Here is a 57,103-nt window from a genome sequence, read left to right as displayed (position 1 = left end):
GATGCGAAACGTACGGCGCTGCTCGGGGAGTTCGAAGTACAGATCGCCCGATTCGATGCCGACTATCTCGAGGAGATGCGTGGCATCGCCGAAGGCGCCTCGGTGAGCCTTGCCGACATCGTGATGATCAACGCCCGCACCGAGGTCGTTTCACGCGCGAGGATGATCGCCAGGCAGGAGCCGCTGCACGACGACTCGATCGAGGATGGCTGCACGGGCGCGGTGATTCTCCCCGAACGCAGCGCCAGCGGACGCTTGATCCATGGCCAGAACTGGGACTGGCGGGCGGAGTGCGTTGAAACTTCCGTGGTGCTGCGCGTGCAGCGTGAAGAGGGCCCGGAGCTGCTCACCTTCGTCGAAGCCGGAGGGCTCGCGCGCAGCGGGCTCAACGGCGCGGGCCTGGCGATAACGGCGAATTTCCTGCGCTGCGAGCGCGACTACCGCCAGATCGGCGTGCCCCTTTCCTTGATTCGACGCAAGGTTCTGGAGCAATCGCACATGGCATTGGCGATGAAAGTAGTCGCGACGACGCCCAAGTCCTGCTCGAACAACATGATGCTCAGCAGCGCAGAGGGCTTCGCCATCGACTTCGAGTGCGCACCGGATGAAAGCTTCGCGCTGTATCCGAGCGACGACATCATCGTGCATGCCAACCACTGGATGAGCGACGTCGCACTGGCCAAGCTCCAGGAGCGCGGCATCGAAACCTCTCCCGACAGCCTCTACCGCGCCTGGCGGGTGCGCAGAAGGCTCGAGGCGAGCGGCAAGCGCGTGGGTGTCGATGATTTGAAGGCCGCGTTCTTCGACGATTTCGCCTCTCCCTACTCCGTGTGCCGTCCTCCCCGCCCTGGCTTCCAGGGGGATCTTTCCGCCACCGTCGCCATGGTGATGATGGAGCCCGCGCTGGGCAGGCTCGAAGTGGCCCCGCTGCCGGCATTGAACCAGGAATTCGGCCAATACCATTTGCAGGAAAAGATCGCCGTTGGCGTGTGAACGGCGAATGCGCGTGACTGAAAGATCTAACAATTAGAAGGAATCCGTCATGAAGCTCCTTGCTTGCATACCGCTGCTATTGCTGTGCGGATTGACCTCGGCCGGCGCGGCGGCCAACGACACCATCACCGTGGCCATGAACGCGGACATTCGCAGCACCCAGCCCGGCGTCAACCGCGACGGCAATACCGATGGCGTGATGATGCATATCGTCGAGGGCCTGGTCGGTTACCGCGAGGATGGCAGCGTCGGCCCGATGCTGGCCCAAAGCTACGAAGTCTCAGACGATGGCCGCACCTACACCTTCCACCTTCGCCAGGGTGTACGGTTCCACAACGGCGAGACGATGACCGCGGAGCACGTGGTGTGGAGCTGGAACCGCTGGATGGATCCAGATACTCAGTGGCGCTGCGTCAGTGATTTCGACGGCAGTTCGGATTTGCAGGTCACCGAGGTGACAGCGGTGGATGACCACACCGTGACCATGACGCTGGCATCTCCCAGCGCTCTGTTCCTGGCCAACATGGCGCGCCCCGACTGCGGTGCGGTAGCGGTGATCCACCCCGATTCGCTGGATGAGAACGGCGCGTGGCGCGAGCCGGTCGGCACCGGTCCCTACAAGCTCGAGCAGTGGAACCACAACCGCTCGATCATCCTGACGCGCTTTGCGGATTACACCTCCCGCGAAGAACCGATGGACGGCTACGTAGGCGGCAAGGAGCCGCGGATCGGCACCGTGCGAATCCTGGTCATACCCGACCCGGCCACCGTGGTGGCGGGTCTCCAGGCGGGGAACATCGACGTAGCGCCGATCAGCGCCACCGATGCCCGGGCGCTGCGCAACGCATCCGGAATCAAGATCGACACCGCCGACAATGGGCTGCGAAACGGACTGCTGATCCAGACCAACGCCCCTCCGCTCGACGACCCAAGGGTCCGCAGGGCCGTAGCACTGGCGATCGATACCGAGCAGGTCGCACTCGGCAGCAGCGAGGGCATGGCCACGCCGAGCAACTCGAACGTACCGATCTCCTCGGCCTGGTACGGCGAAGTACAGCGAACCGGCTATGAATACGACCCGCAGGCCGCGCGCGAGCTGCTCGCCGAGGCCGGCTACAACAATGAACCGATCGAGATCATCGCCAACCAGCGCCCGAAGGTGCCGAGCTACGACGTCGCGATCATCGCGCAGTCGATGATGCAGGCGGCCGGCATCAATGCCCGGGTCAACACCATGGAGTGGGCGACACAGCTCGACCGCTACTCCAGCGGGCGTTACCAGATGATGTCGTTCACCTACTCGGCGCGCTTCGACCCCGCCTTGATGTTCGAGCAGATCACCGGAGACAAGACGCAAGAGCCGAGGAAAGTGTGGGACGACCCAAGAGCGCAAGAGCTGATCCAAGCGCTTTCGCTCACCGAGGATACCGGGCAGCGCCAAGCGCTGGTGGATGAACTGCACACCCTCATGATCGAACAAACGCCATTGATCTTCCTCTTTCCCGGCGTCTCTATCGCGGCCTATCGCGATCGTGTCGAAGGCTTCGCCCCTTGGTTCGGCGAGTCGCCCAGGCTTTGGAACGTCAGTATCACCCAGTGACCGGAGAGCACCATGTTCTTGCACTTGGTTAGGCGAATCGGCTCCTCGATACCCACCCTCATCCTGGTCTCGGTGCTGATCTTCCTACTGATCCGACTGGTTCCGGGAGACCCCGCTCAACTGCTGCTTGGCGATCTCGCCACCGAGCAGAGCCTGGCCCGGGTACGCCAGCAGATGGGGCTCGATCTCTCCTATCCCCAGCAATACCTGATCTGGATTTCACAAGTGCTGCAGGGGGACTTCGGCCACTCCATCCAGACCGGCCAAGCCATTGCGCCGATGATCATCCAGCGCTTCGGCGTGACGCTGAGCATCGTGCTGGTAGCCATCGTGATCGCCTCGTTGATCGCCATCCCGATCGGCATGATCGCAGCCTGGAAGCAGAACTCCCGGCTCGACGTCGGGCTGGTGACGCTCGCCACCCTACTGCTCTCGATCCCAAGCTTCTGGATGGGGCTCTTGCTGCTGCTGCTCTTCGGCCTGCAGCTGGGCTGGCTACCCGTGGTGGGGTACGTCTCGCTGCGCGAGGATTTCCACACCGGTCTGCTTTATCTGATCATGCCGATCATCACCCTGGTGCTGGTCGAAAGCGGCACCCTGGTGCGAATGATGCGCTCGAGCACGCTGGAGGTGCTGCGGCTGGACTACATCTCGCATGCACGTGCCAAAGGCGTAGGAGAGGCGATGGTGTTGGCCCGCCACGCCTTCCCCAACGCCTTCGGCCCCACGCTCACCCTGATGGGCATCATGCTCGGCAACCTGCTCAGCGGCATCGCCGTAGTCGAGACGGTCTTCACCCTCCCCGGCTTGGGCCGTCTACTCGTCGACGGCATCTACGCCCGCGATTACCCAGTCGTACAGGGCTGCATGCTGTTCATCGCGTCGCTCTACATCGTGGTCAATATCGGCATCGATGCGATTCACCCGTTGTTCGACCCAAGGGTGAAGGACGCATGACCACCAAGCCAAGATTCGCCCTCCCCGCCCTCAATGCCCTGCTCGGCTCAGCGATGATCGGCACGCTTGTATTGGCGGCACTGGCTGGTTTGCTCTGGACGCCATTCGATCCGCTCGCGATCGATATCCTCGGCAAGCTGCAAGCGCCCGGCGCCCAGCACTGGCTGGGAACCGACGAGTTCGGCCGCGACGTAATGAGCCGCTTGATGAATGCGGCCTTCACCACTCTTTCGATCGCCGTGCTCACCGTGCTCGCCGCGACCCTGACCGGCGTTTGCCTCGGCATCCTCAGCGGCTACCTCGGTGGCGTGGTGGACAGGGCGGTGATGATGATCACCAACACCCTGCTGGCCTTCCCGGGAATACTGCTCGCCCTGGGCTTGCTGAGCGTACTGGGCAATAGCCGCTATGGCATCGTCCTGGCACTGGGCCTGGCCTACTGCCCCTCGGTGGTGAGGATCGTGCGCAGCACCGTGCGCAGCCTGCGAGAGAGCGACTATGTAGAGGCATCGAGAGTGATGGGCCACTCTGAGGGATTCATCCTGCTGCGCCATATCCTGCCGAACTGCCTGGCGCCGCTGATCGTGCTGGCTACCTCCATGCTCGGCTGGGTGATCATCTCCGAGAGCGCGCTCTCCTTCCTCGGCCTCGGCGTGCCGCCGCCCGAGCCCACCTGGGGCAACATGCTCGCCGCCAGCCGCGACAATCTCTCCGATGCCGCTTGGCTGGCGATCTTCCCGGGGCTATGCATCTCGTTCGCCCTGCTTGGCGTCAACCTGCTCGGCGACGCGCTGCGCGATCTCCTCGACCCGAGGATGCAACGATGAGCAGCACCGAGGATCTCCCACTGCTGGCGGTCGAAGGGATGACGATAGCCGCCAACGGCAAGGTCGTCGTGGATGACATCGGCTTCGAACTCTTTCGCGGAGAAACCATCGCCATCGTCGGCGAATCGGGCAGCGGCAAGACGCTCGCCACGCGGGCGCTGATGGGCCTGCTGCCGACCGGGGTGGAATGCGATGAAGGCCGCATGCGTTTCGACGGCGAGGAGTACCGCATCGACGAGCTGAGAGCGCTCAAGACGCTGCGGGGCCACCGCCTGGGGATGATTTTCCAGGAGCCGATGACCTCCCTGAACCCGGCCCTGAAGATAGGACGGCAGCTGCATGAGGGGCTGAAGCTGCATACCCGGATCAGCCGAGCCGAACGCGAACAGCGCATCCTCGCGATGCTCGAGCGAGTGGGCCTTGCGCGGGACGCCAATCTGCTCGACTGCTATCCGCATGAGTTCTCCGGCGGCATGCGCCAGCGCATCATGATCGCCTCGGTGATGCTGATGTCGCCCTCGCTGGTCATCGCCGACGAGCCGACCACCGCACTGGACGCAGTGGTCCAGCGCGAAGTGATGGAGACGCTGCTGGCGCTGACGCGCGAGCAGGGCAACGCGGCGATCCTGATCAGCCATGATCTGGCCATGGTCGCCCACTATGCCTCGCGCATACTGGTGATGCGCGAGGGTCGTCTGGTCGAACAGGGCACCACCGAGAGGCTGCTGGCCGCGCCCCAGCACCCTTACACCCGCAAACTGCTCGACGCGCTGCCAAGGCGAGTCGCCCTGCCCGCCCCCGAGCACAGCGGCCCGCCGGTACTGGCCCTGAACCAAGCGGTGATCGAGTATCCGGGGCGCAAGCGTTGGTTCGGCGCAGCGATCGCCAAGCGCGCGGTCGACGATTTCAGCGTAGCGGTGGCCAAGGGCGAAACCGTCGCGCTGGTCGGCGCCAGCGGCTCCGGCAAGACCACGGTGGGCAAAGCGATCGTCGGCCTGGTGCCACTGCGAAGCGGCGAGCTGTGCTTCTCGGGCACCCCATGGTCCGCCATGGACCAGCGCCAGCGCCGAGCCTGGCGGCTCGACTGCCAGATGATCCAGCAGGACCCCTTCTCCTCGCTGGATCCACGCATGCGCGTCCGGCAGATCATCGACGAACCGCTGCGCTTGGTCGAGACCATGAATCGCGCACAGCGACAGGCGCGGGTATGGGAGGTAGTCGAAGAGGTAGGGCTCGATCCAGCCTTTCTCGAGCGTTTTCCACACCAGCTCTCCGGAGGCCAGCGCCAGCGCGTGGCGATCGCCAGAGCGATCGCGCGCAAGCCAAGGTTCATCGTCGCCGACGAGCCCACCTCGGCCCTGGACATGACGGTCCAGAAACAGATCCTCACCCTGCTGGGCGAGCTGCAGCGCCACTACGGCTTCGCCTGTCTGCTGATCACCCACGATCTGGGCGTGGTCGAGCAGATCGCCCACCGGGTAGTGGTGATGGAGCAGGGTCGGATCGTCGAGAGCGGTGAGCGCGACGAAGTGCTCGACGCGCCTCGCCATGCCTATACCCGACGCCTGCTCTCCTCCCTGCCACTGCTGTCGGCATGCGAAAGCGGAGGCTTCCAGCTGAAGCCTCGCGCATTCATCGACCCGATAGAGCAAGAGGGGTAAGGGAGGGATAGGGCGCAAGCACGCAACGTTTGCGCCTGCGCGGTGGCGGTGTCGAAAGCTGAGATATACGCAGTTGCCGCGAGTCCTGCCGGCCTTAAGCGCTTCCCGATTCCGAATGGGTCAGTTCACCGCCCAGGGCAGATCGCCACTACTGCGGCTGTCGACGACCCACTGGCTGGCACTGAGCTTGTGGAGTTTTCGGCGCAGACTTTGCTTGAGTGAAGCTCGATCGAGCGGCTCTGGCCTCAGGCGACTGCGATGCCGCGGCTGCTCGATGTGAAGTACGATGTTCAAGCGCCCTTTCTGGGTCGCCAAACGTGCCAGTCGCTGCTCCTCCGGCGCCTGGTGCTGCCAGCAGGCGCTACTGACAACGCCGAGGCTATCGCGTACCTTGCCAACAACCGCTTCGATCAACTCGCTCATCGAGGTTATACGACCCTGACGGTAATCTTTCACCTCGATCAGCCACACATCTCGACCGGGGCCGTAGGCGAGGAAATCCACGCATTTGATACCATTGTCCAAAGTGGCGAAACATCTCCGATAGCTGTGCCAATCATCCAGCTTACTCGCTTCCCAATCGTCGGGAAAATCGAAGTGCAACTGACCTTCGACCAGCACCGTCATACGTGGCTCTCTTCACCAAGCGCCAGGAAACGATCGCCCTGCTGCACTTCCTCATCGAGCAGTACCAGCGGACCGACATCGTCGAGACTGTTTCCTTGCTGTACATGGACGACAAAATTCTCGCTTTGCGCAAGCGCAAAATAGCGCGCCTCGAGCGCCGCCTCAGTCTGCAGAATCTCCAATTCTCTCAGTAGGAAAAGACTATGGGTGGCAATGAAGATCTGGATGCCCTGTTTCGACAACGCCACCAACACCTGGGCGATACGCTTAATCAAGCGAGGATTGAGATTAGCCTCGGGTTCATCCCAGAACAGATAGCCCTTATCGAGCAGGCTACCAGTAACAACCAAGCGCGCCAACATCGCCAGCTTGCGCAGCCCCTCAGCCACCAAGGGAATCTCGATTCGAGCACCGCTTTCCGGCTTGAAATAGAAGCGGCCGCTGCGGTCTTGCTCCACTCTGCCACCCATCGCATCTTCGAGCAGGGTCAACAGTTCCTTTAACTGTTTTTCCTTGACGCCTCTTATGCCCGGCCGCCCCAGCAGCAGACTAGTGTCGTACCAAGTTTCTTCGAAATCCACGTATTGGTTGCGATACATGGAAATGAAGCCGGGGTAGAGACTAAGCAATTCTCGAGTGGGCAAATAGACCGGCAGTTTATCCAACCAGGCCGTCGGTGCTGCTTCTATCGCCACTTGGTTTTCCGCATTAGAGGCGAAGCTCAAGGCAAGATTGCAGCGCTTGTCCTGGAATTGCGCGGCCAAATGGCAGCGTGAACGCCCTTGCCGGCGGCTCGCCAGGCGGCCCAGGCTGTCGGGACGAAAAACACCGACTAATTTGTCTGCCAGAGCCTTTTGCAAAAAACTCTTGGTCGGAGTTTCGTTGGCTTCCGCGGATTGAGCACTCACCGCCAACAGGCTGTAAGCAGCCTTGAGCAAATGCGTCTTGCCTGCACCATTCTCGCCAACGATGATGTTCAGCCCAGGAGAGAAGGTCAAAGTCACACTTGGAAACAGCGTCAAGGCGTGGATGTCGAGCGACTTGAGCATTGCTCACCCTCTAACGACTGCAGCGTCGTGTGTGAATGTCAGCGCGAACTAGTGTAGGGGGATTAGAAAAACGTGCCAACTTTTCCTCGGATGCCTCGGAGACGAAAAACGCCCTTTCGTGGATAACCATGAGAGGGCGTTTGGAATTTTGGCGCGCCTGGCGAGATTCGAACTCACGACCCCTGCCTTCGGAGGGCAGTACTCTATCCAGCTGAGCTACAGGCGCACATACGTTTCCAACTGGAAACAGCGCGTTATAGTACGTGGTGCGGGCGCGTCTGTCTACCTCGTTGATCTCGGCGGGAGGCGCTCGAAAAAGGTTATCCACAGCCCTTTTGCGCAGCCGAGCTTACGACCAGCTGTGGATAACCCATCCTTCCGCGCAGGCCGGGCTACGCTGAGAACAGGGTCGATTTGGCGTCGACTCCCAAGTGTGACTCTAATCGATAACGATACCGGGGGTTCACTCCTCGAGGAGGTTAGCATGGCACTGCGCTCCGCTTCCCGGCCGTTACGCACTTCTCCTCATCCCCGCCGCTTCAGGGTGAGGGCTTCACCATCGATGAGGCAACGCCAGGGCCTGTGGCGGCTCGCCTGGAGCCTGCCGTTCGCGCTGGCCGCGCTGCTGGGTTTGATCCTGGCGTTCCACCTCCAGGCGGCGCAGCCCGATGGCGAGGCGATCTTCGACGCCAACTGCGCCGGATGCCATGAAAGCGGCCGGGGGCCGCAGCGCGGTAACATCGAGCGCTTGGCGCGGCTGTACGACCAGGGGGTCGAGACGCTCTACGCCAATGCGCTCAACGGCACCGGTGGGATGCCGGCGCGCGGTGGCAATGCCGCGCTCAGCGATGACGAGGTGTTCGCCGCGGTCGACTATCTGTTCAGACCCATCACCGCGCAGAGCGATTGAGGGCCGGCATAGGCCTAGCCCTGCTCGTCCATGCTCAGCAGGCGCCTCGGCAGCAGTGTGAGGCGCTCGACGCCGGTCGCGGTGACCGCGATCGTCTCGCTGAACGCCATCCCCTGCGCCGAGACGTACATGTGGAACACCATGCCGGCCTCCAATCGCCAGTCCGCCGCGGGATGAAAGCAACGGGAAAAGTCGCTGAGCCTGGGGGTCAGCGCATAGAGCCCGAGACTGTAGCCACTCACGTTGTCATAACGAACACGCAACCCCTCGGCGAGCATGGCATCGCGCAATACCGCATCGACCTCGCGCGCCTCGATCCCCGGCGCCATGGCAGCGAACTGTCGATCCTGCAGCCGCACCAGGCGCTCGGCGAGCTGACGCTGGGCGGCGCTGGGCGAACCAAGCACGATCGGCCTCATCAGCCGCGCGCTGTAGCGTCCCACCTTGGGAATCAGTTCGACGTGGAGCGTGTCGCCACGGCCCAGCACTTGATCGAGGCCTCGCGCGTGAAGGAAGCCCTGGTCGCCCCGGGCCAGGGAGATCGGCCCGGTGTCTCCGCTATCGGCGCCGAGGGCGAGAAAGCGATACGCGGCCCGGGCCGCGACGTCGCGCACTCGCTCGCCCTCGCGCAGGGTCGCGGCGAGGTGCGCCATGGTATCGTCGGCGATCGCCGCGGCGCGGCGCAGCAGCGCGAGCTCCTCGGTCGATTTGCACTGGCGCAGTTCATCGCTCAGCCCCTCCAGCTCGACCCAGTGAGCCTCGGGCAGGGCCGCCGACAGCCGACGCTGGGTCGCGACGGTAAAGCCATAGGAGGCCGGGTCGACCGCGATGCGCGCTCGCTCCAAACCGCGCATCGCCAGGCTGTCCGCCACCGCTTGCCATGGATCCCGCTCGTCGGAATAGGCGTGTATCTCGCTGATCGGACTCTGTCGCTTGCAGGGTTCGGTGTCGAGCGCACGGATCACCCACCAGGGCGCGCCCTCGAGCGGCAGCAGCAGTGCGCGATAGCGCGTCTCGGAGCAGGTGAACCCACCCAGCCAGGCGAGCAGTTCGCCGTGGTCGACCAGCAGTAGCTCTGCGCCGGCCAGACGCATCCGCTCGCGCGCGAGTGCGACCCGGCGCGAGCTCTCCTCGGGACTCATTCGAGCGGCTCGCAGATATCGAGGATCGCCAGCAGGTAGATCCTCACCATATCGAGAAAATCGCTGATGCGTACCCGCTCGTCGGGCATGGTGTTGAACTCACCGCCAGGGCCGCAGACCACTCCTGGAATGCCGAGCAGGTGGGAGAGATGGGCAGCATCGGTGCCGAAGAAGCAGGCCGGCGCGAACACTCCGGTAGGCTGCTCGCTGCCACGCACTTGGCGATAGGCCTGATTCACCGCCTGCACGATCGCGGCATCGCGGTCGACCTCGAAGGGCCGCATCAGCGGCAATCGCTCGCTTTCATTGATCAGCTCGGTATGAAGCCCGGGATACTCGGCCTCGAGCTCGTCGAGCAGCCGGCGCAGATCGGCGAGCACCCCTTCGACCTCTTGCCCGGGCGCGAAGCGCGCCGAGCCGCGAATCCGTGCGAAATCGGCGACCTGCGGCGATCGCCACTCATGGAACTCACGCCCCAGTGCGGCGTGCAGGTTGCCGGCATGCCCACGGTTGAGCTTGAGATGCTCTTCGCTGCGCGCGCCGGAGAAGCGCATGGCATTGATCCTCGGCACCAGGGCGGCCGCAGCGCCCAGCGCGTCCACCGCGGCTTCGCGCTTGGAGAGATGGCGGGTATCGCCGGTCAGCTCGATACTGAACATCAACGATCCCGCATGCATGGTCAGAGCTTGGAGATCGGTCGGCTCGGAGTTGATGAAGCAGTCCGCCGTCACGCCTTGCTCGATCGCGGCGATGGTGCCGATACCGCCCTGCAGCTCGCCGACCACGTAGGTGAGGATGACGTCGCCCTTGAGCCGGACGCCTGCGTCGATCAGGGTCTTCACCGCGCAGAAGTAGGCGGCGTCGCCCGCCTTCATGTTCGACACGCCGATGCCGTAGATGAACTCACGATCGATCTCGCCGCCCCAAGGGTCGACGGTCCACCCTTCGGTGACCGGGTTGGTATCGAGATGACCGTTGAACAGCAGCCGCTGTCCACCGCCTTGGCCGCGCCAAACGCCCACCGCGTTGAAGCGCTCGCCGGGTACCGGCACCAACCGGCTGTCGAGGCCGAGCTCGCTCATCTGGAGGTGCATGTATTCGGCCAGGGCGCGCTCGCCGTCGGTGGCGCTGTAGCTCTTGTGGCGCACCATACGGGCGAGGAAGTCGAGGCAGAAATCAGGATCGATGCGAGCGAGGAGCGATGCGTGTTTCATGGCGTGCCTTGGAGCGAGGATGGAGCCGGATGGCCGCGCAGCGGACGAGGCACCGCCTCGAGCAGTGCGCGGGTGTAAGGATGCGAGGCGCCCCGCGCATCGAGGGTAGCGGCGTCGATCATCTCGACCAGGTCGCCGCGGTACATCACCGCGATCCGGTGTGCGATCTGGCGGACCAGGTTGAGATCGTGGGTGATGAACAGATAGGCGGTGCCGTGGCGCTTGCGCAGCTCGAGCAGCAGTTCGATCACCGTCGCCTGGACCGAGACGTCGAGTGCCGCAGTGATCTCGTCGCAGATCACCAGCGCGGGGCGCGCGGCGAAGGCACGGGCGATCGCCACGCGCTGTTTCTGGCCGCCGGATAGCTCGTGCGGATAGCGAGAAGCGAACTCGGCCGGCAAGCGCACTTCCTCTAGCCAGCGGGCGACCGCGTGCTTCTCGCTTTCACCCGGCGCCAGCCCATAGAGGCGCAATGGCCGGGCTAGCTGTTCGCCGATCCGCTGGCGCGGATTGAGCGAGGCGTCGGGATGCTGGAAAACCATCTGCACCTGGCGCCGGTAGGCGCGATTCATGCCGGCCGCGTTGGAAAGCACGCGGCCCTCGAAGCGAATCTCGCCGGCAAAGGGGGTCAGGCCGACCAACGCCTTTGCCAGCGACGATTTTCCCGATCCCGACTCCCCGACCACGCCCACCACCTCGGCGGGAGAGAGCGTCATCGTCAGCTCGCGCAGCGCCTGGGTGGTCTCGCTCGCACGGCCGAACAGGCGATCGACGAAGCCGGGGCGGCCGTAGCTCACCCCGAGCTTGTGGATCTCCAGCAACGCGGTCGCGCTCGCCGGCGGCTGGTCGATCAGTCGACGCGCTGGGTCAGGCACCGCCGAGACCAGCCGACGGGTGTATTCATGGGCGGGCGCGGAGAAGATCGTCGCCGCCGGCGCCGATTCGACCAACCGGCCGCGTTCGAGGATCGCGACCCGGTCGGCGACCCGCGAAACCAGCGCCAGGTCGTGAGAGATGTACAGCGCGGACACCCCGGTCTCCTCGCGCAGCCGGGTGAACAGCGCAAGTATCTGCGCTGCGCTGATCACATCCAGTGCAGTGGTCGGCTCATCGAAGATCAAGCAGCGCGGACGGCAGGCGAAGGCGGTACTGATCAGCACGCGCTGCTTCTCGCCGCCCGAGAGCTCGTGGGGATAGCGGCGCATCATCGCTTCCGGCGACTTGAGCTCGACGCCACCGAGCAACGCGACGCCTCGCGCCCAGGCCTCGCGTAACGACAAGCCCTGATGACGAACCAGTACCTCGGCGACCTGTTCGCCGATCGAAAGCGTCGGATTCAGCGCCGCGCTGGGATCCTGGAAGATCATCGCCAGCCGGCTGCCGCGCAGCGCCTGGAGTCGCGAAGAGGAGAGCCCACGCAGGTCCTCGCCATCGAGGCGCAGCTGCCCGCCGCGCTCGCGTGCATTACCGGCCAGATGGCGCATGATCGCCCAGGCCAGGCTGCTCTTGCCGGAGCCCGATTCGCCGACCAGCCCGACCACCTCGCCGGCGCTGATATCGAGGGAGATGTCGTCGAGCACCCGCAGCGTGCTCCGGCCGGTCTGGTAATCCAGCGTGTAGCGTTCGATCTCGAGCACCGGGCCGGTCATCGTTCGCCACTCCTCGGGTTGAGTGCATCACGCAGACCGTCTCCGAGCAGGTTGAAGCCGATCGCTACCAGCGCGATCGCAAGCCCCGGCATCAGCATCATCCAGGGTGCCTGGAAGAAGTAGCCCCGGGCCTCGGCGACCATCAGGCCCCATTCGGGCGCCGGCGGCTGGGCACCGAGGCCGAGGAAGCTGAGGGTAGCGAACAGCATGATCGCGAAGGCGACCCGGATGGTGGCCTCGACGATGATCGGTGCGGCGATGTTGGGCAGCAGTTCACGGCTCACGATCCACAGGCTCGATTCGCCTCGGGCGATGGCGGCGCCGACGTAATCCTGGCGCCGCTGCGCGAGCGCTACCGAGCGAGCGATGCGCACCATGCCGGGAATGAACGAGACGGTGATCGCCAGCACCGCATTCATACCACTCTTACCCAGAGTACTGACGATCAGCAGGGCGAAGAGCAGGCTCGGAATCGACATCAGCGCGTCCATCGTGCGCATCATCACCTCGTCGAAGCGACCGCCGAGGTAGGCGCAGGCGGTGCCGAGCATCGCGCCGATCAGCATCGCGAGTCCGGTGGCCAGCAGCGAGAGCAGGATCGTCGCCCGGGCACCGACCAGGATGCGGCTGGCGATATCGCGGCCGAGCTGGTCGGTGCCCAGCCAGTGCTCCGCCCCCGGCGGCCGGTAGCGCTCGGTGATCGACAGGGCTTGATGGTCATAGGGTGCGAGCCAAGGCCCGAGCAGTACCAACACCAGGCAGGCCAGCAGGATTACCGCGCCGATCATTCCCTGAGGGGAGCGCAGCAGGCGCTTGAGCGAATCAGGCATATTGGATCCGGCGATCTAGATAGGCATAGGCGAGGTCGGCGAGGAAATTGACCAGGCAGTAGGTGGCAGCGAGGATCATCACCCCGGCCTGGATCACCGGCAGGTCGCGGGCATTGACCGCGCTGATCAGCTCGCGCCCGATACCGGGGATGGCGAAGATCTCCTCGACCACCACGATGCCGCCAAGCAGATAGCCGATATCCAGGGCGACGATGGTGATGGTCGGCAGCAGGCCGTTGCGCAACGCATGGCGCAACAGCACCCGCCGCCTCGACAGGCCCTTGAGCCGGGCGGCACGGATGTAATCGGTGTGGAGCACGTCGACCAGCTCCGAGCGCACCATGCGCGAGACGTGGGCCACCATGATCAGCGATACGGTCAGCGTCGGCAGGATCAGATGGCGCACACCGCCGACGAAGTCCTCGCTGAGCGACACGTAGCCGGTCGCTGGCAGCAGGTTCCAGACGTCTGCGAACAGCAGCAACAGCAAAGTCGCGGTGACGAACTCCGGCAGCGACACGCCGACGTAGGAGAGCGCGCTGACCACCAGGTCGCTGGGCCGCCCCCGCCTCACCGCGGCAACGACGCCGAGCGGTATGGCGACCATCAGCATCAGCGCGAGCGAGCAAGCGGCCAGCACCAGCGAGCGGCCGAGCGCCTCGGCAAGGGTCCCTCCTACCGGCAGGCCATTGCGCATCGAGGTGCCGAAATCCCCCTGCACCACGCCACCCAGCCACTGCGCGTACTGCCACCAAGCCGGCTGATCGAGCCCTAGCCGCGTGCGCAGCGCCTCCAGCGCTTCCGGCGTCGCGCTCTGGCCAAGGATGGTCACGGCGGCATCGGCGGGCAGCAGTTGGGTTATGCCGAATACCAGCAGCGACACGACCAGCAGGGTGTAGGCCACCATCAGCAATCGTTTGAGCAGATAGGCAGGCGTCATCGCCGTTCTCCCCTGGACCGGTCGTCGAGCGACTCAGCCACGCTGCGGTGCGCCTGCACCGAACCAGACCCGATCGAGTTGAAACACCGCGCCGCGAGGATTGAGCGCGTAGCCGAGTACATAGCTGCGCTGCGCCGAAAGCAGGTCGAAGAACACCGGGATCACTGAAGGCACCTGATCATGCATCGCTTGCTGCGCCTGGGCGTAGAGCTTGGTGCGTTCGGCGTCGTCGGCGCTGCTGCGCGCCTGGGCGACGAGTCGATCGAACTCGGCATCGTTCCAGCGGGTCTCGTTCCACGCCGCGTCGCTGACGTAGAGCAAACTGAACAGCGCATCCACCGTCGGCTGCATGTTGTAGAAGCCGATGTAGAAGCTGCCCTTCTGCCACACCTGTTCGAGATAGGTGCTGTTCGCCATGGTCTCGACGGTGATGCGAAAGCCCGCCGGAGCCGCCATTTCGCGCACCGCGATGGCAAGCTGGGTACGGGTGGAGGGAGTATCGGAAGCGACCAGGGTCAGATCGAGCCCATCGCCATGCCCAGCCTCGGCGAGCAACTCCCTCGCCCGCTCGATATCGACCGCTTTCGGCGGCTGCTCGGCGTAGTAGCGGTAAGCGGGGCTGACCGGCGTATCCTGCCCGGGAGCGCCATAGCCCTCGGCGACGAAGTCGACCATCGCCGCACGATCGATACACAGCGCCAGCGCCTGGCGCACCCGCGGGTCGTCGAAGGGCGCGCGGTCGCAGGCCATGTTGATGTTGAGGAACTGTCCGGAAGGGACGCGCAGGGCCTTCACCCCAGCGGCGTGGGCCAGCCGCTCGTACTCGGTGGCTTGGGTGGAGAGCATCATGTCGATGTCGCCAGCGATCAATGCCGAGCCCTCCGCGGTGGGGTCCGGATAGACGCGCACCTCGACACCCTCGAGATAAGGCCGTTCGGCGTCGTAGTAGCGCGGGTTGCGGCTGACCACCACCTGGCGCTCCGGCTCGAAGCGCTCGAGTACGAAGGGGCCGCAACCGATCGCTTCGCGAGCGAGCCGCTCCAGCCCCTGTTCGGCTATCGTCCGCGGCACCACCTTGGCGGTGGGATGGGTCAGGGTTACCGGCAGATCGGCGAACGGTTGGTCGGTACGCAGTACCAGGGTATGAGGATCCGGCACCTCGATCGCGATGATCGGGCCGATGTTGCGCCTGCCGGGTGCCGCATTGGCCGGATCGAGGATCGCACGCAGGCTCGCCGCAGCGTCCTCGGCGGTGCAGGCGCTGCCATCGTGGAACACCACCCCTTCGCGAAGCCGGAAGGTCCACTCGGTGAGCGCAGCGTTGGCCTGCCAGGATTCAGCCAGGTCCGGCTCCGCGTCCATCCCGGCGGAGAGCCGGGTCAACCCGCTGTAGAGCAGTTCAGCCACCAGATACTCGGGATTCACTCGTGCTATCAGCGGGTTGAGCACATTCACCGCCTGATCGACGCTGATCCTGAGCCGGCCACCGCGGGTCGCTTCGGCCGCCGCCCACAGCGAGCCGGACCAGGGCAGCATCGCCGCGGCGGACAGCGCCGTGGCACCGGCGAGGAAGTGGCGACGATCACGTATCGTAGGCTTGCTCATATGCATCTCCGGGTGACGAGGAAGAATCGTTGTACTTGTGGCCTCATCGCGCAGCCTCAGATGAGGAGAACTCTGCGGACAGATAGAGAAGGACCGACTGTGCCAACGCGACGATGTCCGCCAGCGTGGTGTACTCATCGAAGGCATGGATGCGATTGTCGACCCGGGCCAAGCCACCGAGCAGCATCTCCTGGATGCCGGCCCGCTGGACCCAGCCAAGATCCGAGCTGGTCGACGAGCCCCATCGCTGAAAATCATCTGGCGCGAAGCCGAACCCCTGGCAGAGCGCGGCCTGCCAGCGAGACCAGTGCGGCCCGGTGGGGTCGCTGACCGGTGCGAGGTGGCCGATCAGCTCCCGCTCCACCGCCAGGGCGCGGCTGCCGGCCATCGCCTCGTCGATGACGCCATGCAGCTCGTCGAGCACCTCTTCGAAGCGCTCTTCCGGGGTGTAGCGCCGATTGATCAGAAGCTCGAACTGGGCCGGCAGGGTCGAGCCCTTGCCACCACCGTGGGCCGCAGCCAGAGTCAATCTGGCGTGCAGCGGCCGCCCCTGGTAATGGGGAGGTGCGGGCATGTGCGAAGTACGCAGCTCCACCCTGCGCTTGAGCGCGGACAGCGCCTCGAGCAGCGGTAGGCTCTCTTCGATCGCATTGATGCCACCGACCGGATCCCCCGAATGGGCCGCCCGGCCAGTGACGCGGACCTTCATGTCGAGGCTGCCGAAGCAGCCGGCCCAGATACGCGGCGCGGCACCACCGTTGAAGCTCAGCAGATGCCCCTCGATCAGCCCCTGGTCGGCCAAATACCGAATGCCGGGATAGCGGCCTCCTTCTTCATCGGTACACAGCAGTAGCACCGGATCGAAGCGCAGCGCCAGCCCGCAGGCCTTGGCCGCGCGCAAGGCAGCGAGCACTGCAACGATGGTACCCTTCATGTCGGCCGCTCCACGCCCATAGAGACGCTCATCGGCACGGGTCAGTGCGAGCGGCGGATGGCTCCAGCCATCTCCCGGAGGCACGGTATCGACATGGAAATAAAGGCTGCAGACCGGCTTGCCAACGTATTCGCCAGCCCGGGCGATCAGGTTGACCCGCTCACCGTAGGCATCGTCCAGCGCCTGGCCTCGCCACAGCGGTTCGGGCACGCTCACTCGGCGGCCCTGCATCCCTAGCGGCTCGATCATGTCCTCGATCAGCGTGGCGAAATCGGCATAGCCCGCGCCGGGAGGGAAACAGGTATCGACCGCCAGCATGCGTGCGAGCTGATCGATGATCGCTGCTTCGTCTCGCGCGATGAATTGGGTTGCCTGGGCCAGGCCGTGTGAAACACTCATGAGGACGATGGTCTCGTGCTTGTTTTTTTATTTCTATATAGGATATAGAAAATACCAAGCGTCCCTCGACGTCAAGAAGGCAGAAGGAAATAAGGCATGACAAAGCGCCAGAGCGCGCACGACGCCGAAGCCTCGACCCGGCAGGAAACCACGGCTTCCCCGCCGAGTTTCGAACGCTTGCAGGAGAACGAGGGCGCGCCTCTCTACGAGGTGGTCAAGCGGCGCATCCTGGAGGCGATCCTGAGCGGCGCATGGGCACCAGGCACCACGCTGCCGAGCGAGAACGCGTTGGCCGGAGAATTCGGTGTCTCGGTGGGTACGATGCGCAAGGCGCTCGCCGAGCTGACCTCGGAAGGCATGCTGATGCGCAGACGCAAGACCGGTACCGTGGTCACCGGCTGGGCGCCTTTGCACAACCTGCGCTATTTCTTTCAGTATTTTCGCTTGCACGACAAACAGGGCGCGCTGCTGCGCTCGCGTACCCAGCTGCTCGAACAGCGCCGGGCACCGGCGAGCGAGAACGAAGCGCAGCGCCTGAAGCTCGCACCGGGGGAGGAGGTGATCCACCTGCATCGCCTGCGCCATGTCGGCGACATCCCGGCGATGCAAGAGCGCCTGATCCTGCCGGCGCGCCACCTGCCCGACTTCCCGGGGCCGGAGGGAATACCACAGCTGTTCTACCTGTTCCTGCTCGAGCGCTACGGCATCCGCGTCGCCGCCGTGCGCGAACAGCTGACCGCCGAACTCGCGAACGCGGAGGACATCTCACTACTCGCGCTGAAGCCACCCCAGGCGGTGCTGGTGATCGACGAAGTCTCCTTCGACCAGAACGCGATGCCGGTGATCCTCGCCCACCATAGGGTCAGCACCCAGCACTTCATCTACGTCAACGAAGTGCGCTGAGCACTCAACCCAAAAGCGATCTGAGTCCGGCGATGGCGCTGGCGCCGCGCTCGTGTTTCTTCTCGGGGTCTTCCTTGTCGGCGCGGCCTTCCCATTCGAGGATTTCGTCGGGGAGTTCGTCGAGGAAGCGGCTGGGGGTGCACTGCATCATCTCGCCGAACGCCTTGCGCTGCTTGGCCAGCGTCATGGTCAGGGTGCGCCGGGCGCGGGTGATGCCTACGTAGGCGAGCCGGCGCTCTTCTTCGACGGTGCCGGATTCGATCGCGTTGCGGTGCGGCAGCAGGTCTTCCTCGAGCCCCATGATGTAGACATGGGGATATTCGAGGCCCTTGGAGGCATGCAGGGTCAAAAGCTGGACGCGGTCGGTGTCGTCCTCCTCGGCCTGCTGGTCCATGATGTCGCGCAGTACCAGGCGCGAGATCGCCGCTTCGACGTCGTCGGTCTCCCCTTCCTCGGCATCGGTGGGGGCGACGTTGTCGCCGGGGCGCATCGAGCGTTCGAGCTGGTCGATCAGCGTCCAGACGTTCTGCATCCGCTTCTCGGCGACGAGCGGGGCGCTGGCGTTCTGGTGCAGCCAGGCTTCGTAGTCCATCTCCTCGAACATCTGGCGGATCGCGCTGATCGCGCTGCCCTGGTCCATCCGCCGGCGTACCCCTTCGAGGAACTGGTTGAACCAGCCGAGCCGCTGGATCGCTTTTTCATTCAGCACCTCACCCAGCCCCAGCTCCGCGCAGGCGGCGAACAGGCTGGTCTCGCGGGAGGCGGCGTAGTTGGCGAGCTTCTCGATCGTGGTCGGGCCGATCTCACGGCGCGGGACGTTGACGATGCGCAGGAAGGCGTTATCGTCGGCCGGATTGATCAAGAGCCTGAGATAGGCCATCGCGTCCTTGATCTCGTTGCGCGAGAAGAACGAAGTACCACCCGAGAGCTTGTAGGGAATCTGGTAGTGCTGGAGCTTGAGCTCGAGCAACCGGGCCTGGAAGTTGCCGCGATAGAGCACCGCGAAGTCGCGCCACTTGGCGCCGAGCTTGATCCGCCGGGTGAGGATCTCGCTCGCCACCCGCTCGGTCTCGGCCTCTTCGTTCCTGCACATCACGATGCGGATCGCGTCGCCCTGGCCCATCTGTGACCAGAGGGTCTTCTCGTACACATGGGGATTGTTCGCGATCAGGGTGTTGGCCGCCTGGAGGATCAACGCGGTGGAGCGATAGTTCTGCTCCAGCTTGATCACCTTGAGCCGCGGGAAGTCTTCGCCGAGCTGGACCAGGTTCTCCGGCCGCGCCCCTCGCCAGGCGTAGATCGACTGATCGTCGTCGCCGACCACGGTGAAGGTCTCGCGCTCGGCCATCAAAAGCCGCACCAGCTTGTACTGGCTCGAGTTGGTGTCCTGGTATTCGTCGACCAGCATGTAGTGGATCCGCCGGCGCCAGCGTGCGAGCGCGTCTTCGTCACGCTCGAACAGTTTGGCCGGCAGGTAGATCAGGTCGTCGAAGTCGACCGCGTTGTAGGCCTTGAGGTGGCGCACGTAGGCCTCGAATACCCGAGCGGCGAAGGCTTCGTCTTCGCTGGCCGCGTGGGAGAGCGCATCCCCTGGCGTGACCAGGTCGTTCTTCCATGCCGAGATGGTGTGCTGGATGCGGTTGATCTGGTCGGCATCGACCTGGGCATCCTTTTGCATCAGGTCGCGCAGCAGCGCCTTGGCATCCTCGGGATCGAACAGCGAGAAGCCCGAGCGATAGCCTAGGCTCTTGAGCTCGGCGCGGATGATGTTGAGCCCGAGGGTGTGGAAGGTCGACACCGTCAGCCCGTAACCGGTGCGCCCGGGGAGCATCTTGCTCACCCGCTCCTTCATCTCGCGCGCGGCCTTGTTGGTGAAGGTCACCGCGGCGATCTTGCGCGCGCTCATTCCGCATTCGCGGATCAAGTAGGCGATCTTGGTGGTGATCACGCTGGTCTTGCCGGAGCCGGCGCCAGCAAGCACCAGGCAGGGGCCGTCGATGTAGCGCACTGCCTCCTGCTGGCGCGGATTGAGCCTTCTGACCTGCGACTTGATGTCATCGCTCATCGATCCGCTCCTGCTGGGCTGGTCGGCACGGCGCCGGTGAAACCGAGCTGGCGCCAGGATTCGTACACCATCACCGCGCAAGCGTTGGAAAGATTCAGGCTGCGGCTGTTCTCGCGCATCGGGATACGCAGCCGCTGGGCTTCGGGCAGCGACTCGATCAGCGCCCTCGGCAAGCCACGGCTCTCAGGGCCGAACAGCAGCGCATCTCCCAGCGCGTAGCGCGGCGCGTCGTGGGCCAGCCGGCCCTTGGTGGTGATCGCGAATATCCGCTTGGGCGCGATCTCGGCGAGAAAGGCCGGATAGTCGGCATGCACCCTGGCCTGCGCCCACTCGTGGTAGTCGAGCCCGGCCCGGCGCAAGCGCTTGTCATCGAGCTCGAAACCGAGCGGTTCGATCAGATGCAACCTGAAGCCAGTGTTGGCGCAGAGACGAATGATGTTGCCGGTATTGGGCGCGATCTCCGGCTCGAAGAGGACGATGTCGAGCATGGGTGGCGTCGGCCTGGAAGCTGTTCAACCTGGAAATGGGAGCGAAGCATGCATGCGACCCGCAGCGCGGGCGAGAAAGGATGATACCGCATGGCTCGATGGGGCGCTCGTCGATGCCCGCGGCGGCGATCGGGGAGGCAACGAACCATTCGCCCATCCCCATTCGAGCCCTTGGCGCGCTTCGCTTATTCGGATGCTCGGATCGCCGGCGAGGGACGAGCCGAGTCGAACCACGCCTTACCGCCCGCCGCCCGATCCCTCGACTGGCGCCCTTCATTGCCGAGCGGATGCTCGAACTTGGCGCGTATGGGCACCGCTCGGGACGAACGGGCTTATCGACCGATCGTGTCCTTCGGCTCGCTTCGCTCGCTCAGGATGCTCGGATCGCCGGCGAGGGACGAGCCGAGTCGAACCACGGCCTTACCGCCGCCGCATGATCCCTCGACTGGCGCCCCTGATTGCCGAGCGGATGCTCGAACTTGGCGCGTATGGCCACCGCTCGGGACGAACGGTCTGGGAGTTGGCGCATATGGGTGCCGCTCGGGACGAGCGGTGGGGAGGTATGGCGCCGGCATGGGGTCGAAAAAAAGATCGGCGCCTCGAGCGCCGATCGATGTCGCAAGGTAATCTCGGTCAGAAACCGACGCTGACGCCGAGGACCGGTCCGCTGTCGAGGGTCTGGTTGCCGCGGCCGTCGAAGTCCGTGCGGAAGTAGCGGTAACCGCCGTAGACGTAGGTCTGCGAGAGCAAGTTGACCCGCGCCTGGGCGCCGTATTCGTAGCTCTTGTCGACGTCGCCGTGGCTGAGCCCCGAGGGCGTATAGAAGCCATAGCCACCGACCGAGGTGAGCGGGATCGGTGTATCGACGAAGGCCGAGCCGCCGATACCGAGGCCGCCGCCGTTGCCGTAGTGGGTGTCCTGGTACTGATAGCGCCCGCCGACTGCGAGGTCGACGCCGGGCAGGTAGGGCGAGAACATCAGTGAACCGGAGTACGCCTTGGCATTGTTGCCGCTGTCATCGGTGCTGAAATAGCCGACCCCGGCACGCAGGCCGGGTGCGATGGACTGGCTGGCCTCGAGGCCGAAGGAATCCTTGCCGCCGTTGGCGGAGACACTGAAGGCGAGCGCTTGGTGGCTGGCGAGCAGAAGCCCGCCGGAGGCGAAGACGATGCCGAGTTGCTTGATCATGAACGTACTCCACATGGCAATTGCGCGACGAGCGGATGTCTGTCGTCACGAATGGTGGCATAATGAGCGCGTTTATCAAACAGTGTTTCTTAAAAAAACATTAAAGCCGCGGCCTGCATGCGGGCACGCAGCGACGGGACTTTCAGTCTACCTGGACGCCATAGCGCTCGCGGTAGGCGCGGATGGCCCCAGCGTATCGATCGAGACCGTTTTCCGAGGTTTTGGTCTCGAGATATTCGAGGATGCCGTCGAGCGTGACGATCGGAATCACCGGAATGCCGAATTCGGCTTCGACCTCCTGGATCGCACTGCGTCCATGTTCGTCGTCGCTGCCGCGTTCCTGGCGGTCCAGGGCAACGACCACCCCAGCGGGCGTCGCGCCCTGGGTCTCGATCAGCGACATGGATTCGCGAATCGCGGTTCCAGCGGTGATCACGTCGTCTATGATCAACACACGCCCTTCGAGTTCGGCACCAACGATGTTGCCGCCCTCACCGTGGTCCTTCGCTTCCTTGCGGTTGAACGCGTAGGCCACGTCACGGTCGAAGCGATCGGCAAGCGCCACACAGGTGGTGGCGGCTAGGGGTATGCCTTTGTAGGCGGGTCCGAAAAGGACGTCGAAGCGCAGCCCCGAACGCTCGATTGCCTCAGCGTAGCAGCGACCCAGCGTCGCCAGGGCTCGCCCACCGCGAAAGCGGCCGGCATTGAAGAAGTACGGGCTCACTCGTCCCGATTTCAGCGTGAACTCGCCAAAGGACAGGACGTTTTCGGCGATGGCGAACTCGATGAATTCGCGCTGGTAATCGTGCATCTACGTGCCCCGCTAGGCGACCGAATCATTCTCTCGGCGCTTTTTGACCAAAAAGTACAAACCTCGGGTATCATACACGCGCGGAAATTAAGGGACCACGTATGAAGATTGCCAGCATCAACGTCAACGGTATTAAGAGCGCCGTGGATCGAGGCTTTCTCGACTGGCTGAGCGAGCAGGACGCCGATGTCGTCTGCGTGCAGAACCTCCAGGTCAAGAGCTTCGAACTCAGCGAAGAGATTCTCTATCCCGAAGGGTACGAGGGCTATTTCCTCGATGCCGAGCAGGACGGTTTCTCAGGCGTCGGGCTCTATTGCCGGCAAATTCCCAAGGCGATCATGTATGGTCTCGGCTTCGAGCAGTGCGACCACGAAGGCCGCTTCCTGCAGGCGGACTACGACAAGTTCAGCGTCGCCTCGTTCCTGATGCCCGAGGAACCGGAAGCCAAGCTCAAGTTCATCGCTCAGTATAGCGACTACCTCAACAAACTGCGCCGCAAGCGCCGCGAGTACATCATCTGCGGCACCTGGCACATCGCGCACAAGACCATCGACGTGCGCCACTGGGCCGAGCACCAGACCACGCCGGGCTTTCGCGCCGAGGAGCGTGCGTTCATGGACCAGGTGTTCGGTCCGATGGGCTTCATCGATACCTTCCGCGAGATCGACCGCGATTCGGATCAGTACACCTACTGGCCGAAGCTCGACCAGGAAGTGCCGCGCAATCGCCAGGACGGTTGGCGGCTCGACTACCAGATCGTCGGCCCGAACCTGCAGCGCTCGGTGAAGGACGCCTGGATCGACACCGAGGCCACGTTCTCCGAATACGCGCCGCTGTTCGTCGAATACGACCTCGAACCCTAGTACGTAGCGACGCCCACCCGCGGGGTGCGTTGCCGACTTTTCCGCTAGGCGATACCCGGTCCCCGATGCCCCGCCTCCCACTGGAGGCGGGGCATTCGCGTTTCAGCGCTCGAGCCGCTCATGAATGCAGCTGGAGAAGCGCGCGGCGAAGGCCTCGACCTGGGCCCAGTCGGTGTACTCGACCTCCTTGCTGGCGTCGGTCTCCCCACCGGTCATCCGCATGATCAGCTGGATCATCAGCCGGTCGACCAGCCGATAGCGCGGATAGCGCAGGGCACCCGCCACCACCTCGCAGAGCTCGGGCCGCCAAGGACTCGCGGCGAGGAACTTGCGGGTATAGGCGTTGGTCTCGGGCGTGCGTTTCTGTGCCTTTCGCGCAGTCAGGTTGACCGCGACGAAGGCGCTGGGGCGCGCGTTAAGCGCCTCGCGGTGGCGTTCGGCGTAGCGCGCCAGGCGCGGGTCGAATCTACCGTAGCGGATCGAAGCGCCGATCAGCACCGCACGATAATCATCGGGCGCCGGTACCTCCTCGGCGTGCAGGTCGCGCAGCTCGCATTCGAGCCCCGCCTCGACCAGCCGGTCGCGGATGGTCGAGACGATCAGCCGGGTCTGGCCATCGCGCGAGCTGTAAAGCGCCAGCGTGCGGGTCGCATCGGTTGGGTTCATACGGACGATTCCATCTTGAAACGGCGCCGCGAACTTCAAAGCGCCGATCATGGGTTGGGCAGCGCTCAGATCAGCCCCAGCGCCTCGCGCTGGTGAGCGAACAGCTGCTGTCCGGCACGCTCGGCGAGATCGAGCATCGCATCGAGCTCGGCGCGCGAGAAGGCGGCCTTCTCGGCGGTGCCCTGTACCTCGATCAGGCCGCCCTCGCCGGTCATCACTACGTTGAGATCGGTGTCGGCACCGGAGTCTTCGATGTAGTCGAGATCGACCACCGGCGTACCCCGGTAGACGCCCACCGAGATCGAGGCGACCAGCTGGCGGAAGGGATCGGTCTTGATCTTCTTCTTGCGCTGGAGGTAATGAATGGCGTCGATCAGCGCCACACAGCCGCCGGTGATCGCCGCGGTGCGGGTGCCGCCGTCGGCCTGGATCACGTCGCAGTCGACGGTGATGGTGTATTCACCGAGCTTCTTCAGATCGACCGCGGCACGCAGCGAGCGGCCGATCAGCCGCTGGATCTCGAGCGTACGCCCGCCCTGCTTGCCTCGTGCGGCTTCGCGCGCGCCGCGGGTATGGGTGGCACGCGGCAGCATGCCGTACTCGGCAGTGATCCAGCCCTGGCCCTTGCCGCGTAGCCAGCGCGGCACGCCCTCCTCGATGCTCGCATTGCAGAGCACCTTGGTGTCACCGAACTCGATCAGCACCGAGCCTTCGGCATGCTTGGTGTATTCACGGGTCAGGCGGATCTCGCGGGGGGCGTCGGCTTGTCTTCCACTCGGGCGCATATCGACTCTTCATTGGGTGACGGAGCGGTCGCATCAGCGACCGTTGGCCGACCATTCTAACCCGCCACCGCCTCGCACGCCGATCGTATAGACTCGGCAGTCCCCGCCAAGACCCAAAGATCCAAGGAGATCGAACGGATGCGCAGCATGACCGGCTTTTCGCGCGAGCAGACCAACGCCGACTGGGGCAGCCTTGCGATCGAGCTGCGCTCGGTGAACCAGCGCTATCTCGATCTGCACTTCCATCTCGCCGAGCCCCTGCGCCAGCTCGAACCTGCGTTTCGCGAACGGCTGCGCGACAGGCTGCAGCGCGGCAAGGTGGAAATCACCCTGCGCTATCGCCCCGACACAGGAGAGCAGCCGCTCGTCCTCGACGCCGAGCGGCTGGAGCGCATCGCCACGGCGCTCGCCGAGATCCGTGCACGACTGCCCGAGGCCGCCGCGCCCACCGCGCTCGATCTGCTCGGCTGGCCCGGCGTCGCCCGCGATGCCGGGCCCAACCTAGCCTTGGTCGAGACTGCAGCGCTCGAACTGTTCGAACGCGCCCTCATCTCCCTCGAGCAGGCCCGCTCGCGGGAAGGCGCGCGGCTCGGCGCATCGATCGAGGCGCGTCTGGTCGGCATCGAGGCCCAGGTGCGGGAGGTACGCACGCTGATGCCCGTGATCCTCGCCCGCCAGCGCGAACTGCTCGAGCGCCGCGCCCAGGAGCTCGAGATCGAGCTCGACGAGCAGCGCCTCGGCGCCGAACTGGCGGCCCTGGTGCAAAAAGCGGATGTCGAGGAAGAGCTCGACCGGCTCGATAGCCACGTCGCTGAAGTGCGCCACCAGCTCACCGCCGATGGCCCAATCGGCCGCCGCCTCGACTTCCTGATGCAGGAGCTCAACCGCGAAGCCAACACGCTATCGTCGAAGTCGGTGGTCAAGGAGACCACGCTCTGCGCGGTAGAACTCAAGGTGCTGATCGAGCAGATGCGCGAGCAGGTGCAGAACCTGGAGTGAGCGACGCTCTAAATGCGCCGCCAATAAAATTACCGATGCCGCCGGCGCGAAATCCCGAGCGCCTAGCCATCGCCGTCGCAGGTCGATCGCTGGGCCAGCGGCTTCGCTGTGGTCCCGGCCGGCGCTTCCCGCATCGTTGGCCGGGTACGACCGCTCAGGGTCACCAGCACGACGCCGGTGACGATCACCAGCATCGCCACCAGTTCCAGACCACCGATCCGCTCGCCGGCGAAGCCGATGCCCAGGGCCACCGCGACCAGCGGATTGACGTAGGCATAGCTAGTCGCCGCCGCCGGTCGAACGTTGGCGAGCAAATAGACGTAGGCGCTGAATGCGACCAGCGAGCCGAACACCACCAGGTAGCCGAGCGCCAGCCATCCAGCCAGGCCGGGCATCTCGGTGACCCGCTCGCCGCTCGCAAGCCCCACCGCCAGCAGCGCCGCACCACCACAAAGCATCTCGGCCGCGCTCGCCATCATGCCCTGCGGCAGCGAGAGCCGTTTGCTCAGCACCGAACCGAAAGCCCAGGCCGCCGCGGCTACCAGCAGCAGTGCCGAGCCCTGGGGATTGTCAGTGAGATTGGCCCCCAGGTTGAGCAGCACCATGCCGATGATGCCAAGACCGATCCCCAGCCATTCCCCGAGCCGTGCGCGCAGGCCGAAGCCGGCGGCGAACAGCAGCGCGAAGAGCGGTACCGTCGCGACCGACAGTGCGGCAACCCCGGATGCCACACCGCCATACTCGGCGACGCATACCCCACCGTTACCGATCCCGAGCAGCAGCAGGCCGATCACCGCGGCGCCACGCCATTCACGGGCACTCGGTGCCGGATGCCCGCGCAGCCTCAACCAGCCGTAGAGCAGGGCGCCGGCGATCAGAAAGCGCACCCCGGCGAACAGCAGCGGCGGCCAGTGGGCGACGGCGATGCCGATGAACAGATAGGTCGAACCCCAGATCAAGTAGAGGGCCAGGAAAGCGCCCGCCAGCAGCAGCGGAGCGCCGCTGGCTTCACCGGCGCTCGCGGAGGAATGGTTCATTGGGAGTCTCGACAGTGATCGACAAGAGCCTCAGCATAATGCTTGGTCAGCGGCTCGCTTAATCGCCGTTCGAAGGAAATACCGCCCCGCGGCCTTCGATTCATCGGTATACGCTGCGCTCCAGCGCCGATTCGAAGCGTTGGACCCGCTCATTTTCATTTCTTGCCTGCCTGCGAAGACCGAATGGACCGCTACGACCGTCGACTGCTCAAGACCCTGCAAGCCAACGCGCGCACCTCCTACGCCGAGCTTGGCCGTATCGTCGGGCTCTCCGCGCCCGCGGTGGCGGAGCGTGTCGCCCGCCTCGAGGAGCGCGGCGTGATCAAGGGCTACCGGGCCGAGATCGACCCCGCCCGCATCGGTGCGCCGATCGAGTGCGTGATCCTGCTCACCCTGCCCCATCGCGACAACGAGCGGATCATCGCCCAGCTCGCGAAATGGCCGGAAATCACCCGCTGCCGGCGCATCACCGGCGAGGCCTGTACGCTGGTCGAAGCCCGGCTGGCCAACGCTGGCGAACTCGAAGCGCTGATCGACCGGCTAGGTCGATATGGTGAAACCCGGACCTCCGTGGTGCTCTCGACGCCGATCGACCGGGAACTGGACCTGGATCACCTCGCCCCCGACGAACGACCGAGATGAAGATGAGCGACTATTTGCTCATTTAATGTCTGTTTCGCTAAAAATGAGCATTGTTTTGCTCATTCACTGTCCTAGCCTAGGTTTTTGAGCAAATATTTGTTCAACCGGGGATCAACGCGTGGCGCTCACCATCCAAGCCCATCACCACGGTAGGTGGCATGACGCCGCGCAGCTCATGGTCGATGATCCATCACGCGGTCGAGCCGGGCCGGCAAGGCTCGAGTATGACCCGCTCTACGCTTGTGACTGGCTGGGCCATGACGACCTGCCCGCATGCAGCCTGCGTCTGCCCGTGGAGCTGATTTTGGTGCATCGTTCGCCGCACTGGTTCGGCTTCCTCGATGACATCATGCCAAGCGGCGCCGGACGCAGGTTCTGGATCGCCTACCTCGGCCTGACCAACCTGGAGCCTCACCAGCAGGACTATGAGCTGCTCAGCCGCGGGACCATCGCCCCGGTAGGCAATCTGCGCATCGCACAAGCCGTTCCCGAACAGACCTCGACCCAGCGCTTCGGACTCAACGAGGTGGTCGAGCGCGATACCGACTTTCTCGAATACGCCCAGATGCACGGTGCTGCCAGCGGGGGTGCCACCGGCGCGGGAGGCGAAGCGCCAAAGCTTTTACTGCGGCGCGACGACCACGAGCGCATATGGATCGATGCACGCCAGGATGACGACACCTGTCTCGATCGCCACTACTTGGTCAAGTTCCCCCGCGGCGCTCACGGCACCATCGCCGCCGAGCTCGTCGACCTGGTCGAACCGGAGCACCTGCTGGACGAACTGGGGCGCCTTGCGCGACAGCTGGTCGGCCTGCGCGATCGCATGGAGACGCGAGGGGTGCCATCTTCGATCCTCGACATGCCGAACGTTGGCCTTGGCAATCTCGACCAGCGGATCAACACCTGGAGGTTGCCGTGAGCGAGATCGAACCGAGTCCGCGCGAGGCACTGCTGCTCGAACTGGTCAGGCAGCTGCTGGCGGGCGACATCAGCCAAGGGGCGCTGCTTCAAAGGCTACGCAAGGAAGCCCTGGGGCTGAGCCAGGAGCAGTACGCCAAGCTGGTAGACGTCAGCCGCCGTACGCTTTCAGCGATCGAGAACGGCAGCGCCCAGCCCACCCAGACCGTGCTCGATGCGGTGTTCCGCCCGCTCGGACTGCGCAGCGCGCTGCTGCCGCGCAGTCCCGAACTGCTCTCGCTGCTGCTCGCCTCGAGCACGCCCGAGGTCTAGCTCTATCCCTTGTGCCGCCACATCGTGCCCCCATATCGATCGATTCCTTGGCATGAAGCCTTCGCGCGATGCCCCAGGGCTGCGCTCCACCATGAAAGACGAGGAACCCGATGCGACTCTACGTCTATGACCACTGCCCGTTCTGCATCAAGGCGCGGATGGTGTTCGGGCTCAAGGATGTCCCCTTCGAGCTGATCACCCTGCTCAACGACGACGTCGAGACACCGACGCGAATGATCGGCAAGAAGATGCTGCCGATTCTCGAGAAGGACGATGGCAGCTATCTGGGCGAAAGCATGGATATCGTCCGCTACATCGACGACAACTTCGGCGGTGCGCCGGTGCTGGCCGGCCCGACCAACCCTGAGATCCAGCGCTGGTGCAGCGCGGCCGGTCCGGCCTTGATGCGGCTCACCATGCCGCGCTGGGTGCGCGCGCCGCTGGGTGATTTCGCCACCCCCGAGGCAGTGGCCTTCTTCACCCGCAACAAGGAGGCGATGATCGGTCCGTTCGATGAGCAGCTCGCCAACTCGAGCGCACTGATCCAGGAGATGCAGCGCTGGCTCAACGAGCTCGAGCCGCTGATCCTCTCGTCGCAAGCGGTCAACGGGGTACTCTCTGCTGATGATTTCGAGCTCTTCCCCACGCTGCGGATGCTCTCGATCGTGCGCGGCATCGAGTACCCGGCGAAGGTAGAGGCGTATCGCCAGGCGATGGCCCAGCTCACCGAAGTACCGCTGCACGACGATATCGCCGTCTCGGCATAAGGCGCGCACGGCTGTCGGCGCCGGGGCATTTCAGCGCAGACGCGCTGGCGATCGGGGATGGGATATGTGCGATAATATCCGCTGGTCAAACTCGGGTTTTCGCTTCATGTCCATTGATACCGCTTCGTCCAGTGCGCCGACCGAGCGTGGCACGCTGTTCATCGTTTCCGCGCCCTCCGGCGCGGGCAAGACCAGCCTGGTGGCTGCGCTGCTAGAGCGTCTCGAAGGAATCGGCGTATCGGTCTCGCACACCACCCGAGCGATGCGTCCCGGCGAGCGTGATGGGATCAACTACCACTTCGTCGATCAACCGCGCTTCGAGGCGATGATCGAGGCCGGCGACTTCTTCGAGTACGCGCGGGTCTTCGATCGCCTCTACGGGACCTCGAAACTGGAGGTCGAGAGCCGGCTCGCACGCGGCGAGGACGTGATCCTGGAGATCGACTGGCAGGGCGCGCGCCAGGTACGGCAGCAGCTGCCCGATGCGCTGTCGATCTTCATCCTGCCGCCCACGCTCGCCAGTCTCGAGCAGCGTCTCGGCAGTCGCGGCCAGGATTCCGCCGAGACCATCGCGCGACGGATGAAAGAAGCGGTCAGCGAGATGTCCCACTATGACGAGTATGATTTCCTGGTGTTCAACGACGTGTTCGAACATGCGCTGACCGAGCTCGAGAGCGTGATCCGCGCCGAACGCGCACGAACGAGCAGGGTTCATCGGCGCAGCGGCGCGCTTCTCGATGCGCTCTTGTCACCGGTCGATGCACTCGAGTAGACTCGCCCTCTTTTGAATCGCCCGTGGGATCGCCTAAAGTGGAAGGCAAGTGCGGCCTAACCGCCGCGCGCTGCCCGTGGCTTCGATCCCACGTTTTTCCGTAAAACGCTCACAGCAGGTGATATGCCATGGCGCGAGTGACCGTCGAAGATTGTCTCGAGAACGTCGAAAACCGCTTCCAACTGGTGATGATCGCCAGCCGGCGCGCCCGCCAGCTCGCTCGCGGATCGCGCACCCCGGAGCTACCGTGGGAAAACGACAAGCCCACCGTAATGGCGCTGCGCGAGATCGCCGCCGGCCAGGTCACGGTTGCCGTACTCGACGAGCCGATCGAGGCTCCGCCGCCCCGCATCCGACCAGAGCCGCAGCCCGAGTTCGACCTCTAAAGGCCCCATGCGCGCTCCGGGGCCTCTCGCCCCGGGCGTGCATCGTGCCACGCTCCCCCGCGCGCCATGTTCACCATCGATGATCTCGCCGATAGACTGGAAGGCTATCTCTCAGAAGAAGAGATCCGCCAGGTAAAGCGTGCCTTCTACTATGCCGAGCAGGCCCACGACGGCCAGCGCCGGCGCTCGGGCGAGCCTTACGTCACCCATCCCCTCGCCGTCGCCAACATCCTCGCCAACATGCACATGGACCATCAGAGCCTGATGGCCGCGATGCTGCACGACGTGATCGAGGACACCGGGGTGACCCGCGAGGCGCTGGAGGAGCAGTTCGGCGAGGAGGTCGGCAATCTGGTCGACGGGGTCTCGAAGCTCGCCAAGATCGCCTACGAGGACAAGGCGGTCGCCCAGGCCGACAACCTGCAGAAGATGGTGCTGGCGATGTCCCGCGATATCCGGGTGATCATCGTCAAGCTCGCCGACCGGTTGCACAACATGCGCACCCTCGGCTCGCTGCGCCCGGACAAGAAACGCCGGATCGCCCGCGAAACGCTCGATATCTACGCCCGCATCGCCGACCGCCTGGGGATCAACACCATCCGCGTCGAGCTCGAGGACCTCTCCTTCCAGGCGATCCACCCGATGCGCGCCGAACGCATCCGCCGCGCGGTGGTGCGCGCCCGGGGCAACCGCCGCTCGCTGGTGCGCCAGGTGCAAAGCACGCTCCAGCAATGCCTCGACGACGAACAGCTGCCGGGCACGGTGGTCGGCCGCCAGAAGCACCTGCTGTCGATCTACCGCAAGATGCGCGATCAGCACAAATCCTTCACCGACCTGATGGATGTGTTCGGCTTCCGCATCATCACCAACAGCGTCGATGCCTGCTATCGCATCCTCGGCGCGGTGCACAACCTCTACAAGCCGGTGCCGGGGCGGTTCAAGGACTACATCGCCATCCCCAAGGCCAACGGCTACCAGAGCCTGCATACCACGCTGTTCGGGATCAACGGCTATCCGATCGAAGTGCAGATACGCACCCGCGACATGGAGGCGATGGCCAACAACGGGATTGCCGCGCACTGGCTCTACAAAGCGGGCCAGACCGACCAGCCCATCGCCTCGGGCAGCCACGCCCGGGCCCGCGAATGGGTGCGGGGCCTGCTCGAGATGCAGCGCCACGCAGGCAACTCGCTGGAGTTCATCGAACACGTCAAGAACGACCTGTTCCCCGATGACATCTACGTGTTCACCCCCAAGGGCGAGATCATGGAGCTGCCGCGCGGCGCCACCGCGGTGGACTTCGCCTACATGGTCCACACCGACGTCGGCAACGCCTGCATCGCCTGCCGGGTGAACCGCCACCTCGCCTCACTGTCGATGCCGCTCGCCAGCGGCCAGACGGTCGAGATCATCACCGCGCCCGGGGCCAAGCCGAACCAGAACTGGCTCGGTTTCGTGGTCACCGCCAAGGCGCGCTCGGCGATCCGCCACTTCCTCAAGCACCAGCAGCGCAGCGACTCGATCCTGCTCGGCCGGCGCCTGCTCAACAAATCGCTGGCCGCCTTCGATTTGAGCCTCGACCAGCTGCCGCCGGGGATCATGGAGGCACTGCTCCACGAGGAGAACCTCGAGGACGCCGACGAGCTCTACCACACCATCGGCCTCGGCGGCCGGGTCACCTACAGCATCGCCCGTCGCCTGGCCCAGGCCGAAATCGGCGGCGACCTGGCGCCGCTGCCGGAGATGCAGCCGCTGGCGATCGAGGTCGGTGACCAGAACAGCGCGATCACCTTCGCACGCTGCTGCTACCCGCTGCCGGGGGACGACGTGGTCGGCCATCTGTCGAGCGGCAAGGGGGTAGTGATCCATCGGCGCGAGTGCGCCAACCTGGTCGGACTGCTCGCCGATCCGGAGAAGAGCGTCGAGGTCGACTGGCCGGGCGGGCTCGACCAGGAACTGCCCTCGGCACTGCGCCTCGAGATCGAAACCCGCCGGGGCTTGGTCGCCGAGCTGGCGGCGCTGGTCGACGACGCCGATGCCAACATCGAGCGGATCGATACCGAGGAGCACGACGCTCGCCTGACGGTGATCCATATCGTGCTGATGGTGCGCGACCGCGTGCATCTGGCGCGGATCATCAAGCGCATGCGCAACCTCACCCACATCGAGCGTGTCACCCGGGTGATCCAGCGCTGAGCGCTTAAGCAGCGCTCTCAAGGGCTACTGCGCGCCGCCGCATTGTGATGAAATCGACCTTTCGACGCCTCGTTTTCCAGGGCGTTTTCTCGTTTCCGTACTGCAATTCCAGGAGAGACCATGAGTAACCGCGCTGCGATCCAATCCGATAACGCTCCCGCCGCCATCGGCCCCTATTCCCAGGCGGTCAAGGCCGGCAATACCGTCTATCTCTCGGGCCAGATCCCGCTCGACCCCAAGACCATGGAGCTGGTCGGTGGCGAGATCGAGGTCCAGGCGCGCCAGGTATTCACCAACCTCGCCGAAGTGTGCAAGGCCGCCGGCGGCTCGCTGGGCGAGATCGTCAAGCTGAACCTCTACCTCACCGACCTCGACAACTTCGGCAAGGTCAACCAGATCATGGAAGAGTTCTTCACCCAGCCCTTCCCCGCCCGCGCAGCGGTCGGCGTCAAGGCACTGCCCAAGGGCAGCCAGTTCGAGGCGGAAGCGGTAATGGTGATCGGCGACTGACCGCGCCGCTACCACGCAGGCGCGACCCAGCCTTCAGCGGAGTCCGGGCATCGCTGAAGGCCAGCGCGGAGAACAGCGAGAACTTGCCCGCCGCGCGCTGATCGATCAGCGCGCGGTGGCGCCCAACCCGGCTTCCTTGATCACCTGTTCATAGCCGTCACGAAAGCTCGGATAGGTGAAGCGATAGCCGAGTTCGACCAGCCGCGCGTTGGAACAGCGCTTGCTCGCCCGCCGCCGCAGCGGCGACTGGATCACGCTGCTCGGCTCGACCTTGAGCCGCTTGGCCAGCCAGCCCATCACTTCGCTGATCGGCGTGGGCTCGCAGTCGCTACCGAGATAGACATCATCGAGCGGCTGTCCGCTCAGCGCCCGCGCGATCAGCCAATCGAGCACACCGACGCAGTCGTCCCGGTGGATGCGGTTGGAGTACATCACCGGCGCCGAGGGCGCCACCCGGCCCTCGAGCACCTGCTGGATCAGCCGCTCGCGGCCCGGCCCGTAGATGCCGGAGAAACGCACCACGCTGCCCGGCAGGGGGCTCTCGATCAGCCGGCGCTCGGCCTCGACCATCAATTGACCGGAGAAGCCGTTGGGTTCGGTAGGGCTTCGCTCGTCGACGGTCTCACCGTCCTGCTGCGCGTAGACCGAGGTGGAGGAGACGAACAGCACCCGCTTCGGCTTGTGCTCGCGGTTCTCGAAAACCTTCAGTACCGCGTCGAGACCGTCTCGATAAGCGCTACGATAGGCACTCTCTTCGAATCTATCGGCACTGATAGCGTATACTAGGATGTCCGCATCGGGCAGCGACTCGAGCGACTCGTTTGCACCGACATCCAGCGCCAGAGGTTCGATGCCGGCAGGCAGCATGGCCACGTTGCGACGTGCACCGATCACCCGATGCCCCGCGTCGAGCAGGCGCTTTCCCAGCGCACCGCCGACGTCACCACAGCCAAGAATCAGAATCGTACTGTTCACCTTTATACCGCTCCTTGGTAAAAACGAGGTGGATGCGATGCTAGGACGCTTCATCGCGACGACCGCCGTACGCCATGATGAACGTCTCACCAGGCCGACCTGGAGTGCCAACCACGCTTGTGAGTCGCACCCTAGTCGGGTAGCCATCGCTCACTGGCGTCGACGGCAGCGCCCGACTGGAAGGGATTCATGACTCTAACAGAACTTCGCTACATCGTGACGCTTTCCCAGGAGCGCCACTTCGGCCGCGCCGCGGAGCGCTGCTTCGTCTCCCAACCGACGCTTTCGGTCGCGGTGAAGAAGCTCGAGGAAGAGCTCGGCATCGCACTCTTCGAGCGCAGCAAGTCGACCGTCCAGGTGACACCGATGGGCGAACGGATCGTTGCCCAGGCCACTCGCGTGCTCGAGCAGGCCAACGTGATCAAGGAGCTCGCCAGCGAAGGCAAGGACCAGCTCGGCAGCCCCCTGCGCATCGGCGCGATCTATACCATCGGCCCTTATCTCTTCCCCCACCTGGTGCCGATGCTCTCCGAGCTCGCGCCTCAGATGCCGCTCTACATCGAGGAGAACCTCACCGGCGAGCTGAGACGCAAGCTGCGCGCGGGCGATCTCGACGTAATCGTGGTGGCGCTGCCGTTCACCGAGCCGGACGTGCTGACCAAGCCTCTCTACGAGGAGCCCTTCGAGGTGCTGCTGCCGAAGGGCCACCCCTGGCTCGCCTTCGATGAGATCGACAAGGAGATGCTGCTCGAGGAGCGCCTGCTGCTGCTCGGAGAAGGGCACTGCTTCCGTGACCAGATCATCGAGGCCTGTCCTGCGCTCAACGCGCGGATCAACAGCCCGAGCAACACCCTGATCGCCGAGGGCGGCTCGCTGGAGACGATTCGCCACATGGTCGCCTCCGGCCTCGGCATCACCGTGCTGCCACGCTCGGCCACTGGGCTGCGCTTCTACGAGGATGGGCTGCTCGAAACCCGCCCGTTCAAGGCCCCCGCGCCTTCGCGCTCGGTGGCGATCGCCTGGCGCACCAGTTTTCCGCGACCCAAGGCGATCGATGCGCTGACCACCGCGATCGAACGCTGCAGGCCGCGCCTCGACGCGGTCAGCGAGCCGACCCGGGCAACCACCACGCGCAAGGCCCTTGCATGAGCACGGCGCGTGAGCGCGCTCGTATGGACCCCGAGGCGAGTACGCAGCAAAGCGAACTCGACCAGCCGGTCACCGAACTGGCCGGTGTGGGTGAGGCGATGGCGGCAAAGCTGGCCCGGCTGGGTCTCGACTCGATCGCCGACCTGCTCTTCCACCTGCCGCTGCGCTACCAGGACCGCACCCGACTGACTCCGATCGGCCAGCTGCGCGCGGGCCAGGAGGCCGTGGTCGAGGGTGAAGTCACCGCCTGCGATGTGATCCAGGGCCGGCGCCGCAGCCTGCTGGTGCGACTCAAGGATGCCACCGGCATTCTTTCGCTGCGCTTTTACCATTTCGCCCCCGCCCAGGCCCAGCAGTTCGCCCGCGGCAGCCGGGTACGGCTGTTCGGCGAGGCGCGCGCCGGCAGCACCGGGCTCGAGATCTACCACCCCGAATACCAACTGCTCTCCGCCGCCGTCGAGCGCAGCACCGACGGCGAGATCGAGGAGAGCCTGACCCCGATCTACCCGACCACCGAAGGGTTGACCCAGATGCGCCTGCGGGGCCTGATCGCGCAAGCGTTCAAGCGCTACGACGCGCACCCCGGCGCGCTCCCGGAGCTGCTGCCCGAACCGCTGCGCGAGCGTTTCAGCCTGCTCGCGCTGAACGACGCCATCCGCTACCTGCACCATCCGCCCCCCGACGCTTCGCTCGACCAGCTCGCGGCCGGCACCCACCCCGCCCAGCGACGGCTCGCTTTCGAGGAACTGCTCGCCCACCAGCTCAGCCTGCGTCAGGTGCGCAGCCGTATCCAGCGCGATACCGCCCCTTTGATCAAGGGGGGCGACGGGCTCAAGGCGCGCTTTCTCGCCGCGCTGCCGTTTTCGCTCACCGGCGCCCAGCGCCGGGTGCTGGCCGAGATCGACCGCGATCTCGAACGCGAGATCCCGATGCTGCGGCTGGTCCAGGGCGATGTCGGCTCGGGCAAGACCGTGGTCGCGGCGGTGGCCGCGCTGAGCGCCGCCGCCCACGGCTACCAAGCCGCGGTGATGGCGCCCACCGAGCTTCTCGCCGAGCAGCACTACAAGAGCTTTCGCGCCTGGTTCGAACCGCTCGGTCTCGACGTCGCCTGGCTCGCGGGGCGGCTCAAAGGCAAGCAGCGCCTCGATGCCAAAGCAGCGATCGAGGATGGCCGCGCCCAAGTGGTGGTCGGCACCCACGCGCTGTTCCAGGCCGACGTGCGCTTCCATCGGCTGGGGCTTGCGATCATCGACGAGCAGCACCGCTTCGGCGTCCACCAGCGCCTGGCGCTGCGCGAGAAGGGCGAAGCCGCGGGTATCACTCCCCACCAGTTGGTGATGACCGCGACCCCGATTCCACGCACGCTGGCGATGAGCGCCTATGCCGATCTCGATCTCTCGGTGATCGACGAGCTCCCCCCGGGACGCAGCCCAGTGAAGACCGTTGCGGTTGCCGACAACCGCCGCCAGGAAGTGATCGAGCGGATCAGGAGCGCCTGCAGCGAAGGCCGTCAGGCCTACTGGGTCTGCACCCTGATCGAGGAGTCCGAAGCGCTCGAGAGCCAGGCCGCCGAAGCGACCCTCGCCGCGCTGGAAGAGGCGCTGCCCGAGTTCGCCATCGGCCTCGTCCATGGAAGAATGAAGGCCAGCGAAAAGAGCGAGGTAATGGCCGCGTTCAAGGCCGGCGAGCTCGACCTGCTGGTCGCCACCACGGTGATCGAGGTCGGCGTCGACGTGCCCAATGCCAGCCTGATGATCATCGAGAATCCCGAGCGCCTGGGGCTCGCCCAGCTGCACCAGCTGCGCGGCCGGGTCGGACGCGGCAGCACCGAGAGCTTCTGCGTCCTGCTCTACCATCCCCCGCTTTCGGATCACTCCCGCGAACGCCTCGCGGTGATGCGCGAAACCAACGACGGCTTTAAGATCGCCGAGAAGGATTTGGAGCTGCGCGGTCCAGGCGAGGTGCTCGGTACCCGCCAGACCGGACTGATGGGGATGAAGATCGCCGACCTCGTCCGTGATCGCCCGCTGCTCGAACCCGTCCACCGCCTCGCCGCCGAGCTGGTCGATTCCCACCCTCGATCCGTCACCCCCTTGATTCGCCGCTGGCTCGGCGAAGAGGCCAACCGCTATGGAGCGGTGTGACGGTGGCACCGACCACGACCGCCAGCACCAAGCATGCGGGGACTTCGCTTCACGGCGGCAAAATCACTGACACGACAGGAAATCCCGCATGCTCCGCTGTTTGATCAACGCCGTCGCCGTCTCGAGCCTGTCTCTCTACGCCAGTTCAGCGCTCTCCCAGCCTATCCCGGCCGCGCCCCAGCAGCCGCCGATGACGTTGCTCAAGCTCGATCGCGACTATCGGCTCAATGCGGATGGCAGCTATGTGCTGACCGAGACTGCGGTGCGCCGCCACAACAGCGAGCAGTCCGCGCAGCGATCAGGGCAGACGCGGATCAGCTATTCCCCCGAGCGCGAGTCGGTGGAGGTGCTCGAGGCTTACACCTTGACCGCCGACGGCCACAGGATCGAAGTCAGCCGGCAGCATGAACAGCAGGCGCCTGCCAGCGCGACGGCACCGCTGTATGGCGACCAGCGCGTGGTCAGTCTGGTGTTTCCAGCGCTGGGACCAGGCGCAGAGATGCATCAGGTGGTACGTAGGACGGTGCATCGGCCAGTGCTACCGGGAGGTTTCTCGGTGATCACCGATTACCCACGGTTGATCGACGTGGGCAGCTCATCGATCAGCCTGAGCGCGCCTATCGACATGGACATCAGCGCGCAGGCGAGCGATATGGAGGGGGGTGAAGTCACCGCCAGCGACGGCAGGCGTCACTGGCGTTGGTCGGTGGCCGACATACCGCCGCTTGAGTTCGAACCCGGCGCGGTGAACCCAAAAGACCTCGGCTATCGGCTATCGCTATCGAGCTTCGATGATTACTCCTCGCTCGGCGCGGCCTATGCCGAACGACTGCTGCCGGCCGCCGAGCCGACGCCCAGGGTGCTCGAGCTCAGCGCACGAATTGTGGGCGAAGCAACGACCCAAGAAGCCAAGACACGCGCTCTCCATGCATGGACCGTAAGACAGCTGCGCGGTGTTCCATTGGATCTGGAGGAATCGGTGGCGACGCCTCGGCCAGTCGACGAGGTACTCGAGGCAGGCTATGCCGATAGTCTCCATCTCGCGCTCACGCTCAAGGCGCTGCTCGCGGCACAGGGTATCGATGCACGTTTGGCACTGAGCAATGGTTCGAACAGCCATTGGCGTCATACGGTTGCGGTACGCCAGCAGTTCGATCAAGCGCTGCTGTGGCTACCGGAGCTCGAACGCTACGTCACGCCGAGCTATGAGATTCTGCCATTCGATACGCTGCCAGCGAACCTGGCCGGTAAGCCGGTACTGGTGCTCGGCGAGCAAGGCGAGGCGACGCGGCTCGAGACGCTACCTCTGACCTCGGCGCAGCACGAACGGCAGTTCGCCATGACGCGCATGACCCTCGACGCCGAGGGCCGGCTCGAAGGAGAGACGGAGCTGAGCGGCAGCGGCCTGGGAGAATTCTTCGACCGTTATCTGTTCACCACCATCCAGCCCGGTACCGAAGCGCAGGTCGCTGCGGCAGCGCTGGCCGAGCATGGCCATCATGGCAGTGGCACACTCGAGGCACAGGGGGATCCACGCGATCTCAACCAGCCCTTCTCCTGGCGCAGCCGATTCGAAATACCGGAGTACACCCGTGTCGAAGCTGGCGAGAGCTTCGCCTTGCCAGCAGGAATTCCCCGGCTCGGCGCGCTGGTCATGGTGCCGCGCGATTTCTCGATTCCCGAACGCCATCAGCCCTATGCCTGCTCTGCCATCGACAAGCATGAAATCACCGAATTGAGGCTGCCGCAGGGCGTTAACCCCACCACGCTTCCCCGCGATGTCGAAGAGCGCAATGCCGCTGGCGCCTATACGGCGCACTATCGCCTCGATGATCGGCTGCTACGCGCAGAACGTCGGCTGGTACTCACTCCAGGCGGTGAAGCCGGCCGTGCGGTGTGCGATGGTGAGGATTACCAGCAGCAGCGCGCGCTGGTCAGAGCGCTCGCGCGCGACCTGCGCGGACGCATCCAGCTGTGACCCGCCGGTTCCCAGCGCTGATGATGGCGGCACTGCTAGTGGTGCTGGGTCCACTGCTGGGCACGGCTTACGCCGCTGTGCCAGCCAACTTCACTCTGCTCTATGAACAAACCCACTACCAGGTGGAGATGGATGGACGCTTCGTCGCCACCACCAGGGTCGGCATGCGCCTCGACAGCGAGCGCGCGGTCACAGAGATGAAGCCGATACGGTTGCCCTACAGCAGCACGCTTGCCGATCAGGAAGCGCTCGAGGCCTGGACCATCGACGACCAGGGCCGCCGCCATGAGGTCGCATCGGGACGCATCATCGATCAGCCAGAGACGGCGACAGGCACGTCGACGTTCACCGACCTGCGCGTGGTATCGATCGACTTCCCCAACCCTCGGCTCGGCGGCGAACTGCACTACGTGGTCCGATATACGCAACAGGTACCCTACTTCGAAGGCTGGTTCAGTGTGGTTGCCAACGTTTCACCCAGTATGCCGACCGCTTATAAGGAGATCTCCATCGACGCTCCGGCCGGGATGGCGCTGACGAGCGAAGTGCGAGGTTTCATCGAGGATGAAGCCGAAACTCGCGAAGGCAGGCGCCACTACCGTTGGACGCTCACCGACCAGCCCTCTCGACTCGTCGAGCCGCACGAGCCTTCATCGATCGATTCGGGTCCAAGGCTCGCGGTGTCGAGCTTCAGCGATCATGGCCAGCTAGCGGCGGCCTATCGTCATAGCGCACAGGGCAAGGCCCGCGTGACACCCGCCATCCAAAGGCTCGCCGACCGGATCACCACCGGCATCGAAGAACCCCGCGAGCAGGCCAAAGCGCTCTACGAGTGGACCTCGCGAGAAATTCGCTACGTCGCTCTGTTCCTCGAGCGCGGAGGGTTCGTTCCACACGATGCCGAAACGGTCCTCGATGCCCGCTATGGCGACTGCAAGGACTACGCCACGCTGCTCGAAGCACTGCTTGCCGCCAAGGGTATCGACAGCCGCCCAGTAATGGTCAATGCGTCAGAAACCTACTGGCATCCCGCCATGCCGGTGATGATCTACGACCATATGATCAACTATCTGCCCCAGTTCGGGCTGTTCGTCGACGCAACCCCGGAAATGGCGCCATTCGCTACCTTGATGCCGAGCCTGGCGGGCAAGACCGCTCTGGTGATCGAACCCGACGGTTTCAGTCTGGCGACCCTACCGGTCGCTGCCAATCGCCAAACGATCGAGACCGAAGCAACGCTGGACGAGAACGGCGTACTTGCCGGGCGAACCGCCATCGAGGGACACGGCTACCCGGAACTGATCAACCGCCATGCGATCGGCTCGGTTCGTCCAGGTGCCGAAGCGTCCTATGCGTCCCAGCTGCTTTCACGGGACGGTTACAGAGGCCAGGGTCGGCTCGAGCATAGCGAGCCGCGTGATTTGTCCACACCCTTCGCCTACGCACTGGATTTCAGCCTCGAGGATTATGCCTGGCCGGAACCGGGGGAGCGCTTGCCCTTCCCCGCAAGCCTCGGGGCCATCAGCGGACTGCGCAACTTCATCTACCTGGGCGCACAGCCGGAGCGCCATCAGCCGTTCATCTGCCTGCCGATCGAGTATCGAGAGCGGGTCAGTATCGCGCTGCCGGAAGGTGACATGGCCGAAGTACTGTTACCACCCGATGTCGACCAAACCACCGCGCTCGGTCGCTACCGTGCAGAGTATCGCCGTATCGGGATGCGCCTCGAGGTCGAAAGGCAGTTGAGTTTCGAACCCCAAGGCGGACCTATCGGGCCTACCGTCTGCGGTTCGCAAGACCATCCCACACTCAAGGCGCTTACGCGCGCCATGGCACGGGATCTCGATGCCAGCGCGAGACTTTGAGCGAATCGCTACGCCGCTTGCCACTTGAAGTAGAGAGCGTTGGACGGGGCTGACGAGCATTGGCAGACCCTGGGACTATCAGCCTACGCTGTGGGACAGGATCTGCGACCGGACAGGCGACCAACCCCGTGAACATCGACTCCCCGCTTTACCCGATACCTATCGACGAAGAGCAGCGTCTACTCGCGTTGGACGAGTATCATCTCGTGGACACGCCGCCAACGGGAGACTTCGATCGTCTGGCCGCGCTCGCCGCGCGCCTGTTCGATGTTCCGATCGTGCTGATTTCGCTAGTGGCCAGTGACCGGCAGTTCTTCAAGGCCCACGTCGGATTCGATATTTGCGAAACCAGCCGCGAGGTCTCTTTTTGTTCCTACACCATCGTCGAAGATGACATTCTTTTCATACCCGATGCATTGAGCGACCCGCGCTTCTCTTCCAATCCCCTGGTCATCGGTTCGCCCTTCATACGATTCTACGCGGGCAAGCCTCTTGTCACCCCTACGGGCGAGAAGATCGGCACCGTCTGCCTGATCGACGACAAACCGCATCCTTCTTTCAGCGACGAAGATCGCCAGAACCTTTCCGATCTGGCAGCGCTGATCATGGAGAGGATGGAGCTGCGTCGCCTCGATCACCTCAAGCAGATCAACCAGGCCCGCTTCGATAGCCTTGCCGCCGCCTCTCCCAATGCCATCGTTTGTTCCGATGCCAACAACCGGATCACCTACTGGAATCCATCGGCGGAGAAGATTTTCGGCTACTCGGCCAAGGAGGTCATGGGCCTGCCCATCACCATCATCATTCCCGACGGCCGCAGGGACATCTACGACGCCGAGCTTCGAAAGCTGCAGCGATACAAGAAAAAGGAGCTGGGCAGTAGTTCGATACTGCTTTCGGGGCGGCGCAAGGACGGCAGCGAGTTTCCAGCCGAGTTCTCACTCGCGCTGTGGGAAGAACACCACAGGCCTTGCATCGGCACCATCGTGCGGGATGCCACTGAGCGCCAGCAGCACGAAGAGCGGCTGTTTCGCCTTGCATCGCTCGACTCCCTCACCAATCTGTACAATCGCGGCGCATGGAACGCCTGCTTGGCGGAGTCGTTGGCCGCCGCAAGGCCCGTGACGGTATTGCTTCTCGACCTGGACAGCTTCAAGGAGGTCAACGATACGTTCGGCCACTCCGCCGGCGACGCGGTGCTGAAAGAGATGGCCATACGCATCGAGGACAACTGCGCCAATGCGCTCATGCTCGCGCGCCTCGGCGGCGATGAGTTCGTGGCGCTGCTTCCAGGTAACGATGTCCGAGCGGCGCGGGTGGCCGCCAAACGGCTGGTAGCGGCCGCCTCCTTGCCGTTCGAATTCGCCGGCAGGTCGATCAGGGTCGGGATGAGCATCGGCGTCTCGCTCGCCCCCAACCACAGCACGCACCCTGAAGAGTTGCTCGGCGCCGCCGATCTCGCGCTGTATCAGGCGAAGGCTGCGGGAAGAGGCCGCTATGAAATGTTCACGCCGTCTTTTCGCGAAGTCGCCATCGCACGAAGGGCGTTCGAGCATGAGTTGAAGCTCGCGTTCGAAAACGGCGAATTCGAGCTTTTCTACCAGCCCCAGGTCGTGACCGGCACGCAGCGGGTGGTGGGCGCCGAGGCGCTGATGCGGTGGCGTCATCCCAAGCGCGGCCTGCTCACGCCTGCATCGTTCATGGATGTGCTGATCGCGAAGCCCTCCGCCAATGCCGTGGGGGAATGGGTCCTGCGCAGCGCCTGCGAAACAGCGGCCAAATGGCGAACGAAAATTCCCGATTTTCGTATCAGCGTCAACCTGTTCGAGGCGCAGCTGAGCTCGGGGCGGCTTTTCTCCGTGGTCAAGGACGTACTGGCCAAAACCAAGCTTCCCGGCGATTCGCTCGAGCTCGAGATCGTCGAGAACATACTTCTGCGCAACGACGACACCACGCTTCGGCTTCTGCATAGACTGCGCGAGCTCGGTGTCGGCCTGGCGTTCGATGACTATGGGACGGGCTTCGCATCGCTCGGCCTGCTGAAGCGCTATCCAGTGAGCCGGTTGAAAATAGACCGCTCGTTCATTCGCAACGTCAACTCGGATGCCGAAGACTCAGCGGTAGTGAAAGCGATCATCTACCTGGGTAAGAGCTTCGATCTCGATGTGATCGCCGAAGGCGTGGAGACCCAGCAGCAGCTGGATTTCCTGATCGACAACGATTGCGTCGAAGCGCAGGGCTATCTGTTCGGCAAGCCGATGCCGGCTGCCGAATTCGCGATGAAGTTCGTCGATCCCATCTAGACGCCGGCATCATGCCGGAAAACCGCGATTCCCAGCGGGCGCACGGACTGCACGGCGAGAGATTGACGCTCGCACCAGCGAGTGGCCCAATCGATGCTTCTTCCTCAAGGACCGTCGTCGATGGACGTCCCTCAGCAACGCTTGGTCTATTTCAGCACCACGGTGGAATCGGGCTCGCTGCGCAAGGCGGCGACGCGCCTCGGCATCGCCCCTTCGGCGGTGAGCCGCCAGATCACCCTGCTCGAGCAGGCGCTCGATGCGCCGCTGCTCGAGCGCACACCGAGAGGCATTCGCCCCACCGCGGTGGGTGAGATGGTGCTCGACTACTGTCGCCGCAGGCGGATGCTCGAGGACGAGTTCGTCGCCGGACTCGAAACCTACCAGCGGATGGAGACCGGCACGCTCTCGCTGGTGGTCGGCGAGGGTTTCGTCACCGATCTGATCGGCCAGCCATTGAAGGCGTTCACCGAGCGCTATCCAGGCATTCGCCTCGACATCCAGCTGGCCGGCACCGACGATATCATCGAAGCGGTGGTCGAGGACCGCGCCCACATCGGTCTGATGTTCCACGAGCGGGTGCATCCACGCATCCGCTTCTGGCACTCCAGCCGCCAGCCGCTGCTGCTGATCCTCCCGCCCAACCATCCGCTGGCCGGCGACGAGTCTCCACTGAGCTTCGAGGCGATCGCCGATACCCCGCTTGCCGCCTGGCGCCCGGGTCACGGTATCCGCACCCTGGTCGACCAGGCCTTCGACGAGGCGGGCCGGCGCCCGCGCATCGCGCTCGAGACCAACTCCATGGCGGTGCTGCGCCAGTCGGTGGTCGCGGGGCTGGCGACGACCTTGCTGCCTCGCTTCGCCGCCGCGCGCGAGCTCGACGATGGCACCGTGGTCGCCCGCCCGGTCGCCGCCGCGCCATTCCAGAACTCCCAGGCGCACATGATCACACGTGTCCAACGCCGACTGCCGAAGGCGGGGCTGGCGCTGCTGCGCCATCTTCGCCTCTGGATGCAGGCGTTTCGCAGCGCCGACTGAGGCCAAACCGGGCTCGAGGATCAGCGCACCCGCGCGGTGGGGCCGACCACGGTCTCCCCCGGCGCGACCGGCTTGGTCACGATCGCCCCGGCGCCGACCTTGGCGCCCTCGCCGATCTCGATGTTGCCGAGCACCAGCGCCCCGGCACCGAGGAAGGCGCCGCGCCTCACCTTGGGGTGGCGGTCGCCGTCGAGCTTGCCCGTGCCGCCGAGGGTGACGCCCTGGAACAGGGTGACGCCATCCTCGACCACCGCCGTTTCACCGATCACGATGCCGGCGCCGTGATCGATGAAGATCCCACTGCCGATCCGCGCGGCGGGATGGATATCGACGGCGAAGTCGCAGGCGACGCGGTACTGGAGATAGCTCGCCAGATCGGTCAGCCCGGCCTGCCACCAGGCATGGGCGACGCGCTGGCACTGCAGCGCGCGATAGCCCGGAAAGTAGAGCAGCGGGGTGAACGGCTCAGGGATAGCGGCGTCCTCGCGCAGCAGTACCAGGATGTCATCGAGGGCGGCGTCGACGATCCGCGGCTCGGCGGCCAGCGCCTCGCGCACCTGGTCGCGGGCGGCCTCGAAGGGCACATGCTCCGAGGCCAGCGTCCGCGCGATCACCCCGGCCAGCGCCGAAGCGAAGCCATCGTGCTCGAGCAGGCTGGCGCGATAGTACCCGGCCAGCAGCGGATGGCGCTGGATCGCTGCGTGCGCGGCTTCGAGCATCTGCGCCCAAAGGGTGTCGCGTCGATATTCTCTTGGCATCTCAGCGGCTCCGCGCGAGAACGGGATTCACAGCAAGCACTCCTCGCACTGTTCGAAGCGCAACAGCGTGCCGCCGAGCACTGCGGGAGGAATCTCGACCACGCCCGCCGACAAGCGAGCGAAGGGAACCTCGCGCTCGCGCCAGTACTGCACCGCGGCTTCGAGATCGAGACATTCGATGCTCAACGCCACCGCGCGCGGCGGCGAGGCCGCGAGCGGGCCGAGCGAAGGCAGGCGGGCGGCGAGCACGGCTGCGCCGAGCAGCCAGCAGTCGCCCTTCTCGGTACGTACACGATAGCCCCCCTCCACCGATTCGACGGCGTCGGTACCGTGGATCGCCTGGAAGTGCTCGATATCGCGTTCGGGCGCGTCGCTCGAATACCATACCGCGCTGATCCGCGCCGCCTGGTTGGGGTGGCGCTCGAGATTCGGGTCGACGCGAAACAGCTCCGGGCGCAGCTGCTGGCAGAGAAACTGGGTGAGGAAGGGACGTTCGGGATCATGGAGGATATCGAGGGCGACACCGACCTCGACATCGCTGCCATCGGGAAGATGAGCCAGACGGCGAAATTCGATCGGATCCCAAGGCGAGAAACCGCGCGCCTCGACCAGCGCATGGTCGTGCGCCATCTGGCTGCTTTCGAGCGCGACCATCGCGATCCCCTCGCCAAGGGTCAGGCGTGCCTCGATCAGCCGAGCGAAGCGAAAGCCATTGGCATCGGCGTAGCTGGTCTGCTCCGGCCGGGCGATGGCGATCAATTCGATGAAGTTGTTGGCGAAGAACAGCAGATGGTTATCGGTGCCCCAGGGGTGGCTGTGACGCGGGTTGAGGGTGAAACCGAGCATACGCGCACGGGCGTATGCCTGATCGAGATCGCGTACCGCGATCAGCGGATGATCGATACCGAAACTCATCGTCTTGCTCCTTGCACGAACGCTCAGGATGAAGAGCCCGGCTGCTGCGGCCGGGCTCGCGCTCGATCGTTACACCAGGCCGCTGCCATAGCCCATCGCCACGCTCGAGCGCGCGGCGGTCTCGACCCATACGCTCTGCGCCACGCTGTACTCGCGAAGCCCATCGAGTCCACTCGAGCGGCCATAGCCGCTGTCGCGGAAGCCACCGAACGGAGACATCACGCTGATCGTCTTGTAGCCGTTGATCCACACCGTGCCGGCGCGCAGCTGCGCGGCGACCCGGTGGGCACGCGCCGGATCCTGCGTCCATACCGCACCGGCGAGGCCGAAGCGGGTGGCATTGGCGAGCGCCAGCGCCTCTTGCTCGTCATCGAACGGCATCACCACCAGCACCGGACCGAACACCTCCTCACGGGCGATGGTCATCTCCGGGGTGACATCGGCCAGCACCGTCGGTGCGACGAAGTAGCCATCGGCCCCCTCCGGCAGCCCTTGGGGACGACCGCCACCGCTGACTACCCGAGCCCCAGCCGCCTTGGCCTCTTCGATCATCCGGGTGACCCGCTCGAACTGCCGCGCGTTCTGCAGCGGCCCCATGCGGGTGCCGGGCTCCGAGGGCAGGCCGACCGGGATCAATGCGGCGGCACGCGCCAGCCGCTCGACCACCTGATCGAATATCTCACGCTGGACCAGCAAGCGCGAACCAGCGACGCAGCTCTGCCCCGCACCGCCGAAGATCGCCGCCTGGGCACCGCCTATCGCATCGTCGAGCCTGGCGTCGTCGAACACGATATTGGCCGACTTGCCGCCGAGTTCGAGCACGCTCGGCACCAGCCGACGGGCGCCGGCTTCAGCGATCATCCGGCCGCTTTCGGGCGAACCGACGAACACCAGCTTGCTGATCCCATCGTGGCCGGTGAGCGCCTGGCCGGTAGTGGCCCCGAGACCGTTGACGATGTTGACCAGCCCGCGCGGCAGGCCGCTGGCCTCAAGCAGCCCAACCAGCGCCACCGAGCTGAACGGGGTCAGTTCGGAGGGCTTGAGCACCACGCCGTTGCCAGCGGCAAGCGCGGGTGCGAGCTGCCAGCCGCAGGTGAACAGCGGCGCGTTCCACGGCGTGATCTGGCCGACCACGCCGAACGGCACGTAGCGGACGAAATTGAGGTGCGAGGTCGGCACCGGGATCACCTCGCCGTGCTGCTTGTCGCACCAGCCGGCGTAGTACTCGAACATCTCGCGCACCTTGGCGACTTCGCCACGGCAGTCGCTGATCGGCTTGCCCGCGACCAGGCTTTCGAGCTCGGCGAGCACATCGGCTTGCGCGACGATCGTCTGCGCTGCGGCGTACATCCGCCGTCCACGCTCGGAAGCGGTGAGCCCGCTCCACACCAGCTGGGCCTCGGCGGCGCAGGCCACCGCGCGATCGATCAGTCCAGCTCCGGCGTCGCGATAAACGATCAGCTCGCGCCCGGTCACCGGGTCGTTCAGCGCGATACGCTCACCCTCGCCGCCGAGCGATTCGCCCGCGATCCAGTTCGAGCGCGGCGTATCGCCGTCCAGGCCGAAATGCTCCAGCAGCGCCGCGAGCCGGCGCTGGGCCTGAAGATCCAGGGAGATAGAATTGGAAGTAGTCATCAGCGGGGGGCCTCGCTTTTCGCCTGCGCCAGGATCGGTTCGACGATGCGGTTGAAATCGTCCATATCGGTGGGTGCCTGTGGATCACGGTGCCACAGCGCCACCACCTGCTCGAGCAGTGAGAGCGAAACCCCAAGGCCCGTCGCCGCGTCACGGGCGAGACGCAGGTCCTTGCGCATCAGCCCGGTGGTGAAACCGGAATCGAAGCGCCCGGACAGCACCCATTCGGGGAAGTTGACCTCGCTGACCGCGCTGCGCCCGGAGCCGCTGTTGATCCCGGCGAGGCAAGCGCTCGGCTCGACACCCGCCTTCGCCGCCATCGCCACCGCCTCGGCGGCGCTGAGCAGGTGCGCGGCACAGAGATAGTTATTGGCCAGCTTGACCACGTGCCCAGCGCCGGCGGGACCGACATGGGTACGTTTGGCGGAAAGCGCCTCGAGCATCGGCATCACCCGCGCCACCGTCGCCTCGCGGCCACCGAGCAGCATGCCCATCTTTCCGCTGGCAGCACCCTTGGGACCACCGCTGACCGGCGCATCGAGCCATTCGAGCCCAGCGGCCTCGACCTTGGCCGCGAGCTCGCGGGTGACGTCGGGATCGCTGGTCGAGGTATCGACGATCACCGCACCGCGTGGCGCGCGCTCGAGCAAACCAGGAGAGGATTCGATCACCTCGCGCACCTGCACCGAGGTCGGCAGGGAAAGCAGATAGACATCCGCATCCGGCAGCGCCTGCGGCGCGACCACCTCGAGCCCCTGCTCGGCACGACGCGCCCGCGCGGTCTCGAACACATCGGTGCCGATGACCCCGAACCCCGCCGCTTTGAGGGTGAGCGCCATATTGCCGCCCATCTGGCCAAGGCCTATCACACAGATCTTCATTCGCGGCTCCACGATTGTTGGTTGTATGTCGAAGTCGGCGCTCGAGCCTGCATGCCTCGAACGAAGACCCAGTATCGGGAGCCGCGGTGTTCGATTGAAAGCGAGATAGTGTTCTGATCGATGATCAGCCGTATTCGACCCTGGGGACCACACCAACCGACCGTATCCCTCGGCGCGCTTCGCTCGATCCCTCGACTGGCGCCCCTCATTGCCGAGCTGATGCTCGGCCTTGGCGCGTATCGGCGCCGCTCGGGACGAACGGGGGAAGGTATGCGCTCAGAGCATTCAGGAGAACAAATCCATTCTTCGCGAGCCGCAGATGATGACCCACCTCCCGTTCGTGGTAAGCGCCCGAGGAACGAGGGCAGTCGAACCACGGCCTCGCCGCCGACGCTCGGGACGAACGGGGAGGAACTGAGGACGGCTTCTCTTCCCCCACTTGGATCAGGCCTGTTCGCTGGCTTTGACGGTCTGGAACACTTCGAAGCCCTCGAACTTGGGCGGACCGAGGTAGACTTGCGCGCGTTTCGACTGGCCAGCATTGGCATGGGCTGCGCGGAAGGCCTCCGATTTGGTCCAGGCGGTGAAGTCCTCGCGCGAGCGCCACAGGGTGTGGGAGGCGTAGAGCACGTGATCTTCCTCAGCCGGGCCACGCAGCATCTGGAATTCGATGAATCCAGGCAGCCCCTCGAGATGGCTTTCGCGCTCGAGCCAGATCTTCTCGAAGGTATCGGTGGCGTCGGGACGCACCTTGAAGCGGTTCATGGCGATGAACATGTGGACAACTCTCCTGGTCAGCGAATGGAACCGGCTGTGGATAACTAGAGTGTCATCCGCCGGTGATCTGAAAATTGAAACGGCAACCCTGTTTCATTGCGACGCCGCTCCTTTCGATACTCCGACGATAGCGTCACTGGATGCAATCATGCGAAAAGCGGGCACCTCGCCCGCTCGCGGCAAGCATTTGCCACTATAACGACAATCGATGCCCTAGCGGGCTCGCACGGGAGGTTCGTCCATGAGTTCCATCACCCAGAGCGCCCAGGCGCACCCCCTCTCTGGGCGGGGGCTGCGTCTTTTCCTGCTCGCACTGGCGATCACGATAGTCGCCGATTTGATCGGTGCGGTGAGGATACCCCTCGGCATCGGCCAAGTAGTGCTGCTACCGATGGTCTGGGCGCTGTTGATCGGCGCCGCGCTGGGTGTTTGGCATACTCGCCTGCCACGCTCGACGCAGGTCGACCTACCGCTTCAGTATCTGGCCGCCGCAGTGCTCCAGCCTGCGCTATTGCTGTTCATCGCCAAGCTCGGCCTGCTGGTCGGCGGCTCGCTGCCGAGGCTCGCCGATGCCGGCTGGGCGCTGGCGCTGCAGGAGGTCGGCAATGTGATCGGCTGCGTGCTGCTGGCGATGCCGGTGGCGCTGCTGCTCGGGATCAAGCGCGAGGCGATCGGCGCGACTTTCTCGATCGGTCGCGAGCCGGGACTGGCGATCATCGGCGAGCGCTTCGGGATGAACTCCGCTGAAGGCCGCGGCGTGCTCGCCGAGTACATCACCGGCACTCTGATCGGTGCGATCTTCATCTCGCTGTTCGCCGGCTTCGTCGCCAGCCTCGGCATCTTCCATCCCATCGCTCTGGGCATGGGGGCGGGAGTGGGCTCGGGCAGCATGACCGCCGCCGCAGTGGGCGCCATCGCCGCCCAGCACCCCGAGATGGCCGACGAGGTGGCGACCTTCGCTGCAGCCGCCAACCTTATCGCGACGACCATCGGCACCTATTTCACTCTGTTCATCTCGCTGCCGCTGGCGGTGTGGACCTACAACAAGCTCGAACCGCTGATCGGGCGTCGCGCCCACCAGCCGCGCCGGCCCGTAGCCGAGGTCGATGAGAGCGCGGTCCACGAAGTACCGGCGCTCGGCTACGGCCAGCGCCTGCTCGCTTGGCTGATGGTCGGCCTGATGGTGCTGGTGGGCAACTGGATCGGCTTCGGCGTATCGATGCTCGAGGCACTGCCCGGCGTAGCGCTGATCCTGGTCGCCGTGGTGATCGGCGATGCGCTCTATCACGGTACCCGGCGCTTACTGCCCGCGGTCTGCTGGGTCTCGCTGGTGGCGATGGCGATGACCTTCCCGGCGACGCCGTTCTCGGCCGAGATCGGCGCATTGACCGCCAAGGTCAATTTCCTCGCCATGGTCACCCCGATGCTGACCTTCGCCGGGCTTTCGCTGGCCAAGGACATCCCCGCCTTCCGCCAGCTGGGCTGGCGGATCGTGGTGGTATCGCTGCTGGCCAACGCAGGAGTCTTCCTCGGCGCCACGCTGATCGCCCAGTTCTTCGCCCACTCGCTCTGAGACGCTAGCGGACGCCCTTCACCGGCAGGATCGCCAGCGCACCGACCAACGCCAGCCCGGCGGCGGTGATGAACAGGGCAACGTAGTTGCCGCCGCCGCCGATGGCGAGGAACAGCGGGGCCACCGCCGGCGCAAGCGACTGGGGCGCGGCGTTGGCGATGTTGAGGATACCCATGTTCTTCGCCGCGTCCTGCTCGCGATTCGGCAGGATATCGACCACCAGTGCCTGGTCGACGGCGAGATAGACGCCAAAGCCAAGCGATGAGACCACGATCGCGGCCAGGAAGCCGCTGAAGCTGCTGGCCACGGTGAGAATGCCGAGGCCCGCGGCGTAGACCAGCCCGGCGAACAGCACGAACGGCTTGCGACGGCGCGAGCGGTCGGAAAGCCAGCCGGAGATGAATGAAGCCAGCATCATGCAGCCGCCCATCACCAGCGAGGAAACGAACACCCGCCGGCCGATGTTCAGCGCGTCGATGCCGAGCACGTCGGTGAGGTAGTAGACCTGATAGGTCATCAACATCGCCCCGCCGATGAACAGCAAAAAGCGGCTCACCCAGGCCCAGGCGAAATCGGGATGCTGCCTGGGGTCGAGCCAGAAATCGCGCAGCATTGCGAGCATCGAGAATGGTTTGGGTGGCGCCAGTCGGGCCACCTCGGGCTCGGGGTAGCGAAGGGCGAACAGCAGCATGCATCCGAGCCCGATCAGCGCCGGGACCAGGAACATCGCCATGCCTTCGGCACCGACCAGGTCGACGATCGCCGCTCCGGAGAACACCGCGACGTTGGAAGACATGCCATAGAACGCCGAGACCCGCCCGCGCTGCTGTTCCGGCACCCGGTCGGGAATCACCGCGACCAGCGCGGAAAGCGTGGCATTGAGCCCGGCCTGGACCACGCACCAGAGCACCCCGACCCACCAGAGCGATGGGCTCGCACCGATTCCGGCGAGCCCCGCCACCCCTACCAGCAGGCCACCGAACATCCATGGGCGTCGTCGCCCGAAGCGCGAGCGGGTACGATCCGAGAGCTGGCCGAACAGCGGATTGGCCACCATCGCCACTAACGCACCGGCCCCGAGAATGAACCCGAGGCTGGCTGCTTTGCCAGTCGGGTCGAGCTCGGCGACGCGGATCGCCATGGTGATCGTCACCGGGGTCATCACGGCGAGGAAAAGCCCGAACGAGGCGATCGTGTAGCGCAACATGAAGCCCGCGCCAACCTCGGCCAGCACCGGCTCCACGCGGGAGCTATCTGCTACCCTCTCGTGCCGCTCCATCGGCATGCCCTTCTCCCCAAGCGTCCGGCGCCAGCGTCGAACCGCTGAGCAGCCGTGCGATCATCCGCGCCGGGTTCCCCGATGGCGACTGAAGCCTCCATCGCAACCGAAAGCGCTTTCATCGCAGTCTGGGCCAGCGTCGGCACTCGCGCCAGGAACGAGCCTGCCAAGGTAATTCACAGCAGGGCGGAAATGCGCGCACGAGCACGCCTCGTGACCAGACACGCAAAGAGGATCGAGAGAGGGGGAATTTAAGTAGCGGCTACCGGCGACGAATGCCGCCGGTGCCGATCAGAGCGTGCCTTACTTGCTGGCAACGGCGTCTTTGAGGCCCTTGCCGGGCTTGAAGCTCACGTTCTTGCTCGCTGGAATGGTCAGCGGAGCGCCCGTCTGCGGGTTCTTTCCGGTGCGCTCGGCACGCTCGCGAACGGTGAAAGAACCGAAGCCGACCAAGGTGACGTCGTCACCCTTGGCGACACTGGCGGTGATCTCTTCGAGGATCACGTTCAGCACCTGGCTGGCCTTGTCCTTGGAGAGATCGGCCTGCTCGGCGATTGCCGCTGCGAGTTCTGGTTTACGCATCATTGCCTCCTGGGTATGCCATGACGATGGCGAATCTGCCGGCTTAGCCGGACGTTTTTTTGTTGAGCCAACCATCCCCCACGCTCATAGCGCGAAGAAGCCGACTCCGTACGGGGCGTCGCGATAAAGCTTCCTGCCGTCGCGACGACCGATGCTCCATCCGACAGTGAAACCGAAAGCCTCACCCACCGACGACTATCCGATCAGGCACCGGAGCCATCGAGGCAGCACCGCCTGTGCCATTTCCCGCCCGGTGATGCGGCGACCATATCACAAGCACTGGATGCCTTGGTCTGGGACGCATGCACGATGGTGCGAAAGCTCGGAAACAGCGTTCGACATGCTAGCAACACTCTCCGTCCCTGCCTAGACGTGTTTGGGCGTAGATAATCCGGCATGAATCCGGCTTTCATGCCGGTGTTACACTGCCGGTGTCCGATATCCGAGCCTATGGAAACCCGATGTCCGCCTTCACCGCTCTTCAAACCGGTCCGCTGCGCCGCTTGCCCGACTTCGCCCGATTGATGCGCCTCGACCGCCCGATCGGCACCTGGCTGCTGATGTGGCCCACCCTCTGCGCCCTGTGGCTGGCCGCGGACGGCATGCCCAGCCGTCGCATCCTGGTGATCTTCGTGCTCGGCGTCTATCTCATGCGCGCCGCCGGCTGCATCATCAACGACTACGCCGACCGCGACTTCGACGGCCACGTCAAGCGCACCAAGGAGCGGCCGCTGGCGACCGGGCGCATCTCTCCACGCGAGGCCTTGGCCCTGTTCGCGGTGCTGTTGGTGGCGGCCTTCGTGCTGGTCTGCTTCACCAATCCGTTCACCGTGATGCTTTCTTTCGGCGCAGCCGCGCTGGCGGCGCTCTATCCGTTCATGAAGCGCTACACCCACCTGCCCCAGCTGGTACTCGGCGCGGCGTTCAGCTGGAGCATCCCGATGGCCTTCGCCGCGGTGACCGGCAGCGTGCCCGCCGCCGCCTGGTGGCTGTTCTTCGCCAACCTGGTGTGGACGCTGATGTACGACACCCAGTATGCGATGGTCGATCGCGACGACGACCTCAAGATCGGGGTCAAATCGACCGCGATACTGTTCGGCTCGCTGGACCTGGCGATCCTGGCGATGCTCCAGGCGCTGGTCCTGCTGCTGCTCGTCGGGCTCGGGCTCTCGTTCTCGCTGGACGGCTACTTCTGGATCATGCTGCTGGGAATCGCTGCGCTGTTCGTTCATCAGCAGTGGCTGACCCGGCATCGCTCGCGCGAGGGCTGCTTCCAGGCCTTTCTCAACAACCACTGGGTCGGTGTAGTGATGTTCGCCGGCATCGGTCTGGCCACCTGGCCCGCCTGACGGGGGGCATGTCACGAGACTGTCACGTCACTGCGCTTGAATCGTCATGTGTCTGCGCCCCAGGGCGCGGTCGCGGGCCGGCAGAAGGCCGGGGATTCGCCCCGCCTGCAACCCACCCAGAGAGATGATCTGCAATGACCCGAACCGTGTTGATCGTCGATGACGAATCCTCCATCCGCGATATGATCGCGATCGCCCTGGAGATGGCCGACTTCCAGGTCCTCGAGGCCGACAACGCCCAGCGGGCGCTGGCGCTGGCCGTCGACGAACGCCCCGATATGATCCTGCTCGACTGGATGATGCCCGGCATCAGCGGCGTCGAGCTGGCGAGAAGGCTCAAGCGCGAAGAGACCACGCGGGAAATCCCGGTGATCCTGCTCACCGCCAAGGGCGAAGAGGACAACAAGGTGCAGGGGCTCGAAGCCGGCGCCGACGACTACATCACCAAGCCGTTCTCGCCCCGTGAGCTGATCGCGCGGATGCGCGCAGTGCTGCGCAGGGCGGCGCCGGCGAGCCAGGGCGTGATCGAGGTCGATGGCCTGTCGATCAATACCGAGAGCCAGCGGATCAGCATCGACAACCAGCCGATCGACATGGGGCCGACAGAATATCGCCTGCTGGCGTTCTTCATGTCCCACCAGGAGCGCGCCTACTCTCGCGCCCAGCTGCTCGATCAGGTCTGGGGCGCCAGCGTCTATGTCGAGGAGCGCACGGTCGACGTGCACATTCGCCGCTTGCGCAAGGCGCTCGGTGAGCGTCACGATTACCTGATCCAGACGGTGCGCGGCACCGGCTATCGGTTCTCACGCCAGCGCTCACGCGCCTGACAAGGAGGCGGCCACGGGCTCCCGATGCGCCATTGGACCCGCGAATTCTTGCTGCTCGCTCTATGCGGCGCGCTCGGCACCCTGCTGGGTGGGCACTATGGCCACGCTGGTTTCGGCCTTGCCGCCGGGCTGGGTCTCTACCTGCTCCTGACCTTTCGCCAGCTCAGGCGCCTTTATCGCTGGGCCAAGGCCCCGGATGGCACCAACCCACCGTCGGCCACCGGACTTTGGGGCGAGCTGTTCGATCGCCTCTATCGCTACCAGAAGCGGGAGCGCCAGCAGCAGGCCCATCTGCAGGGGGTGATCGATCGCGTCGAGCGCTCCTCGGAGGCGATGTACGACGCGATGGTGATCCTCGACGCCCACGCCGCGCTGGACAGCTGGAACGCGGCGGCGACCAGGATGCTCGGCTTCGAGCAGCCTCAGGATCGCGGCCAGCACGTCACCAACCTGCTGCGCCATCCGCGCTTCGTCCACTACTTCCTCGCCCAGCACTACGATGATCCGCTCGAACTGCCTTCGCCGGTCGACGAGTCACGCACCTTGCAGTTCCAGATCACCCCGTTCGGCGATCACGAGCGCTTGATGGTGGTACGCGACATCACCCGACTGCAGCGACTCGAGCAGATGCGCCGCGACTTCGTCGCCAACGTATCGCACGAGCTGCGCACTCCGCTGACGGTGTTCACCGGCTATCTCGAACCGCTGGCCCAGGCCGCTGAAACCGCGCTGCCGCCCAGGCTCGCGCGCGGCGTCGCGCAGATGGAGCAGCAGGCCGACCGCATGCGTCACCTGATCGACGACCTGCTGATGCTGTCGCGGCTCGAAAACGAGCAGAGCTTCTCGCCGCGTATCGCCGTCGATGTCGCCGCACTGATCCAACAGGTGCACAGCGACGGCGTCGCGCTGTCGAAGGGCCGCCAGACCTTCGAGCTCAAGATCGAGACCTCCGCTGAGCTGCTCGGCGCCCGCGAGGAGCTGCGCAGCGCGCTGACCAACCTGGTCTCCAACGCCGTACGCTACGCCGGCAACGGCCGCCGTATCGAACTGCGCTGGTACCTGGCCGACAGCGGCGAAGGCTGCCTGTCGGTGAGCGACGATGGCGAAGGCATCGAGCGGCGCCACCTTTCCCGTCTTACCGAGCGCTTCTACCGCGTCGACAAGAGCCGCTCCAGCGCGACCGGTGGCACCGGCCTTGGGCTTGCGATCGTCAAGCACGTGCTGCTGCGCCACCAGGGCCGGCTGGAGATCGAATCGAGTCTCGGCCGCGGCGCCCGCTTCACCCTCTGCTTCCCCGCCGAGCGGGTCAGCCTGCCGACGCCCAGCGACGCCTGCGCCGATTGAGCGGTCCACCGAGGGCGTGTTGACACGCCCTAGCTGCTGGCGAGGATCGCTCCGGCTTGAGCAGGACCGTGGTACTTCTCGATCAA

At 64.8% G+C, this 57,103-nt stretch carries 52 protein-coding genes and 1 tRNA gene (2 of these 53 cut by a window edge); 27 read left to right on the top strand and 26 right to left on the bottom strand.

Annotated features, from left to right (window positions below; genetic code table 11):
* The 5 genes in view from Q376_RS0115010 to Q376_RS0114990 are tightly spaced (at most 49 nt apart) and all read left to right on the top strand, a layout consistent with a single transcriptional unit that may run on beyond the window.
* Positions 1–993: the 3' portion of a C45 family autoproteolytic acyltransferase/hydrolase gene (locus Q376_RS0115010; protein ID WP_027350994.1), read on the top strand. 144 nt of this gene lie to the left of the window's left edge; the window shows 993 of its 1,137 coding nt (coding positions 145–1,137); its start codon lies off the left edge, out of view; its stop codon occupies positions 991–993.
* 49 nt (positions 994–1,042) lie between these two features.
* The gene (locus Q376_RS0115005) at positions 1,043–2,593 is read left to right on the top strand and encodes an ABC transporter substrate-binding protein (protein WP_052365349.1); all 1,551 of its coding nucleotides are present in this window, start codon (positions 1,043–1,045) and stop codon (positions 2,591–2,593) included.
* A gap of 12 nt (positions 2,594–2,605) precedes the next feature.
* Positions 2,606–3,550, top strand: coding sequence for an ABC transporter permease (locus Q376_RS0115000; protein ID WP_027350992.1), 945 nt, complete (start codon positions 2,606–2,608; stop codon positions 3,548–3,550).
* A complete protein-coding gene (locus Q376_RS0114995) occupies positions 3,547–4,377 on the top strand; it encodes an ABC transporter permease (protein ID WP_027350991.1) in 831 nt (276 codons plus the stop codon). Before Q376_RS0115000 ends, Q376_RS0114995 begins: the two co-directional genes overlap by 4 nt.
* Complete coding sequence (locus tag Q376_RS0114990) at positions 4,374–6,038, top strand: ABC transporter ATP-binding protein (RefSeq protein ID WP_027350990.1); 1,665 nt, start codon at positions 4,374–4,376, stop codon at positions 6,036–6,038. Before Q376_RS0114995 ends, Q376_RS0114990 begins: the two co-directional genes overlap by 4 nt.
* A gap of 120 nt (positions 6,039–6,158) precedes the next feature.
* Here Q376_RS0114990 and Q376_RS0114985 read toward each other — a convergent pair whose 3' ends face one another.
* From Q376_RS0114985 to Q376_RS0114975, 3 genes are all read right to left on the bottom strand, one after another.
* Entirely contained in the window at positions 6,159–6,665 is a 507-nt protein-coding gene (locus tag Q376_RS0114985; RefSeq protein ID WP_027350989.1) for a hypothetical protein, read from the bottom strand.
* Positions 6,662–7,714: an AAA family ATPase gene (locus Q376_RS0114980; RefSeq protein WP_027350988.1), complete on the bottom strand. Its 1,053-nt coding sequence runs from the start codon at positions 7,712–7,714 to the stop codon at positions 6,662–6,664. Before Q376_RS0114980 ends, Q376_RS0114985 begins: the two co-directional genes overlap by 4 nt.
* Positions 7,715–7,863: 149 nt before the next feature.
* Positions 7,864–7,940, bottom strand: a tRNA-Arg gene (locus Q376_RS0114975).
* A gap of 336 nt (positions 7,941–8,276) precedes the next feature.
* On the opposite strand from Q376_RS0114975, the gene Q376_RS22910 reads away from it, so the two are divergent.
* Entirely contained in the window at positions 8,277–8,624 is a 348-nt protein-coding gene (locus Q376_RS22910) for a c-type cytochrome (RefSeq protein ID WP_052365348.1), read from the top strand.
* A gap of 14 nt (positions 8,625–8,638) precedes the next feature.
* Here Q376_RS22910 and Q376_RS0114965 read toward each other — a convergent pair whose 3' ends face one another.
* From Q376_RS0114965 to Q376_RS0114935, 7 genes are read right to left on the bottom strand one after another with little or no spacing between them, the layout of a single operon-like run.
* Positions 8,639–9,766: a M24 family metallopeptidase gene (locus Q376_RS0114965; RefSeq protein WP_027350987.1), complete on the bottom strand. Its 1,128-nt coding sequence runs from the start codon at positions 9,764–9,766 to the stop codon at positions 8,639–8,641.
* The gene (locus Q376_RS0114960; protein WP_027350986.1) at positions 9,763–10,980 is read right to left on the bottom strand and encodes a M20 family metallopeptidase; all 1,218 of its coding nucleotides are present in this window, start codon (positions 10,978–10,980) and stop codon (positions 9,763–9,765) included. The genes Q376_RS0114965 and Q376_RS0114960 overlap by 4 nt, the downstream gene beginning before the upstream one ends.
* A complete protein-coding gene (locus Q376_RS0114955; RefSeq protein WP_027350985.1) occupies positions 10,977–12,629 on the bottom strand; it encodes a dipeptide ABC transporter ATP-binding protein in 1,653 nt (550 codons plus the stop codon). The genes Q376_RS0114960 and Q376_RS0114955 overlap by 4 nt, the downstream gene beginning before the upstream one ends.
* The gene (locus tag Q376_RS0114950) at positions 12,626–13,459 is read right to left on the bottom strand and encodes an ABC transporter permease (RefSeq protein ID WP_027350984.1); all 834 of its coding nucleotides are present in this window, start codon (positions 13,457–13,459) and stop codon (positions 12,626–12,628) included. The genes Q376_RS0114955 and Q376_RS0114950 overlap by 4 nt, the downstream gene beginning before the upstream one ends.
* Positions 13,452–14,399, bottom strand: coding sequence for an ABC transporter permease (locus tag Q376_RS0114945; protein WP_027350983.1), 948 nt, complete (start codon positions 14,397–14,399; stop codon positions 13,452–13,454). Before Q376_RS0114945 ends, Q376_RS0114950 begins: the two co-directional genes overlap by 8 nt.
* Before the next feature lie 33 nt (positions 14,400–14,432).
* A complete protein-coding gene (locus tag Q376_RS0114940; RefSeq protein WP_027350982.1) occupies positions 14,433–16,004 on the bottom strand; it encodes an ABC transporter substrate-binding protein in 1,572 nt (523 codons plus the stop codon).
* Positions 16,005–16,047: 43 nt separating this feature from the next.
* Entirely contained in the window at positions 16,048–17,337 is a 1,290-nt protein-coding gene (locus tag Q376_RS0114935) for a M20 family metallopeptidase (protein WP_027350981.1), read from the bottom strand.
* A 96-nt stretch (positions 17,338–17,433) separates the two neighbouring features.
* Here Q376_RS0114935 and Q376_RS0114930 point away from each other — a divergent pair, with 96 nt between their 5' ends.
* The gene (locus Q376_RS0114930) at positions 17,434–18,240 is read left to right on the top strand and encodes a GntR family transcriptional regulator (RefSeq protein ID WP_027350980.1); all 807 of its coding nucleotides are present in this window, start codon (positions 17,434–17,436) and stop codon (positions 18,238–18,240) included.
* A gap of 4 nt (positions 18,241–18,244) precedes the next feature.
* On the opposite strand, the gene rep is transcribed toward Q376_RS0114930, so the two are convergent.
* From rep to pyrE, 4 genes are all read right to left on the bottom strand, one after another.
* Positions 18,245–20,305 carry a DNA helicase Rep gene (gene rep / locus Q376_RS0114925; RefSeq protein ID WP_027350979.1) on the bottom strand — a complete coding sequence of 687 codons (2,061 nt, stop codon included), beginning with the start codon at positions 20,303–20,305 and terminating at the stop codon, positions 18,245–18,247.
* Positions 20,302–20,793, bottom strand: a complete 492-nt coding sequence (gene trmL / locus Q376_RS0114920) for a tRNA (uridine(34)/cytosine(34)/5-carboxymethylaminomethyluridine(34)-2'-O)-methyltransferase TrmL (RefSeq protein ID WP_027350978.1) — start codon at positions 20,791–20,793, stop codon at positions 20,302–20,304. Before trmL ends, rep begins: the two co-directional genes overlap by 4 nt.
* A gap of 633 nt (positions 20,794–21,426) precedes the next feature.
* Positions 21,427–21,981: a YfaZ family outer membrane protein gene (locus tag Q376_RS0114915; protein ID WP_043448104.1), complete on the bottom strand. Its 555-nt coding sequence runs from the start codon at positions 21,979–21,981 to the stop codon at positions 21,427–21,429.
* 142 nt (positions 21,982–22,123) lie between these two features.
* A complete protein-coding gene (gene pyrE, locus Q376_RS0114910; RefSeq protein WP_027350976.1) occupies positions 22,124–22,792 on the bottom strand; it encodes an orotate phosphoribosyltransferase in 669 nt (222 codons plus the stop codon).
* Positions 22,793–22,893: 101 nt separating this feature from the next.
* Between pyrE and Q376_RS0114905 the strand changes: the two genes are divergently transcribed.
* Positions 22,894–23,655 (top strand): exodeoxyribonuclease III, encoded by a 762-nt coding sequence (locus Q376_RS0114905; protein ID WP_027350975.1) that lies wholly within the window; start codon positions 22,894–22,896, stop codon positions 23,653–23,655.
* 102 nt (positions 23,656–23,757) lie between these two features.
* Here the strand turns inward: Q376_RS0114905 and hemG are convergent, their stop codons facing one another.
* Together hemG and rph are read right to left on the bottom strand one after the other, a co-directional pair.
* On the bottom strand, positions 23,758–24,321 hold the full coding sequence (gene hemG, locus Q376_RS0114900; protein WP_027350974.1) for a menaquinone-dependent protoporphyrinogen IX dehydrogenase: 564 nt from the start codon (positions 24,319–24,321) through the stop codon (positions 23,758–23,760).
* Positions 24,322–24,386: 65 nt separating this feature from the next.
* Entirely contained in the window at positions 24,387–25,106 is a 720-nt protein-coding gene (gene rph / locus Q376_RS0114895) for a ribonuclease PH (protein ID WP_027350973.1), read from the bottom strand.
* Positions 25,107–25,244: 138 nt separating this feature from the next.
* Here rph and Q376_RS0114890 point away from each other — a divergent pair, with 138 nt between their 5' ends.
* Complete coding sequence (locus Q376_RS0114890) at positions 25,245–26,105, top strand: YicC/YloC family endoribonuclease (RefSeq protein WP_043448101.1); 861 nt, start codon at positions 25,245–25,247, stop codon at positions 26,103–26,105.
* 62 nt (positions 26,106–26,167) lie between these two features.
* Here Q376_RS0114890 and yedA read toward each other — a convergent pair whose 3' ends face one another.
* The gene (gene yedA, locus Q376_RS0114885) at positions 26,168–27,142 is read right to left on the bottom strand and encodes a drug/metabolite exporter YedA (protein WP_052365347.1); all 975 of its coding nucleotides are present in this window, start codon (positions 27,140–27,142) and stop codon (positions 26,168–26,170) included.
* Positions 27,143–27,325: 183 nt separating this feature from the next.
* Here yedA and Q376_RS0114880 point away from each other — a divergent pair, with 183 nt between their 5' ends.
* The 8 genes from Q376_RS0114880 to Q376_RS0114845 all read left to right on the top strand — a co-directional run bounded on the left by Q376_RS0114880 (position 27,326) and on the right by Q376_RS0114845 (position 33,648).
* Entirely contained in the window at positions 27,326–27,784 is a 459-nt protein-coding gene (locus Q376_RS0114880; protein WP_027350970.1) for an Lrp/AsnC family transcriptional regulator, read from the top strand.
* 118 nt (positions 27,785–27,902) lie between these two features.
* Entirely contained in the window at positions 27,903–28,706 is an 804-nt protein-coding gene (locus Q376_RS22905) for a hypothetical protein (RefSeq protein ID WP_052365346.1), read from the top strand.
* Positions 28,703–29,017, top strand: a complete 315-nt coding sequence (locus tag Q376_RS0114870) for a helix-turn-helix transcriptional regulator (protein ID WP_027350969.1) — start codon at positions 28,703–28,705, stop codon at positions 29,015–29,017. Before Q376_RS22905 ends, Q376_RS0114870 begins: the two co-directional genes overlap by 4 nt.
* 110 nt (positions 29,018–29,127) lie before the next feature.
* Positions 29,128–29,784 carry a glutaredoxin 2 gene (gene grxB, locus Q376_RS0114865; RefSeq protein ID WP_027350968.1) on the top strand — a complete coding sequence of 219 codons (657 nt, stop codon included), beginning with the start codon at positions 29,128–29,130 and terminating at the stop codon, positions 29,782–29,784.
* Positions 29,785–29,890: 106 nt separating this feature from the next.
* Positions 29,891–30,556, top strand: coding sequence for a guanylate kinase (gene gmk / locus Q376_RS0114860; protein ID WP_052365345.1), 666 nt, complete (start codon positions 29,891–29,893; stop codon positions 30,554–30,556).
* Positions 30,557–30,684: 128 nt separating this feature from the next.
* Positions 30,685–30,942 (top strand): DNA-directed RNA polymerase subunit omega, encoded by a 258-nt coding sequence (gene rpoZ, locus Q376_RS0114855; protein WP_027350966.1) that lies wholly within the window; start codon positions 30,685–30,687, stop codon positions 30,940–30,942.
* 66 nt (positions 30,943–31,008) lie between these two features.
* Positions 31,009–33,138, top strand: a complete 2,130-nt coding sequence (locus Q376_RS0114850; RefSeq protein WP_027350965.1) for a RelA/SpoT family protein — start codon at positions 31,009–31,011, stop codon at positions 33,136–33,138.
* 120 nt (positions 33,139–33,258) lie between these two features.
* Positions 33,259–33,648: a RidA family protein gene (locus Q376_RS0114845; protein ID WP_027350964.1), complete on the top strand. Its 390-nt coding sequence runs from the start codon at positions 33,259–33,261 to the stop codon at positions 33,646–33,648.
* A 105-nt stretch (positions 33,649–33,753) separates the two neighbouring features.
* On the opposite strand, the gene Q376_RS0114840 is transcribed toward Q376_RS0114845, so the two are convergent.
* Complete coding sequence (locus Q376_RS0114840) at positions 33,754–34,623, bottom strand: SDR family oxidoreductase (RefSeq protein WP_027350963.1); 870 nt, start codon at positions 34,621–34,623, stop codon at positions 33,754–33,756.
* 189 nt (positions 34,624–34,812) lie between these two features.
* On the opposite strand from Q376_RS0114840, the gene Q376_RS22900 reads away from it, so the two are divergent.
* The 6 genes from Q376_RS22900 to Q376_RS0114810 all read left to right on the top strand — a co-directional run bounded on the left by Q376_RS22900 (position 34,813) and on the right by Q376_RS0114810 (position 45,097).
* Positions 34,813–35,772 carry a hydrogen peroxide-inducible genes activator gene (locus Q376_RS22900; RefSeq protein WP_052365344.1) on the top strand — a complete coding sequence of 320 codons (960 nt, stop codon included), beginning with the start codon at positions 34,813–34,815 and terminating at the stop codon, positions 35,770–35,772.
* The gene (recG, locus tag Q376_RS0114830) at positions 35,769–37,916 is read left to right on the top strand and encodes an ATP-dependent DNA helicase RecG (protein WP_081803584.1); all 2,148 of its coding nucleotides are present in this window, start codon (positions 35,769–35,771) and stop codon (positions 37,914–37,916) included. The genes Q376_RS22900 and recG overlap by 4 nt, the downstream gene beginning before the upstream one ends.
* 88 nt (positions 37,917–38,004) lie before the next feature.
* Positions 38,005–39,894, top strand: coding sequence for a DUF3857 domain-containing protein (locus Q376_RS0114825; protein WP_027350961.1), 1,890 nt, complete (start codon positions 38,005–38,007; stop codon positions 39,892–39,894).
* The gene (locus tag Q376_RS22895; RefSeq protein ID WP_052365343.1) at positions 39,891–41,759 is read left to right on the top strand and encodes a DUF3857 domain-containing transglutaminase family protein; all 1,869 of its coding nucleotides are present in this window, start codon (positions 39,891–39,893) and stop codon (positions 41,757–41,759) included. The genes Q376_RS0114825 and Q376_RS22895 overlap by 4 nt, the downstream gene beginning before the upstream one ends.
* A 59-nt stretch (positions 41,760–41,818) precedes the next feature.
* Positions 41,819–44,062 carry a putative bifunctional diguanylate cyclase/phosphodiesterase gene (locus tag Q376_RS0114815; RefSeq protein WP_211266686.1) on the top strand — a complete coding sequence of 748 codons (2,244 nt, stop codon included), beginning with the start codon at positions 41,819–41,821 and terminating at the stop codon, positions 44,060–44,062.
* Between the two features lie 120 nt (positions 44,063–44,182).
* The gene (locus Q376_RS0114810) at positions 44,183–45,097 is read left to right on the top strand and encodes a LysR family transcriptional regulator (protein WP_027350959.1); all 915 of its coding nucleotides are present in this window, start codon (positions 44,183–44,185) and stop codon (positions 45,095–45,097) included.
* 20 nt (positions 45,098–45,117) lie between these two features.
* Here the strand turns inward: Q376_RS0114810 and epsC are convergent, their stop codons facing one another.
* The 5 genes from epsC to hmuQ all read right to left on the bottom strand — a co-directional run bounded on the left by epsC (position 45,118) and on the right by hmuQ (position 50,063).
* Entirely contained in the window at positions 45,118–45,855 is a 738-nt protein-coding gene (gene epsC, locus Q376_RS22890) for a serine O-acetyltransferase EpsC (protein WP_081803583.1), read from the bottom strand.
* A gap of 27 nt (positions 45,856–45,882) precedes the next feature.
* Entirely contained in the window at positions 45,883–46,770 is an 888-nt protein-coding gene (locus Q376_RS22885; protein ID WP_052365341.1) for a VOC family protein, read from the bottom strand.
* 69 nt (positions 46,771–46,839) lie between these two features.
* Positions 46,840–48,405 (bottom strand): aldehyde dehydrogenase family protein, encoded by a 1,566-nt coding sequence (locus tag Q376_RS0114795; RefSeq protein ID WP_027350958.1) that lies wholly within the window; start codon positions 48,403–48,405, stop codon positions 46,840–46,842.
* Positions 48,405–49,286, bottom strand: coding sequence for an NAD(P)-dependent oxidoreductase (locus tag Q376_RS0114790; RefSeq protein ID WP_027350957.1), 882 nt, complete (start codon positions 49,284–49,286; stop codon positions 48,405–48,407). Before Q376_RS0114790 ends, Q376_RS0114795 begins: the two co-directional genes overlap by 1 nt.
* A gap of 444 nt (positions 49,287–49,730) precedes the next feature.
* A complete protein-coding gene (gene hmuQ / locus Q376_RS0114785) occupies positions 49,731–50,063 on the bottom strand; it encodes a heme-degrading protein HmuQ (RefSeq protein WP_027350956.1) in 333 nt (110 codons plus the stop codon).
* Between the two features lie 241 nt (positions 50,064–50,304).
* Between hmuQ and Q376_RS0114780 the strand changes: the two genes are divergently transcribed.
* A complete protein-coding gene (locus Q376_RS0114780) occupies positions 50,305–51,636 on the top strand; it encodes a DUF3100 domain-containing protein (RefSeq protein ID WP_027350955.1) in 1,332 nt (443 codons plus the stop codon).
* 4 nt (positions 51,637–51,640) lie between these two features.
* Here Q376_RS0114780 and Q376_RS0114775 read toward each other — a convergent pair whose 3' ends face one another.
* The gene (locus tag Q376_RS0114775; RefSeq protein WP_027350954.1) at positions 51,641–52,921 is read right to left on the bottom strand and encodes an MFS transporter; all 1,281 of its coding nucleotides are present in this window, start codon (positions 52,919–52,921) and stop codon (positions 51,641–51,643) included.
* Positions 52,922–53,218: 297 nt separating this feature from the next.
* Positions 53,219–53,497 (bottom strand): HU family DNA-binding protein, encoded by a 279-nt coding sequence (locus tag Q376_RS0114770; RefSeq protein WP_027350953.1) that lies wholly within the window; start codon positions 53,495–53,497, stop codon positions 53,219–53,221.
* Positions 53,498–53,958: 461 nt separating this feature from the next.
* On the opposite strand from Q376_RS0114770, the gene ubiA reads away from it, so the two are divergent.
* From ubiA to phoR, 3 genes are all read left to right on the top strand, one after another.
* Positions 53,959–54,846, top strand: coding sequence for a 4-hydroxybenzoate octaprenyltransferase (ubiA, locus tag Q376_RS0114765; protein WP_027350952.1), 888 nt, complete (start codon positions 53,959–53,961; stop codon positions 54,844–54,846).
* 134 nt (positions 54,847–54,980) lie between these two features.
* Positions 54,981–55,673, top strand: coding sequence for a phosphate regulon transcriptional regulator PhoB (phoB, locus tag Q376_RS0114755; protein WP_027350951.1), 693 nt, complete (start codon positions 54,981–54,983; stop codon positions 55,671–55,673).
* A gap of 24 nt (positions 55,674–55,697) precedes the next feature.
* Complete coding sequence (gene phoR / locus Q376_RS0114750) at positions 55,698–57,017, top strand: phosphate regulon sensor histidine kinase PhoR (protein ID WP_027350950.1); 1,320 nt, start codon at positions 55,698–55,700, stop codon at positions 57,015–57,017.
* A gap of 29 nt (positions 57,018–57,046) precedes the next feature.
* Here phoR and Q376_RS0114745 read toward each other — a convergent pair whose 3' ends face one another.
* Positions 57,047–57,103: the end of an N-acetylmuramoyl-L-alanine amidase gene (locus Q376_RS0114745; RefSeq protein WP_027350949.1), read on the bottom strand. Its footprint extends 930 nt past the window's final position; only the last 57 of its 987 coding nucleotides appear in the window; the start codon falls outside the window, past its right edge; it ends in the stop codon at positions 57,047–57,049.

It is taken from the genome of Halotalea alkalilenta DSM 17697 (genome assembly GCF_000621205.1).
GTDB lineage: Bacteria > Pseudomonadota > Gammaproteobacteria > Pseudomonadales > Halomonadaceae > Halotalea > Halotalea alkalilenta.
This window is presented reverse-complemented; position numbering and strand designations above follow the sequence as displayed.

Coding starts and splice junctions, on each gene's coding strand:
- Q376_RS0115005 (WP_052365349.1), top strand. CDS start 1,043: ATGAAGCTCCTTGCTTGCATACCGCTGCTATTGCTGTGCGGATTGACC.
- Q376_RS0115000 (WP_027350992.1), top strand. CDS start 2,606: ATGTTCTTGCACTTGGTTAGGCGAATCGGCTCCTCGATACCCACCCTC.
- Q376_RS0114995 (WP_027350991.1), top strand. CDS start 3,547: ATGACCACCAAGCCAAGATTCGCCCTCCCCGCCCTCAATGCCCTGCTC.
- Q376_RS0114990 (WP_027350990.1), top strand. CDS start 4,374: ATGAGCAGCACCGAGGATCTCCCACTGCTGGCGGTCGAAGGGATGACG.
- Q376_RS0114985 (WP_027350989.1), bottom strand. CDS start 6,665: ATGACGGTGCTGGTCGAAGGTCAGTTGCACTTCGATTTTCCCGACGAT.
- Q376_RS0114980 (WP_027350988.1), bottom strand. CDS start 7,714: ATGCTCAAGTCGCTCGACATCCACGCCTTGACGCTGTTTCCAAGTGTG.
- Q376_RS22910 (WP_052365348.1), top strand. CDS start 8,277: ATGAGGCAACGCCAGGGCCTGTGGCGGCTCGCCTGGAGCCTGCCGTTC.
- Q376_RS0114965 (WP_027350987.1), bottom strand. CDS start 9,766: ATGAGTCCCGAGGAGAGCTCGCGCCGGGTCGCACTCGCGCGCGAGCGG.
- Q376_RS0114960 (WP_027350986.1), bottom strand. CDS start 10,980: ATGAAACACGCATCGCTCCTCGCTCGCATCGATCCTGATTTCTGCCTC.
- Q376_RS0114955 (WP_027350985.1), bottom strand. CDS start 12,629: ATGACCGGCCCGGTGCTCGAGATCGAACGCTACACGCTGGATTACCAG.
- Q376_RS0114950 (WP_027350984.1), bottom strand. CDS start 13,459: ATGCCTGATTCGCTCAAGCGCCTGCTGCGCTCCCCTCAGGGAATGATC.
- Q376_RS0114945 (WP_027350983.1), bottom strand. CDS start 14,399: ATGACGCCTGCCTATCTGCTCAAACGATTGCTGATGGTGGCCTACACC.
- Q376_RS0114940 (WP_027350982.1), bottom strand. CDS start 16,004: ATGAGCAAGCCTACGATACGTGATCGTCGCCACTTCCTCGCCGGTGCC.
- Q376_RS0114935 (WP_027350981.1), bottom strand. CDS start 17,337: ATGAGTGTTTCACACGGCCTGGCCCAGGCAACCCAATTCATCGCGCGA.
- Q376_RS0114930 (WP_027350980.1), top strand. CDS start 17,434: ATGACAAAGCGCCAGAGCGCGCACGACGCCGAAGCCTCGACCCGGCAG.
- rep (WP_027350979.1), bottom strand. CDS start 20,305: ATGAGCGATGACATCAAGTCGCAGGTCAGAAGGCTCAATCCGCGCCAG.
- trmL (WP_027350978.1), bottom strand. CDS start 20,793: ATGCTCGACATCGTCCTCTTCGAGCCGGAGATCGCGCCCAATACCGGC.
- Q376_RS0114915 (WP_043448104.1), bottom strand. CDS start 21,981: ATGATCAAGCAACTCGGCATCGTCTTCGCCTCCGGCGGGCTTCTGCTC.
- pyrE (WP_027350976.1), bottom strand. CDS start 22,792: ATGCACGATTACCAGCGCGAATTCATCGAGTTCGCCATCGCCGAAAAC.
- Q376_RS0114905 (WP_027350975.1), top strand. CDS start 22,894: ATGAAGATTGCCAGCATCAACGTCAACGGTATTAAGAGCGCCGTGGAT.
- hemG (WP_027350974.1), bottom strand. CDS start 24,321: ATGAACCCAACCGATGCGACCCGCACGCTGGCGCTTTACAGCTCGCGC.
- rph (WP_027350973.1), bottom strand. CDS start 25,106: ATGCGCCCGAGTGGAAGACAAGCCGACGCCCCCCGCGAGATCCGCCTG.
- Q376_RS0114890 (WP_043448101.1), top strand. CDS start 25,245: ATGCGCAGCATGACCGGCTTTTCGCGCGAGCAGACCAACGCCGACTGG.
- yedA (WP_052365347.1), bottom strand. CDS start 27,142: ATGAACCATTCCTCCGCGAGCGCCGGTGAAGCCAGCGGCGCTCCGCTG.
- Q376_RS0114880 (WP_027350970.1), top strand. CDS start 27,326: ATGGACCGCTACGACCGTCGACTGCTCAAGACCCTGCAAGCCAACGCG.
- grxB (WP_027350968.1), top strand. CDS start 29,128: ATGCGACTCTACGTCTATGACCACTGCCCGTTCTGCATCAAGGCGCGG.
- gmk (WP_052365345.1), top strand. CDS start 29,891: ATGTCCATTGATACCGCTTCGTCCAGTGCGCCGACCGAGCGTGGCACG.
- rpoZ (WP_027350966.1), top strand. CDS start 30,685: ATGGCGCGAGTGACCGTCGAAGATTGTCTCGAGAACGTCGAAAACCGC.
- Q376_RS0114850 (WP_027350965.1), top strand. CDS start 31,009: ATGTTCACCATCGATGATCTCGCCGATAGACTGGAAGGCTATCTCTCA.
- Q376_RS0114845 (WP_027350964.1), top strand. CDS start 33,259: ATGAGTAACCGCGCTGCGATCCAATCCGATAACGCTCCCGCCGCCATC.
- Q376_RS22900 (WP_052365344.1), top strand. CDS start 34,813: ATGACTCTAACAGAACTTCGCTACATCGTGACGCTTTCCCAGGAGCGC.
- recG (WP_081803584.1), top strand. CDS start 35,769: ATGAGCACGGCGCGTGAGCGCGCTCGTATGGACCCCGAGGCGAGTACG.
- Q376_RS0114825 (WP_027350961.1), top strand. CDS start 38,005: ATGCTCCGCTGTTTGATCAACGCCGTCGCCGTCTCGAGCCTGTCTCTC.
- Q376_RS0114810 (WP_027350959.1), top strand. CDS start 44,183: ATGGACGTCCCTCAGCAACGCTTGGTCTATTTCAGCACCACGGTGGAA.
- epsC (WP_081803583.1), bottom strand. CDS start 45,855: ATGCCAAGAGAATATCGACGCGACACCCTTTGGGCGCAGATGCTCGAA.
- Q376_RS22885 (WP_052365341.1), bottom strand. CDS start 46,770: ATGAGTTTCGGTATCGATCATCCGCTGATCGCGGTACGCGATCTCGAT.
- Q376_RS0114795 (WP_027350958.1), bottom strand. CDS start 48,405: ATGACTACTTCCAATTCTATCTCCCTGGATCTTCAGGCCCAGCGCCGG.
- Q376_RS0114790 (WP_027350957.1), bottom strand. CDS start 49,286: ATGAAGATCTGTGTGATAGGCCTTGGCCAGATGGGCGGCAATATGGCG.
- hmuQ (WP_027350956.1), bottom strand. CDS start 50,063: ATGTTCATCGCCATGAACCGCTTCAAGGTGCGTCCCGACGCCACCGAT.
- Q376_RS0114780 (WP_027350955.1), top strand. CDS start 50,305: ATGAGTTCCATCACCCAGAGCGCCCAGGCGCACCCCCTCTCTGGGCGG.
- Q376_RS0114775 (WP_027350954.1), bottom strand. CDS start 52,921: ATGCCGATGGAGCGGCACGAGAGGGTAGCAGATAGCTCCCGCGTGGAG.
- Q376_RS0114770 (WP_027350953.1), bottom strand. CDS start 53,497: ATGCGTAAACCAGAACTCGCAGCGGCAATCGCCGAGCAGGCCGATCTC.
- ubiA (WP_027350952.1), top strand. CDS start 53,959: ATGTCCGCCTTCACCGCTCTTCAAACCGGTCCGCTGCGCCGCTTGCCC.
- phoB (WP_027350951.1), top strand. CDS start 54,981: ATGACCCGAACCGTGTTGATCGTCGATGACGAATCCTCCATCCGCGAT.
- phoR (WP_027350950.1), top strand. CDS start 55,698: ATGCGCCATTGGACCCGCGAATTCTTGCTGCTCGCTCTATGCGGCGCG.